Source organism: Paenibacillus montanisoli (assembly GCF_003268025.1).
GTDB classification, from domain to species: domain Bacteria; phylum Bacillota; class Bacilli; order Paenibacillales; family Paenibacillaceae; genus Paenibacillus_Z; species Paenibacillus_Z montanisoli.
On sequence record NZ_QLUW01000002.1, the window covers coordinates 807,400 to 863,580 of the forward strand.

The following is a 56,181-nucleotide window of genomic DNA, read 5'->3' on the forward strand; positions in this document are numbered from 1 at the left end:
ATACAACCAATCTATGCCAAACAGCCAACGAATCGCAGCCCCTACGACAGCAACCGTGATCAAAACTCCTGGAACGCTCATTAATCCGACGGTCCAACCGACCTTCTTTAGGCCTTGCAGCTTAATATTACGTCCGCCATCGAACAAGATGATCGCCGACCCCGTTACGAGAATCAGCTGATTGGTAATCGAATTGCTTGATTCGTTAATCCAATGCAGTCCTTGTCCCAGCAGCATGCCTGCTCCAATGAACAAAACAACATCCGGCAGTCCAAGACGGTTCGCGATAACCCCTGCGATCATGCCGGCAGCCGCGATCAAGAGAAATAAGATGAAGATGTGATGGATCATTTCCGTCGTATTCGATTCCATACGTCAGCGGATGACCTCTTTTTCGAATTCTTCAATTTGACCGTTCGTTCCAATGACAACAATGACGTCCTTCTCCGTCAGCACATCCGATGCGGATGGCGCGATTATGACGCCTTGAGGCTTATTGATAGCAACAACGCTGCAGCCAAATCTTACGCGCAGATCAATATCCTGCAGCGATTTGCCGTTTAAGCGTTTCGGAACAGCCATTTCGGCAATCGTATAGTCTTTTGACAGCTCTATGTAATCAAGAAGGTTCGGTGATACCAATTGATTCGCAACCCTAATCCCCATATCGCGCTCTGGGTAAACAACCTGGTCTACTCCGACTTTCTCCAGCACGCGCCCATGCAGTTCGCTCAAAGCCTTGGCAACGACTTTTTTCATCCCGCTGTCCTTTAGCAATATGGCGCTCATAATGCTGGCCTGAATATCATCGCCTATTGCTACGACTCCGCAATCAAAGTTGCGAATGCCAAGCGATCGCAGCGCTTCTTCGTCCGTGCAGTCTGCAACAACCACATGAGTCAGTACTTGGCTCATTTCTTGAACGACTTCATCATTCTTATCGATACCAAGCACTTCGTAACCTAGAGCTATTAGTTCTTTCGCCAGACTAGAGCCAAATCGTCCTAGCCCAACGACAACAAACTGCTGTTTTTTCATAACGTTTTCCTCCTAGCCAATCGTAATTTTACCTTCCGGATAACGATATAATTCTTTTTCACTACGCGGTCCAAGCGCGTAGGCAAGGGTTAACGGACCAAGTCTCCCGGCATACATCGTCAGACAAATCAAAATTTTTCCGATCGTAGTCAACTGAGGCGTAAGGCCGAGCGAAAGACCAACCGTTCCGAAAGCGGATGTCGTCTCGAACAATACCTTGATGAACGAGTGATCCTCTGTCGTGGCGAGGCACATCGTAACGAATGTGACAAGCGCCAATGAAAGCATCGTAATCGTCAATGCTTTGAAAATCCGTTCTCGGGCCAGCCGCATCTTAAACATGACAATATCGTCCTTTCCGCGGATCATGGCAGCGACTGCCCCTATCAATGTCGCGAAAGTCGTTGTTTTTATCCCGCCGCCCGTTGATCCTGGCGAAGCACCGATAAACATGAGCAGGATAATGAAGAACTGCGTCGCTTGGCGCAGCGCTGCCAAATCGACCGTATTTGGACCTGCCGTTCTCGGTGCCACAGACTGGAAGAGGGAGGCCCATATCTTTCCTGACCAGCTTAATTCACCCAGCGTGTTCATATTAGTAAATTCAAATATGAAAATAACGATCGTCCCAACCGCGAGCAAGATTCCCGTCATGGACAAAACGACTTTTGAGTGAAGTGAAAGCCTTTTGCGCGCGCGGTATTCAATGATGTCGGACATCACGATAAACCCTATTCCTCCGAATATAATCAGCAGCATGGCTACCGTATTGATGATCGGATCATTAACGTAGTCTGTAAAACTGACGAAAGGAACCCCGAACGATCCGAATAAATCGAAGCCTGCATTGTTGAACATGGAAACCGCATGCCATGCACCGAAGTAAATGGCCTTTCCAAGCGGCATATCGAATGACCAACGGATTGCAAACAGAATCGCTCCCGCAAGCTCGATTGTGATTGAGTACAACAGAACTTTGCGTATCAGTCTGACGATGCCTTCTATGTTCGTTTGGTTCATTGCTTCCTGGAGAATGAGTCGTTCTCTGAGCGATATTCGTTTACGAAGTACGATGGCAAATAAGGTCGACATCGTCATGAATCCAAGCCCGCCAACCTGAATTAGACAGATGATGATCACTTGTCCCGCTACGGACCAATGGCTGCCGCTGTCGACCGTAACAAGACCCGTTACGCAAGTCGCTGAAGTTGCCGTAAATACGGCATCGATAAAAGGCGTAGTCGTTCCATCGCTGGAGGCGAATGGCAGTGTAAGTAAAAAGCCGCCCAAAAGGATGATCAATGCAAAGCCTGTTGCCAGAACACGCGGAGGTGGCCAGTGGGATATACGAAAAAATTTAAGCATGCTTCGGGCACCTCTTCTCTTCTTAATAATGTCACAATTAATACTTTCTTTAGTTGTTAATCTGTTCCTGCATCCCATATGGTTCCCCCTGTATGAAACGGAATACATTGCAATACTTTTGGAGGTATCCAGCTCCTTAACAGCCTCACTGCCTAGTGGTTTGGTCACCACAAAATAAAAAAACCACTTACTCATTAGTAAGCGGTTCACATAACTAATTAATTTATTCGTCCTCCTAATAAAAAACCGGGGCTCGTCTTTCGACTAGCCCCTTTCTAAAAGTAAGATGATCCGTTTAGATATCCAGTTTACGCGTGCCGATCCATTTTACCATTTCAGGATCGCGATGCGAGAAGAACAAGCTCTGCTTCGTATCTAAAGCAGCAATCAATTCCATATCCCCTCGATCTAATTCAAAATCGAAAATATTGAAGTTTTCAATCATTCTATCTCTACGAACCGACTTTGGAATCACAACGACTTCTCTTTGAGTCAACCAGCGTAAAACCACTTGAGCAACGGACTTATTATGCTTTTCGGCTACAGCAACTAATGCCTCATTCTGGAACAAATTATTTTTACCTTCAGCAAAAGGTGCCCAGGATTCAATTTGGACGTTATGTTCTTTCATAAATTTTGCATTTTCGATTTGTTGGTTGAAAGGGTGTGTTTCAACTTGGTTTACGGCAGGAGCAACTTCATTATGAAGCATTAAATCGATCAGACGATCCTCATGAAAGTTGCTTACGCCAATTGCTCGTACCGTGCCTTCACGATACAATTCTTCCATCGCGCGCCAAGATCCGTAAACATCCCCGTACGGCTGATGAATTAAATACAAATCCAAATAATCTAATTGCAAGCGTTTCAGTGAATTTTCGAAAGCTTTCTTCGTACGGTCATAACCGGTATCCTGAACCCAAAGCTTCGTAGTGATGAATAACTCCTCCCTTGCCACACCACTGCGTTTGATCGCTCTGCCGACTGCTTCCTCGTTTAGATAAGAGGCAGCGGTATCAATCAGCCGATACCCCGCCATAATAGCGTCATAAACGCTTTGTTCACATTCATTTTCATCACGAATTTGAAAAACACCAAATCCGATTATTGGCATCTCAACACCATTGTTCAAAGTTACTTTTTGCATGTACAAACCTCCATTTCTATTCATCAGTATGTACCAAATGTCACAATGATGGATATCCCATTCGTCTCGAATCATTGCCTAATCCTCTCACTGCCGCTTAAATTTCGATTGATTATGACCTATATAATTGAAACTATTTAAGAATGCCGGAACGAGGAAGATCAAATGTCAGAAATTATTACTACAAAGCAGCAGGAGCTCGGCAAAATTATTGAACAATATTCAGAAGGGGAAGGCGTTTTTAAAACCGCCATTCCGTCCCTATACTTCATGCGTCTGTCTAATACGAGTGAATCAAGCCATGGAGTATACAAGCCCTCCTTTTGTATGGTCGTGCAAGGGGCGAAGGAAGTTTGGTTAGGACAGGATCGATTTCGGTATAGTCCTTCCGATTACCTTGTTTCATCCGTACATTTGCCGGTTATTACCCAAGTCACTGAAGCCACTCCCGATGTACCCTACTTGGGTCTCAGGCTTGAATTTTCATCGAGTCAAGTTTTAAAGGTTTTAAATGACTCAGAACTTCGAGAACTTCCGAAAGAAAACTCTAAGAGAGCTATGTTTGTTAGCCATATTGAATCGTCATTAATGGATGCGGTAATCAGGTTAGCTCATTTATTAGATAATCCAAACGATATTCCTGTACTTGCTCCACTATATACGGAGGAAATTATTTATAGGGTGCTGCAGGGTAAGAATGGGAATATTTTAAGAGGAATCGTAATGGGAGAAAGCGCAATCCACCAAATTAGAGATGTTATTGAGCATATCGTAAATAGATACGATCGTTCATTTCGGATCGAGGAGCTTGCAGAATTAGCAAATATGAGTGTTTCATCATTTCATCGCCACTTTAAAGAAGTAACGGCCTTGAGTCCTATCCAGTTTCAAAAACAAATGCGACTTCAGGAAGCCCGGCGCCTTTTATTAACCGAGTCATTAGATGCAACTGATGTTGCGTATCGAGTAGGCTATGAGAGTACTTCCCAATTCAGCCGTGAATATTCCCGAATGTTTGGCTTCCCGCCTATTCTAGATATTAAGCGCCTAAAAGCATAAACGATCTTCAATTAGTTAAAGGCAAGCCATTGGCTTGCCTTTAACAGGCAGACGATTACAAACTTCTACCCAGCAAAACCCCGACTTGTTTAGCCATCTCTTTGGCCGAATAGGGCATTCCATTCTTGATCCACCATTCAATTACGCCTACGTAAGCAGTCCCCGCGTACTGCAGCATGACATCGTCAATTAACCCCGTATTTCTCCCGCTCTCTCTGTCGATCTCTCCTTTGAAGCCTTCCATAAATGAAGCAAGGAGCCGGGTTCTGAAAGATGACGGAGCCTCTTTGCTCGCTAACATGGTTGAATAAAACAAGTAATTTTTCTCGAAGAATTCAAAGTAAGGCACAAGTGCATCCTTCCAATCCATCTCGCAAGCCCATTCATTCATCTCTCCCAGCTCGTTTAGGTGAGCTTCTATGAGTTTATCCAGTAAATCATATTTGTCCTGGTAATGAAGATATATGGTTCCACGATTTACGTTTGCGCGGTCAGCCAGATCCTGAATGGTTATATCATCGAAATTTTTTTCTGTCATAAGCTCAATAACCGCTTTTTTCAAGGCTTCCTGCGTTTTAAGAATTCTCCGATCCATTTTAGCCACCGTACACCCACCAAACTTTCTAAGATAATTAACATTTTTATCGATTGTGTTGATATATCAACACATCCCGTTTCTTTAACCATTGAGTTTTCGCACCTGAATATATAATAATAGACACGTGTTGATTAATCAAATCGATTTGGTTAAACGTAACGGATCTAATATGGAAAAGGAGACTATGTTCATGTGTAAAACCCGCGTATTAAGTGTTCCCGCCGCCAAAGCGCCATTTGAGAAGACTACGATTGAAAGACGGCCATTACGGCCTGATGACGTCTCGATCGATATTAAGTTTAGCGGCATTTGTCATTCCGATATTCATAGCGCGCATGGAGATTGGGCCGGCGGGATATTTCCGATGGTGCCCGGTCATGAAATCGCCGGGATCGTAGCCGCGGTAGGCGAGAGCGTTACTAAGTTTACTGTAGGCGATCGAGTTGGCGTAGGTTGTTATGTAGACTCTTGCGGAGAATGCGAATACTGCCTCCGGGGAGAAGAACAGCATTGTGTCAAAGGCTTTGTAGCCACATATAACTCTTTGGATTACGACGGCAATCCAACCTATGGCGGTTACAGCCAGAACATTGTTGTAACTGAACGATTCGTCGTGCATATCCCGGATGGGATGGAGTTGAATGTAGCCAGCCCGCTATTATGCGCAGGAATCACCACTTATTCCCCGTTGAAACGATGGAATGCCGGTCCAGGAAAAAAAGTGGCGATACTAGGCATGGGTGGTCTTGGTCATATTGCTATTCAGTTTGCGCATGCGATGGGTGCGGAAGTAACCGTCTTAAGCCGGGCAAAAGATAAAGAAAACGAAGCGTTGCGTTTCGGAGCAGATCATTACTATTCCACGATTGAACCTGATACGTTTAAAACGCTGGCAGGCTGCTTCGACCTGATTCTAAACACCGTGTCCGCCAATATCGACGTTGATTTATATTTATCGCTGCTGCGCGTAGACGGAACGCTTGTTAATGTCGGCGCGCCAGCTGATCCAAGCCAATATAACGTATTCTCCTTAATCATGAGCCGCCGCAGTATTGCGGGTTCCTTAGTAGGCGGACTTCCCGAAACACAAGAAATGCTTGATTTTGCGGCAGAGCATGGCATTGCTCCTCAAATCGAATTGATCCGTGCCGAGCAAGTAGACGAAGCGTACGAGCGAATTTTGCGCAGTGACGTGCGTTACCGGTTCGTGATCGACATATCTACTTTAGAGAGCGAATGAAAGATAAACTTATTGATCATTCGCTTCGTTTGGCTCTGATTCTAGCCGCGTTTTCCGCTTTGGGGCCGTTTACGGTTGATATGTATCTCGCATCGCTGCCGCAGATCATGGATGATTTCGGAACGAACGCCTCATGGATTCAAGCGAGTTTAACCGCAAGTCTGCTCGGATTAGGTTTGGGTCAACTGATTATGGGTCCTTTAAGCGATCGTTACGGGCGACGCAAGCCATTACTGATCGCCATGATCCTGTATATTGTAGCATCGGTCGGTTGTGCTATAGCTCAGGAAATAGGATTCTTCATCATTTTACGGTTCATTCAAGGTGTTGCCGCCTCAGCCGGACTCGTAATTTCCCGTGCGATTGCCCGCGATCGGTATAGCGGAGTTGAAATGACGAAGTTCATCTCTTTACTCACGACGATCAGTAATGCGGCGCCGTTAATTTCGCCGAATGCCGGGAGTGCCGTCACATCTTTTAGCTCGTGGGCTGGCGTGTTTGTTTTTTTGGGCTTGTTGGGAATGTTATTGACGGCAATTACAAAATGGGGATTAAACGAAAGTTTATCTCAAACTCATCGCGTCCAAGGCGGCTTTATGATCGTAACAAAGAACTATAAACGATTGTTTCGCGATCGAAATTTTATGGGATACGCCCTTGTCAATGGATTATTGTTTGCCGGCGTATTCGCGTTTGTTGCAGGCACCCCGTTTATTTATCAGAACATGTTCGGTGTGTCGCCGCAGCTATTTTCGCTCCTGTTCGCAATGAATGGTCTTGCTATCATGGCTGGATCGCAAATTGTCACAAAGGCAACAGGACGGTTCAGTGACCATCATATTTTACGAGTTGGATTAACTCTAACCTTTTTTTCCACTTTGGCGATCTTGACGGCAGTCCTCTCGAAAGGGTCTTTAACGGCGATAGTTCTTTCTACCTTCTTATTTGCTGCATCCATCGGCATCATTGGACCAGTTTCAGTAACATTAGCGATGGAATCGCATGGGCAAATTGCAGGCAGCGCATCAGCCGTGCTCGGCACCCTTCAATTCGCGCTAGGGGCCATTTCTTCTCCACTTGTGGGGATCGCAGGCGAAAATTCAGCGATCCCTTTCGGAATCGTAATCTTCGCAACCAGCTTAATTGCCATCGGTTCTTATATGGTGCTTATTCGGAATGGGGAGCTAGTAAGTGAAGGCCAAAAAAACGCGGAAACATAAATGTGTAAGTCTATTGGAGGGATACAAGCATGGAAATCAGAAGAGTTGGAACACAGCCCTCAGGCAAAGGGCCATCTGAGTATTTTACGGGAACGGTTCGCATCGATCCGTTAATTGAAGCGGCCGAACCAGCGCGCGTAGCTGCAGCCAGCGTTACTTTCGAGCCGGGGGCAAGGACAGCGTGGCATACTCACCCATTGGGACAAACGCTGATCGTAACCGCAGGTAAAGGGAGGGTCCAACGTTTGGGCGGTCAGATCGAGGAAATCAGTCCAGGGGACGTAGTTTGGTTCCCGCCAGGCGAGAAACATTGGCATGGAGCATCACCGACGACAGCCATGACCCATATCGCCATTCAAGAACGCTATGACGGAAAAGCGGTTGAATGGCTAGAGAAAGTCAGCGATGATCAATACATGCCAAAGGAATGAGTGGTGGTACTCTTATGAGCTGTAACGCTGCGGAAGGCGATGCGCTTTTGGTCTCCAATCAAGTCGTCAGAAGCTTCGTGGATGAGGTGCTAGTTAAGGGTGAGAAGGTGATTCGCATCCATACGGCATGGCAGTTAAAGAACGGTTCAATATTGCTGTATGAATACTCTTCCAGAAACAATCCATCAAGCAGTTTTACCATTCATGACAACCTAGATCATTACGAGGAATTATTTAAACAGATCCGTGGATGATGCGGTAACTGTATCGTAAAAAAATGCCGCATGAATGCTTACATTCATGACGGCATTTTTGTTTTTAGAAGCAATCAACGAAGCCTGACTCCTTCATGGTTTGAGCAGCACTTACTCATTCAAATAGGTTGTGACCCGATTCTGGATCAGCTTAGCGACGGCATCGGCGGACTTCTGCCCCGCGAAGAACGCTTTGACTTCCTCCGCGATTATTTTCTGGACTGTCGTTTCATAGCCTATATTTCTTAAGCTGGCTTCGGACAGCATATCTCGGAGAACCTCAAGATTCTCGTCTGTTGCTTCAGCCGAAGCGCCGCCGCCTTTAGCAGCTACATTCTTATCGATACCATTCTCCTTCACGTCTTCGATTGCCTTTTCATTCACCGCTTTATTCATCGAGAATCCCGAATATCCCGCCGATTGCATCTCTTCGGACAGCAGAAACTTCATAAACTCCCAAGCGTCCCTTTTCACCTCCGAATTGGCGTTCATGGCGATTTGATTCGTCACGAGAAACGATATGCCCGATTTTTGTTCTGCGGCATGCGGCTTTTGATAGACCTTTCCATCCTTAAAATACATGCCAAGTCGTAGCAGATAATCGCTTGGGGAAGTAATTAAAGAATAGTATAAGTAGCTTTTTGTGAATTCCACCGCGTCGCCGCTTAACTCCTTCTCATCGTACATCTCCTTCACATCCGTCAGTAATTCCGTGAAAAAGGGAGTGTCGAACGATGCCTTGCCATTAGCCCCATCGATCAATCGGTTATAGTTGTCAGATACGAGATTATTGATCATCGCCTCAGGCGGCAAAAAACCCATGGAGTAGGTATGTCCGTTCTTGCCTGCCAACTGCTTGCTGATCTCGGCGAACTGGCTCCATGTCCAGTTCTTATCATCAATCGTAATACCGGCTTTCTTGATCCCACCAGCATCTCCGTACAATGCCTCCAAGTAGAATTCGACAGGCATAATATAGAGGCCGCCGTTCATTTTTGAACCATCCATGATGTTCATGTGGTATTGCTGCTGATCGAAGCCGGCATCCCGATTGATCCAATCATCCAAGTTTTCGAACGCGCCTTTATTCACGTACTTATCAATGGGCAATTCGACAGTCGTAAACGCGAATAAATCCGCTCCCTTTCCGGACAAAACCTCTGTAGTCGTAGATTTGATATATTTCTCCACCTCTGAAGCGCTTATCACGCCGCCACCCGTTGTAGAAAATTCTTTGAGTTCAATCGTCGTATTCGGATGCAGCGCTTCGTATTTTTCTTTCGCCTGCTTGTAGATATCGGTTGCGGCAAGTATCGATACGACAATCTTTCTCGGTTTATCGTCTAGCGGTTCAAGCCCCTGAGGGGCAGCATCAGCTTCAGCATTCGCTGCAGCGCTTGGTTCATTGCTTGTATTTTTTTGCGATTGTTGTGCGTCCGATTGCGATGTATTCCCAGTAGCGCTATTGTTGCTATTGCTATTTCCATTACATGCAGATAGGCAAATTAACATAAAACAGCTCAACATTAAAATCAGTGCTTTTTTCATTTTCATTCCCTCTTTCTGATTGGATGATCATTATTTCGTCATTACGCGAACGCGCTCTCCGTCCGTAACGGGGTCGCTGCTTGCAAGGATGACCGGTGAATCCGGAAAAATCCCTTGAAGCACGACCGTTTCGAACTCGTTCGAATCGCCGGTTTTAATCAGCATCTTGCCGACATGGCTTGTATCGCCTAACGGGCCCTTACGCTCCTCGACGACGTAAACGTACGTTGCTTCGCCTTCCTTATGGATGGCGCTGCTCGGAACCAGGATTCCACCCGTATCGGCAGAAACAAAACGAAGGTCAAGACGCGCTTGTTCGCCTCCACGGAGGGATTCATTTCTAACGGCAACCACGATGTTCATTTGGGTCTCCTTGTTTTCGATCCCCGTAACGATCCCTTCGAGCTTTGTCTCGGTTTCCGCTTGACCAACCTGGACGTCCAACTTCTGCCCTATTTTCAAATGCCCGCTAATTAAAGCAGGAACCTGTAGACTCATTTGATAGCCTTGACTGGAGGAAGCGAGTTGAACATCGGGACCGGCGCTGGCGGAAGCCATCCCATCCACGGCTCCTACTTTCGTCACGATGCCATCGAATGGAGCTTTCAGCTCGCGATTGCTGACCAACTCTGCCTTCATGCTGTCCAGATTGCGCTGCTGCATGTCCAACGTGAGGCGCGCGCTCTTGAGATCCCGCTTCGCGCTTCGTAACTGGATGTCATCTCCGCTAGTTGCGGCTTCGACATACCGGTCCTGTAAGCCTTGTACGGATAATTGCTGCTGTTCCAATTGCGATTTAGCGTCTAAATAACGGTTCTCGGCCTCCCGGCTTTCGTAAACGACCAGCGTCTGACCCTTCTTGACGAATTCTCCCGTTTTGACCTTTACGGTTTTTACTGCCCACCCCGCTTTGTTCGATAACGAAGCTTCCATAACCGGCTCCAAAATGCCGCTTCCGGTATAACTCTGAACGAGCTCCCCTTGTCGTCCGCTCGTAGTCCACACTTTCGTTAAATTCATTGTTTGCAGCGTATTGCTGAACAGGGTAAGCACGATTAATCCGCCGACAAACAAGGCGGCAAGCAGGCGAAGCTTCTTCTTCCTTCCGGTATTCGCTTGCTCGGTTTCTTGCCATTCCACTTGTTGGTTCTCCTCCTACCCTTTAATACCGGACATTTGAACGCCCTCGATGAAATGTGCTTCCGCGTTTAGAAATAACAGCACCATCGGCAGCATGTAGAAGACCGACGCAGCGAAGCCCACGCCTCTCGCTTCTTCCTGAACAACGGAAAGATATACCGACAGCGGCTGTTTAAAGTCATCCTCGAGAAAAATGAGCGGCTGCTCGACCATGTTCCAATAGTCAACGAACAAGAGAACGACGAGCGCCGCGAAGCCCGGTTTGATGAGCGGAACGATGATGTGAAGAAAAATGCGAAGATGACCGGCTCCGTCCATATAGGCAGCCTCAACGTATGCACCCGGGATCGACAGCATGAACTGCCTTAGCATGAACACGCCAAAGGCGCCGAAGATCCCTGGAAGCACGATGGCGCTTGCGCTGTTCAGAAGATCTAGCCGGTCGGCGATGATATAATTCGGCACAAGCGTCACTTGAAACGGCATCAGCATCGCCATAAGGTAGACGAAGAACAGCCTGTCCCGCCCCCGAAAGCGGAGCTTCGCAAAGGCATAGGCCGCAAGAGCGCCTACGATCACCTGTCCTGCAATAATGAGCGCAACCATATAGACCGAGTTCCAGAAAAGGTTCAAATAGGTCGGCGTCGCGATCAGCACTTTCCCATACTGGTCAAATGAGACCCAATCGGGTAGGAGCTTTAGATTAACGAATGCGTCCTTACCGCCGGTTGCCGCACCCGTCATTTTCCCGATCAACTCATAGTTCGAGCCGATTTCCTCCTCCGTCATGAGCGAATTGGTGAAGGATACGATAATCGGCAGCAGCATCAAGGTCGCGATCAACGCTAGCGGAAGCGTGATTGCGCACCTGGAAATAAAAGCTTTCCGTTTCATTGTTTCTCCCCGTCAGTCTAAGAAATGAGTAAAGCGGCGTTCCAATGCGAACATCCCCGATACCAGCGCGAGCAGGCAAACCACCATCAAAGCGGCGGCGGAGGTCAGCTTCTGAATATCGAGCGACAAGAACATGTTGTTCATGTAATGCTGCAGCATATAAATGCCGTCATGCGGATAATCGCCCGCGATCAGATACGTTTCCCTGAAGATCCGAAACGAGCTGATGAGCCCCATCAGGACGACGAAAAACATCGTAGGCGTTAAATAGATAAGCGTGATTCGGCTAAACTTATGGATAGCGCCCGCGCCTTCAAGCTCCGCCGTCTCGTAATAATCCCGTGGGATACTCTGCAAGCCGGCCAAAAACAAGATGATGTTGTACCCGATGTTTTTCCACGCGTAGACGACGGAGATGACGCCTCTCGCCCACTCCGATTTCATCCAATCGATCCGCGACAGGCCCAATTCATGCAGCCAGCTATTCACCGCTCCGTTCCAATCGAACAGAACCTGCCAAATCAGAACAACGGATGCGACAGGCACGACAAGCGGCAGTACGTAAGCGGTTCTGAGCCAATTGCGTAAGTAGACGCTTTGATTCAAGAGCAGAGCCAGCAGCAGCGATAACGCGATGGTGGTCGGAACGCTGACCGTAGTAAACAGAAACGTGTTCTTGGCTGCTTTCAAGAAGGAATCGCTCGCCAGCAGCTCCTTATAATTGGCGAGGCCGACGAATGAACCGCCGGTCGATCGATCCATAAGAGAGTAGTGCAAGCCCATTGCGAAAGGGATCAAGTAAAAGACCATAAATCCGAGCGCGCTGGGAGCAAGAAACCAGATGGCTATGAAGCTGTGCCGCCGCATGACTTTGCTATACATGGCTGACAGCCGTACCCCGCCCATTAACGCAGACCTTCGATGACGCCATTGACGATGGCCGTCGCGATTTGCTCTTGAAAAGACTCGGTTTTCATTCTGGCTTCCTCGTCCTCGTTCGAAATGTAGCCGAGCTCCAGCAATACGGCCGGCGTCGCGTTCTCGCGGATCACATGGTAATCGCCGAACTGCACGCCTCGATCTTTCGTTTGAATGTCTTGTCTGAACAGCTTGTCATGAATGATCCGGGCAATCTCCCGATCCTGCGGTTTGTTGTAGTACGTCGTCATCCCGTACACATCGCTGGACTGAAAAGCGTCATAGTGGATACTGATGAACAAATCCGCATGCGCGGTTTGCGCGACTTCCGTTCTCCCTTTCAGCGAAATCGTCGTATCGGCTTGTCTGGTCATGACAACCGTTGCTCCTTGTTCCGTCAATTTTCGTCCAATATGCTGCGCGGTCTGCAGTGTTACCTCTTTCTCGTACGTTCCCGCTCCGCCGATCGAGCCGACATCCTTGCCGCCATGCCCGGGATCGAGAACGATCATTTTTCCTTTCAAAGGTAATTGGGGTTCTTTGCTCGCCGTTACGGCTGCGGCTTGGACTACATCTGATTTCTCCTTCGTTGCTCCTTCGGTTTGCATTTGAATGAAGCTGGTGGACAAGATGACACCGACAATGGCTAGGGCTATATATTTAGTGGATGTTTTCATGAGTACATCGTACAAGCTGGCGATAAAGACCGCGTGGAGCCGAAATAAAGATGGCATAAAGATGGATGACGAACTAAAAAACCGCTTGCCCGAGAGGTATAGATCACCCTCTAGACAAGCGGTTAAGCTTATTTCTTATTTAGGCTAAAGAAAAATACGACGCCATCCTCCGTATTGGCCGCGCCGTATTCGACTCCGTGCAGCTCCAGTATATTCTTGGAGATGGCAAGTCCAAGTCCCGTACCGCCATCGGCCCGCTGCCTTGAAGCATCTCCCCGATAGAAACGATCCCACACTTGAGCAAGCTGTTCTTCCGGAATATGGATGCCTTTGTTCTCCACGCGAACCAGGATGCGGTTCGTTGCCTCCGTCATGGAAACAATGACTTCCTGCTTCTCCGGCGTGTAACGTATCGCGTTCGTCATGAAATTCGTGATCACTTGCTCGATCCGATGCTGATTGGCAACAACGAGGGCGGGAATAACTTGCAGGCTCAAGCGCAGTTGCTTACTCGTGATTTCGTGCGCCAACTGCACGCAAATCGCTTCGATCGACTTATCGATATAAAATTCGTCCATCCGCATCTTATAGGTACCCGACTCGTATTTCGCCAGCTCCAGCATATCGACGATGAGATGATCCATCTTGTCGACTTCCTGCTCCATCGCTTCGAAGTAATGATCCTTCTTGTGCACCGCTACGCCGTCCTTGAGGATCGAAATGCAACTCTTCATGACGCTGAGCGGCGTCTTCAGCTCGTGGGATACGCCTGCGATAAAATCTTTCCTTGTGCGTTCCAGCTGCTTCTCCTTCTCGATATCTTCCCGCAGCTGGCCGATGTACGAATGCAGCGTAGCCGATAATTGATTGATGTTGCGCGACAGATCTCCGATTTCGTCCTTCGACCGAATAGGAATGGTTTCCGAGAAATCAAGACCGGCGATTTTTTTCGTCGTCTCATTGATGCGCAGCAGCGGTCGTGCGATTTTCAAGGAGAAGTACAGCGAAGCAATCAAGATGAGGACAATTACAAACACGACGATATAGACATAGTAGTCCTTCATCATTTGCACGGCTTCGTCCACCGGCTGCAACGATGCCATGGCGAAAATGTAGTTGGTCGTACCGTTGTCATAATGAACCGGCTGGATGAACACTTTGTACTTCACGTTATTTTGCTCGTAATCCTGGATCAAAAGCTGATCCGTCATCCGAATGTCCTCGAATAGCAGCTTTTCTTGAAAGGCAGTGATCCGTTCCAAAAAGAGCGGATTGGAATAGATCATGTCCGATGAGCCTCCGCTTTGCGGAAACCGGATGTCCGTGACGGTGCCAAATAGACTTGAATAATTCCCTTTACCCAAGAGGAGCGAATTCCTGCTTGGCTCAGGCTTTCTCTTCCCGTTCCCGAAAGCTCTGCGCTTGAACGCTTCATTGGCGTACAGCACTTCCCCGGACGGATGGAGCATGACAATGGGAATGAGCATGGAATAGCTCTTTATCCCTTGAATCAACAATTGGTCCCCAATCGCGATCAACGCTTGCCCCGAAGCCGCTTCCTCCGTGCTTAGGAGCGTATAGAGAGGTACTTTAATGCGCGCTTCCCGTTCCTCTTTCGTCATCGCCTTCAGCAATTTGATTTCCAGGTAAAAGTCGTTAACATGCTTAAGATTGCCAGCGTGATCCAGGCTTGTAATCGTCACATTGTTATTTCTGTAAAAATCCTGCTCAAGCGATTGGATGGCAAGCGAGTTGCCCTCTGCATCCCCGTAAGCCGTCTTGAAATCCGTCAGCTTGGCTTGCAGGTCGTTGACTTTGCGATTCGCATAATAGTCCTTGAAAAAGATCGTTTGTCCGACGTAAATGACGGCCAAGATAAGCATGCACAAGGCAGCCGTGAGCAGAAACAATTTCGCTACGATTCCGACTCTCATGCTTGAGCCTCGAATTTATAGCCGGTCCGAACGACCGTGGCGATCATGGCTGCCTTATCGCCGAGCTTCGTCCTTATGTTGCGGATGTGCGTGTTCACCGTGCGATCGTCGCCGGTATACTCGTAGCCCCATATCTTCGTAATTAACTGCTCGCGCGTGATCACGATCCCTTGATTTTGCATCAGGTACGTAAGGATCTCGAATTCGGTATGCGTAATTGGAACTTGAGCCCCGTCAACCGTAACGGACCGCGATGGAAAATGAACCCGAATGCCGTTGATGGTTAGACCATCCTCCGGTTGAGTCGCCTTGCCGGTCCGGCTGCGGCTTTCAAGCAGGCGTTTCGCTCTCGCGAGAAGGACAGGCGGACTATAGGGCTTGGTCACGTAATCGTCGGCGCCAAGCTCGAATCCAAGCAGCGTGTCGTCTTCATCGACTCTGGCCGTCAGCATAATGATGGGGACATCGGATTGCTTGCGAATTCGGCGGCAAACCGACCACCCGTCCAATTCCGGAAGCATGATATCCAGCACAATCAGATCCACTACATGCTCCTGAAACAACGCCAGAGCAGCCTTCCCGTCGGCCGCCTCAAGCACCGCATAGCCTTCATTTAAGAAATAATCTTTACTTATTTCGCGCAATATGTCTTCATCATCGACGATCAGAATGGTTTTCATGTTGGGCTCCCATTGTTGCGGTATTCCGAATCAATTTATCAAACGCGTATCAAGAACACATGCATCTGAGGTTAAGATGAGATAAAGATAGGTATAAAAAAAGCCACATGGCGTTAACAAACCGCTTGTGGCTTACTATTCCCACTTCATGGATTTTCTAGCTTCGTCCCTAACCGGACATTTCATAACCTGTTACAAAAAAATCCGGGGCTCGTCTTTCGACGAGCCCCTTTCATGGGAGAGGAGAAACCGGACGAAGAGCTTATGGGGAAACGTAAGTCTTCTCCGCGGTTGTCTACGGCATCTCGCGACGCCGATATCTTCAGAATGCCCAGTTCAGGAGCAATTATACATCGTCAAATCAAATTCTTCCGATGAAGCACCGCCAATAACCGGTAGAAATCGTAGCTGCCTCCCGACGGCGTATCGATGAGCTTCGCCCTTAACGCGGCATCCACCGCGCTCTGAGCCCAGGAAGGGGCCGCATCCATCCGATTGCGCGCATCGGTATCAAGCGCCCACAGCTGCAGCTCCTTCAGCGCATCCGTCTGGTCAAGCAGCGCCTCGCTCAACCGCTCGATCTCCTCTTTCAAGCTCGCCACCTGCTTCCGCAGCGCCTCGTGCGCTTCCATTTGTTCGGCTGTCTCGAATTCAACTCCTTCGCTTACCGCATCATGTTGGAATAAGCTGCTATCCTCCATGATCCCGATCAACTTCTCCGCATAGGCCGGATCCGCCGCATAACCGCATTGGAAGAGCATCTGTGCTTGCATCACCGGATTCGCCGCCGTCCAGACGGGGATATACCGGCTTCGTGCCAACAACAAATCCTGGTCCTTATAGTAATCATAGATGCTATCGTAAGCTCGAATGGTTACGGTTACCGGAACTCGTTGTCCGTCAACCGCTTCACAGATCCGTTTTGTCACGACACGGCCCTTCCAGTATTCGTTCGTCACCCCGGTTCCGACTTGATAACCGCAAAGATTGTTCCAATCCGGAATATTCCCGCCCGTCTCATGCCAGCTTTGGGCAAGACGTACCGACGGAAATATCGGAGAGCCCTCCGCTTGAAGCCGTTTTGCGATGGGAAGCAGCAGGGCAAAGAAAGATGGTTTGTCCAGCTGTACTGGTCACCTCCCTTCCAAACATCGAAATAGGTCCCTATTAGTATGTATATGATCGATTTGATAGATTTGAAACCGGCAAAAGTCCGGTCCCTGCAGGCAGGCGATGCCCGCATGGGTAACGAACGCCCAGTCGCGGTGCTGCATAGGATATAGGCAACAGCCGCATGAAAGGGTGATTGTAGGTGGAATTGCAACTCGTTCCGCTGCATTGGGTGTACCTGGCTTTTATTGTGTTTATATTAGGCGTGCTGATCAAACGACGCGATACGACGCTCGTTTGCGTCGTTGGTATTTTTGCGCTTGGGTTGATCGCTACCGAGAGTCTGAGCGGTTCGGTCAGCGGCGTCTTCAACAGCTTCATTTTCGCAACGAAGGAGCTGCTCGGGACGATCTTCATCATTTCGATTATCGTTGCCATGAGCCGGATATTGATCATTACGGGCATCAATGAAGTGATGGTCCAGCCCCTGACGCATTTCCTGCGAACCCCGGCGCTCGCTTTCTGGGGCATCGGACTGATCATGATGGTGACGTCGTGGTTTTTCTGGCCTTCTCCAGGGGTTGCTTTGATCGGCGCCGTTCTGCTGCCTGTAGCGGTGCGCGTCGGACTCCCGGCGCTCGGCGCGGCGATGGCGATGAACCTGTTCGGGCATGGAATCGCTTTATCCGGCGACTATATCATTCAAGGCGCGCCGAAACTGACTGCCGATGCAGCCGGGCTGCCGGTAACGGCCGTCATGGAAGCGAGCGTCCCGCTCGTCATCGTAATGGGAGTCGTGACAACGGTTACAGCCTTCTGGATGATGCGTCGCGATATGCGTACAGGCAAATGGAGAGACGGCTTGATCGCGTCCGGACAAAATCCTGTGAGCACCTTATCCGAGGAGCGTGTCGAGCTGCCGATGAAATGGAAGCGGACGCTCGCGGTGCTCATCCCGCTGCTGTTCATCGTTGACGTAATCGCGATGTTCGTGCTCGATCTCCAGGGCGGCGACGCGACGGCGCTCATCGGCGGCACGGCCGTATTCATTCTGCTGCTTGTCACGATGCTGGCACACCGGAACAAAGGCTTGGAGCAGACGACGGCCTATCTCATTGAAGGCTTCCAGTTCGGTTTCAAGGTGTTCGGACCCGTTATTCCGATTGCGGCATTTTTCTATCTGGGGGATTCGGCGTTTGCGGAGCTGTTCGGCAGCGTGCTGCCCGAAGGCTCGCACGGCATCGTCAACGATCTAGGCGTAGCGCTCGCCAATCACGTGCCGCTCAACCAGGCGATCGGCTCCGTGACGCTTACCGTTACCGGCGCCATTACCGGCCTTGACGGCTCTGGCTTCTCCGGCATTTCGCTTGCCGGCTCCATCGCCCAGCTCTTCGCGGCGGCGATCGGCTCCGGCGCGGCGACGCTCACAGCGCTCGGCCAAGTCGCAGCCATCTGGGTCGGCGGCGGAACGCTCATCCCATGGGCGCTCATTCCGGCCGCGGCCATCTGCGGCGTGGATCCGTTCGAGCTTGCCCGCCGCAACCTGAAACCGGTTATTTTCGGTCTAATCGTAACGACGATTGTCGCCATGTTTATTATCTAAAACAAACACACCCGCTGCAAGCCGGCTTTCGGCCTTGCAGCGGGTGCGTCGTTTAGCTTCGTTTGCGGCGGAAATAGAGAGCTCCGGCTAAACCGGCCAGCGTAAGCGCGCTAAGCAGCCTCCAGTCGAAGCTATACGGCATGCCTGCAGCATCGTTAATCGAAGCGGCCCGCAGCGTGCCGTCTTGCTGCTCTTCGAGGCGGACTTCAGCATCCTCATCGACTTGTCCTGCACGTTGAAGCCCTGTTTTGGCCCCGTACATATTCGAATTATAGGTGCCTGCATTCCCTCCCGCGTAGAGCTCGCCGCTCGGCAGAAACAGCACTAAAGTTGCAACGATGGTAACCAGCCATTTTTTCATTATCTAAACCTTCCTCCGGCAGTTCAATGCGCTTGTTACCATAGGTGTTTCCAGGTAAGAGAATTTTATGCGTCGAAGCCCCATCCACGAGCTGCTTGCAGAATAAAAAAAAAACGGGAATCAGATACCTAGGTACCTGATTCCCGCTGACATGCTTCGCATACGCCGTAAACCTCAAACCGGTGATTGATGATTTTGAACGAACCCGGCAAATCGAGCGACTGCTCCATCGGACAATATTCGAAAGTAAGCGTCTTCTCGCAGTTGATGCAAATGAGGTGATGATGATGGTGGGACAAGCAGCTTACGCGGAACTTCAAACCGCCCTCCATAAAATAAAACTGCTCCAGCGCCCCCATCTCGCTCAATAACCGCAAATTCCGGTACACGGTGTCGAAGCTGACGCTCGGATAAGCGACCGACATTTGATCATAGACATCCTTCGGCGATAAATAGCCGTCGGTTCTGGCGAAGATTTCGGCCAGCTCGCGGCGCTGCTCCGTAATGCGCCAGCCGTTTTGAGACATAATCTCGATCATTTGCTTAACCGTATCCTGCGGTTTCATCGGCTCTGTATGAGAATGAGAATGGGAGTGCGATTGGGTTTCTGACATGAGTATTCGTCCTTTTTTCCGGAAGTCATATCCCTAGTGTAGCATAAATCTCCCGAATTTCATCCCATTAGCGCAATTTCATCCAAACGGTAGATCCGAATCGCATTTGCGAGAAGCTGCGTCTCGGCTGCTTCGAGCGAAATACCTTTCAGCTTCGCGATAGCCGCAGCCACTTCCGCGACCATCCCGGGCTGCGTCACTTGACCGGCAAAATGGCCCTCGAACGGCCAAGGACCATCGGTTTCCGTCATCATCAGCTCAAGCGGATAGGCGCGGACAAGCTCCTGAATCTCCTCTTCATAACAAACATCCGGCGTAATGGAAATGGAATATCCGCGGGCGATCATACGCTGAACCGTTGCGGGCGAGCCTTTGAACCAGTGGAAATGCGCATGCTTCACCCCATGGCGCTCCAGCAGCCCGCACGCTTTATCCGCATCCTCGTAGACCGCATGGAGCACAATCGGACGGTCGAGCTCCGCGGCAAGTACGGCGAATCGCTCCAGCAGAGCCAGATAAGGCGCTTCATCGAACCGTTCGCCCGCTTCCTCGGCCGCCTTGCGCGAATAGTAAGGGAGCCCCACTTCCCCGATGGCAAAGGGTTCGCCGGCATGAAAACGCTCCTTGATCCAACCGAACAGCTGATCGAGCTCCTCGCCGGCCGGAAGCTCCTGTTCCGGATGAAAGCCGTACGCCGGCAGGATTCGGCCTGCGAATCGGCGAGCCAGCTCTCGATTGACGCGGCTCGATCCCAAATGCATGGATACCGCAACGACTGCCGCAATCCGGTCTTGATGAAAAGCTCGATTCAGAAGCGGCAGCCGCTCTTGTTCTTCATACAAATCCAGATGGATATGGGCATCGACCCATTTACGAGGCAATGCCTCTCCGCTAGTTGCCATCACCGTCTCGCCTCCGCCGGTTTTAATAGCCCGTATAGCTCTTGTTTCATGCCGACGAAAGCCGGATCGCTCCAGAGCGCTTCCGAGCGCGGTCTCGGAAACGCAACCTCAATCTCCCGAACGATGGTCGCCGGCGCGCTTGAGAGGACGAGAATCCGATCCGAAAGCAGCAGCGCTTCCTCGATACTGTGCGTCACGAACAGCACCGAGCGCTTCGCCTCTTCCCAAAGCGACAGCAGCCAGGTCTGCATATGCATTCTAGTCAGCGCATCCAGCGCGCCAAACGGCTCATCGAGGCACATGAGCGGCTTCGGCGACAGGAGCGCCCGCAAGAAGGACACCCGCTGCTGCATGCCGCCGGACAGCAGATGCGGAAATTGATTCGCCGTGCCGCCGAGACCGATCCGGTTCAGCCACTCGATGGCCAGCTGCCGAGCGTGCCGCTTCTCAAGACCGCTGATCGTCAGCGCCAGCTCGATATTGGCCGATACGGTCAGCCACGGCATGAGCGACGCTTGCTGGGGCATATAAGCGATATGTCCTTGCTCGCCGATCGTGCTTCTGCCGTCGATCCGGATGTCGCCCGAGGTCGGCAGCTCCAGGCCGCCGATCAAGTGAAAGAGCGTCGTTTTGCCGCTTCCGGACGGGCCGATGAGCGAAACGAACTCGCCTTCCGCGATATGGAAAGACACGTCTACGAGTACCTGCTGCGGGCCGCGGGAGCGGGTATCGGCGAAGCTTTTATGTAAACCGTTTACTTCCAACGCGTGCTTCATGACGTCTCTCCCTTCACTTTGCCGCGGTTATAGAGATGCTCGGCCAGAGCGATCGCCCCGAACATCACCAAGCTCAGCAGGACGATCAAAGCAATGGCCGCAAACACGTTGGCCGTTTCGAAGCCGCGCTGCGCCAGTAGAATATAGTAGCCGAGCCCTTTGCTCGAGCCGATCGATTCCGCGTAGATCGCGGTAATGACGCTGTACGATGCCGCAATCTTAAGGCCGGAAAACAAATGCGGCACCGAGCTTGGCAGCTCCAGCCGCCAAAACAGCTTCCGTTTCGAAGCGCCGATCATCCGCAAGTAATTGACGAGCTTCTCATCGCTTTGCATAAGCCCCGTGAGCATCGCCACGGCAACCGGGAAGAACGTCACCAGCGTAATCAGTATGACGCGGGGAAGCGTGCCGAAGCCGAACCACAGCACGAGCAGCGGTCCGAGCGCCATCAGCGGCACATTTTGCGTTAGCACGAGCAGCGGATAGAAGCCCGCCTTCGCGCCCGGAATGAGATGCAGCAGCCCTGCCAGGACGAAACCGAGCAATGCGCCGGCCCCGAAGCCGAGCAGCGTCATGCCGAGCGTCGCAAGCAGATGGCGTAGAAGCTGTTCATGTTCATCGTAGATTTGTTTCGCGATTGCAATAGGTGAAGGCAATAGATATGCGTCCACTTGGAAGAGCGCCACCGCCGCCTGCCAAATGAGCAAGAAAAGAGCCAGTACGAGTACTGGCGGTAAAATTCGCTTATTGCCCATCCGGGTATTTCTCCAGCAAGACGTCCATCGATGCGCCGTCTGCAGGGTTATAGTACACTTTGATTTGCGAAATGACCGACGGACAGCCCATTGCGGACATGGCCTCGTTCATCTCCTGAACGATGGACAGCAGGTGGGTAAGATCGCCTTCCATCGTCGTTTCCAGCGGAGCCACGCGGTACGGTACGCCGGACGCTTTAATGATCTCGATCGCCCGGTCTACATAAGGAATGACGCTCTCTCCGTTTGGCGTGCGCGGGATGATTTGTATGCTTAGAAGCGCGTTTGCCATGGCGGCTTCGTTCCCCTTTCTATCGGTTAATTTTCCGGCAAAAACTCGTTCGTGAACGCATGATCCGCATCGAGCTGCTTGTCGAGCAGCTTGTGGTCATACATCCACTCGGCATAGTTGGTCCAAACTTCCTTGCTTTGCTCGCCCCAACGCTTCGCATCGTCTTGGTAGCGAGGGCTCAGCCACTTCTGGCTGGCGCGGACCAGATCGGCGTTCAAATCCGGAACGGCCTTGATCAGCACCTCCGCCGCATCCTCCGGATGCTCGATTGCGAACTTATAACCCTCGGACGCTGCCGCGACGAACGCTTCTACCGTATCCTTCTGCTCGGCGATCATGCTCTCGTTCGTTGCGAGCACCGGCGTATAATAATCCAGCTTCTTACTATAATCGGTCAAATAAATCATATTTATTTTGTCGCCGCGCAGCTCCGCCTCGACACCGGTCCATGCATAATAGATCCAGGCAAAATCAATGTTTTTCTTCGTAGCCGTGAAGAAATCGGCGTCGCCGATGCTGACGATGTTCACTTTCTTCGCATCGCCGTTCGACTCTTGCATGAGCGAGTCAATGACGGCCGATTCCGCCGGCGAGCCCCAGCCGCCGTACGTTTTCCCTTCGAAATCTTTCGGCGACTTGATGTTCTTGTCCGCAGGAGATGCAAAGCCCGACGTATTATGCTGGATAACGGCAGCAATGGAAACGAGCGGCACCCCTTGAATGCGCGCTTGCGTGATTCCTTCTTGGTAGCTGACGCCAAAGTCAGCCGCGCCGGTTGCGATCATCGTATCCGCACCCGCTTCTCCAGGCTGAATGATATCGACCTTTAAGCCGTGCTTTTCGAAAAAGCCGTTGTCCCGCGCCACGTACAGTCCGGTGTGATTCGTGTTCGGCGTCCAGTCGAGCACCACCTTGATCTCCTTCAGCTTGTCCGTTTCAGCCCCGTCATTCGCGCCGGCCTCATTCTCTTTCTTGGCGCCGCAGCCCGTCAAAGCCAGCGACAGCATGAGCGTTGCCGCCAAAGCCAGCTGCAAGCCCGTCTTGCGTTTGTTTCTCTCCATCTCCTTGTGCTCCTCTCAATAGGTGAACCTGCAAGCGACAAGAATTGATATGACTGGCCCCCCATTCTGAACCATAAGAAAAAGCGCCCCCCGATATCGATGGACGCTTCAAAATTGCTCGCACGCAAGCGAAACTGCTGCTTCGCGATTCCTACGCTGGCATTATCCAGATCAGGTCAAAGGGTCGGGATCGAATCGGGATCCCCTCTCAGCCGGCCGTCGCCCAGCTCCCCGTGTCATATTCAGTTCAGTCACTCATTCGCTATTATAGCAGACCGCATAAGGATTTTCACTTATTTTTCAAACTGCGCGATCTGCGAGACGGTGACGTCGCGCATCGGCGCGCCTTTCATCCATGCCGCATACCAGTCCGCGGCATGCTGCGCGGACTGCTCCGCTTCCCATCGCTGGCGCCAGCCGAGACGCAGCGCCGCCTTCGTCGTGTCGAGCAGCGCCGGCGCCATCGGCTGCTCGGCTGCGTCACCGCCGTTTGGCCGCGATGCAATCGCCGCGGCCAGCTCGGCCGGCTGGCCGCCGAGGCGGGTGCGCACCGCCTCGGCCAGCCAGGCCGCGGTCCGCGCATCGCCTGCGCGCGGACCCAGGTTCCACGCCTCGGCGAAGTCGCCGCCGCCGGGCGGGAACAGCCGCTGCGCGAGCGCGAGGCAGCCCGCGAGCGCGTCAAGCACGTGCAGCCAGGGCCGGAAGCCCCCCGGCCAGGCTGCAGGCTGAGCTGCGCGCAGGTCGGCCGCGGCGCGCACGCAGTCCGGCACGAGGCGGCCGCGAGCGAAATCGCCGCCGCCGATGAGATGGCCCGCGCGGACCGTCGCGACCGCGGGCACATTCTCCCTTCCGGCGAAGTAAGCCCGCCGAAAGGCCGACACAACCAGCTCCGCGCCCGCTTTGCCCGCGGAGCCGGGCTCGCCCCCGCCGAGACTGTCGGACTCACGGTAACCGGGTCCCAATTCGCGCGGCGCATAGCAATCCGCCGCCGTCACCGCAATGACGGCGCGGATCGGATGCTCCTGGTTTACGACGCGCACCGCCTCGAGGAGCGAAGCGGTCCCGACGACATTCACCGCGATCGCCTCCACCGTAGGATGCAATCCGCCATGCTCCGATTGCCCTGCCAAATGAAACACGATATCAGGCCTCGCCTCGCGGAGCGCGGCCGTCAGTTTATCGACGTCGCGAATATCGCCGCGCACCCATGGCATCGTGTGCTCCATTCCGCACAGCCGGTACATCGACGGCGCGGTCGGCATATCGTCGCTGTATCCGATCACCGCGGCCGCACCCAACCGGTGCAGCCATAAGCTTAACCACGTTCCCACAAAACCGGTATGACCCGTTACGAACACTCGCTTGCCTTGCCAAAACGCATAATCCGACATCGCTGTTTCCCTCATCCTTTCCGCTTTCTTAGGGGTGAGTCTACTCCCACAGCTATACCTACAGCTTATGCATAGCGGAGCGAATGGGTTTTTGCCGATGCGAATCCTACAGGCCGACGCACGATTTCGTTAAGCTCGGGCACGCGTCGTACCCGCCGTTGCAGATAAAAAAATGATGGAGGCGGCTAGCGGAAACCAGCCCGGAACAAAATCTTACGGTTGTCGGAATAGCTATTTCGCGTAAATAAATACTTTTGAAACTCTAACGGTTATGACTGACGTTAATTGCAGCACAATGGTCGATTTATAGCTTTAAATTTCAAAGTAAGAGCTCTGACAACCTTTAGAAAATAATAATGGGTGTTTTTAGCGAAATAGACACTGTCACAACCATTACATCTTGAACCGGCTAGCTTCAGCGGCCTTCATCCAAATTAGAGGGACTCCGCTTCCTCTCATTGCGTGCTTTCGAGCAAGCACAAATAAAAAAAGCAACCGCAGGTCATCAAGACCCGCGGCCGCCGCGAAATTTATTTGTATGTGCTTTTGCCTCATCCGTATTGGTCACCCGGTTGCGGCTCCATTCGATGAGAATCCGGTCAATGTAGCGAAAATGCAGCTTCCCTGCAAAGACCGCTTCCTTCAGCGCGAACCGGATCAACTCGTCGGGATACCGGTCCTGATCGACCCAAGCGCTGATCGTCTCGCACTCCATCGGCGAAAGCGGGCGTCCGAATTCCTGCTCGAAAACGGAAAACAAATCCGACTGCGGCCACTCGCCCGCCATGCCCCCGCTCGAGCCCGCTCCACCGCCACCGCCGAATCCGTCTGCCGTGCTTGGCCGTTGCCGCAGCTCCCGGTCGACCTCAAACGACTGCCTCGCTTCGTCTGCCAGCCATTCCGCGCTGCGAATGAGAAAGCCGCTCCAATTATAGCGCTCGTACTGCATGCCGCTGACCGGATCGATTTCTTCGTCGATCGCAAGCAGCCCTTCCTTCATCAGGCGGCTAAGCAGCTGATGAGCCGCCTTCGGCAAGATGCCGAGCCGCTCGGCCAGCTGCTCCGGCGTCGGAAAATCGACGCCCTCGACCTGGCGGTACGTCATCAGCTGAAGAATGAGCAGCATTTCCGTGTCGGTGAGCCCGACGCCCCGATAAGCGCGCAGCAGCCCGGCCGGCACCACGACACCGCCGCCGTTCATGGCGGCGGCCATTCCGCGCGCATAGGCTTTCCACATCTCGGTTTTCACCGCTCGTTCCCCTCCCTTGCTGCTTACGGATACAAACGATACAGCATGCGAGGGAACGGAATCGTCTCGCGAACGTGATCCAAACCGCAAATCCAAGCCACCGTGCGCTCAAGCCCCAAGCCGAAGCCGGAGTGCGGCACCGTGCCGTATTTGCGCAGGTCGAGGTACCATTGGTACGCTTCCGTCGACAATTCATGCTCCTTAAAGCGCTCTGCGAGCAGCTCCGGATCGTCGATCCGCTGCGACCCGCCGATAATTTCGCCATAGCCCTCAGGCGCGATCATATCCGCGCAAAGCACGACCTCCGGACGGTTCGGATCCGGCTTCATATAGAACGCCTTGAACGACGCCGGATAATGCGTTATGAACACCGGGCGGTCGTATTTCTCGGCAATCGCCGTTTCATGCGGCGCGCCGAAATCCTCGCCCCATTGAATCTCGTGGTTATTCTCCTGCAGGAAGGCAATCGCCTCGTCGTACGTAATACGCGGGAACGGTGCCACGATGTTCTCCAGCTTGCTGATGTCGCGTCCGATCGCCTCAAGCTCCTTGCGGCAGTTTTTCACGACGTTTTGCACGACGAACGATACGAACTGCTCCTGCACGCGCAGGTTCTCTTCGTGATCGACGAACGCCATTTCCGGCTCGATCATCCAAAACTCGATCAAGTGGCGGCGCGTCTTCGATTTCTCCGCACGGAACGTCGGGCCGAAGGAATAAACCTTGCCAAGCGCCATCGCTGCCGCTTCCATGTACAGCTGGCCGCTCTGCGTCAAATAAGCGTCCTCGTCGAAATATTTGGTGTGGAACAGGTTCGTCGTCCCTTCGCACGAGGAAGGCGTCAAGACCGGCGGGTCCACGAGCGTAAAGTTCCGCTCGTCGAAAAACTGCTGAATCGAGCGGATAATTTCCGCGCGAATAACGAGAATCGCCCGCTGTTTCGGCGAACGCAGCCAGAGGTGACGGCGGTCCATCAAGTAGTCTATGCCGTGCTCCTTCGGCGTAATCGGGTAATCCTGCGTAATTTGGATAATCTCGATCTCCTCGACCGTCAGCTCATAGCCGGATTGGCTGCGCGGCTCCTCGCGGACGATCCCTTTGACGTACAGCGAGCTCTCTTGCGTCAGCTCCTTCGCTGCTGCCCATGCCTCTTCCGATACCTCGCTCTTCACGACAACGCCTTGCACGTATCCCGTGCCGTCGCGAAGCTGCAGGAATTGGATTTTGCCGCTGGAACGCTTGTTATTCAACCAGCAGCCGATCCATACCGATTGACCGGCAGACTCCTTCAATTGTCCGATAGTAGTTAAAGTTTTCATGCTACATTCCGTCCTCTCCGTCTCTATTATTAACGATTTCATACGTATCTCGTGCGATGAGCAGCTCTTCGTTGGTCGGCACGACCAGCACGCTGACGCGCGAGCCGTCCTTTGTAATATACCGCGCTTCCTTGGACCTCTCCGCATTGCGCTCATCATCCAGCTCGATGCCGAGGAAGGTCAGCTGCTCGCAGACGGCCTTGCGTACAGCGACCGAATTCTCGCCGACGCCTGCCGTAAACACGACCGCGTCTAACCCGTTCATACCGGCCGCATAGGCACCGATATACTTGCGCAGACGGTAGGTGTACATATCGAAGGCAAGCTTCGCGTGCTTGTCGCCCTCTTCCATCGCCGCGACGATTTCGCGCATGTCGCTGCTGATGCCGCTGATCGCCATCAGCCCGCTGTGCTTGTTCAGCATGGAGTTCACTTCGTTCAGCGTGAGCTCTTCCTTGTTCATCGTGAACGGCACGATCGCCGGGTCCAGATCCCCGCTGCGCGTCCCCATCATGAGCCCTTCCAGCGGCGTCAAGCCCATGCTGGTATCAAACGACTTCCCGTTCAGAATGGCCGCGCAGCTGGCTCCGTTTCCGATATGGCAGGTCACGATTTTCAGCTCGCTGAGCGGCTTGCCAAGCTTCTCGGCGGCAAGCCTGCTGACGTAATTGTGCGAGGTGCCGTGAAAGCCGTACCGCCTGATTTTGTGTCGGCGGTAAAGCACCATCGGAATCGGATACAAGAACGACTCCATCGGCATCGTTTGATGGAACGCCGTATCGAATACGACGACCTGCGGCACGTTCGGAAGGTTCAGCTCAACGGCCGTAATGCCCATCATCGCAGGCGGGTTGTGCAGCGGCGCCAGATCGAACAGCCGCCGGATTTCCTTCTTGACCTCATTCGTCACGAGCATGGATTGCTTGAAGCTCTCCCCGCCGTGCACGACCCGGTGGCCGACCGCTTTGATCTCGTCCATCGACTTCAGCACGCCGTGCTCGCGGTGCGTCAGCATGGCGGTTACTTTCCGGACCGCTTCATTATGGTCGAGGATTTCGCTGACGCGGTTTACTTCGACGCCGCCCGAAGGCTCATGCGTCAGAATCGAATCATCCATGCCGATCCGCTCGACGCGGCCTTGCGCCAACACCGATTCATCCGCCATGTTGTACAGCTGATATTTCAAAGAAGAGCTTCCCGCATTCATGACGAGAATAATCATATCCGTTCCCCGTCCTTATCGTAATTGAAGAAGCCGGCGCCGCTCTTAACGCCGAGCTGTCCGCCCCGGACCATCTTTTTCAGAATGAACGATGGCCGGTACTTTAGTTCCCCGTATTCCCGGAACATCCGCTCCAGCGCGGCAAGCACCGCATCAAGTCCGAACCGGTCCGCCATTTCGAACGGTCCGTGCTGAAACGCGTAGCCGATCCGCATCGCGCTGTCAATATCGTCTGCAGAAGCAACGCCTTCCTCAAGTACGTGCAGCGCCTCGTTAATGAAGAGGCAGATCAGCCGCGTCGTTACAAAACCCGGCGATTCGAAGACCATGACGCCCTTCTTATGTATCGTTTCCTCGATAAAATGCCGCGTTTTCCCGAACGTATCATCCGAGGTTTTCAAGCCGCGCACGATTTCCACTAAATCCGCCTTGCTGACCGGGTACACGAAATGCATGCCGATGACGCGCTCCGGATGGCTCGTCACGCTGGCAAGCTCCGTTAAGCTCAGTGTCGACGTATTGCTCGCAAGTATTACATGCGGCGCGCAAATTTGATCCAGCTGCTTGAAAATATCCAGCTTGCGGTCCAAATCCTCTGTTATCGTTTCGATGACAAGCTCGCAATCGGCTAATTCGCTCAGCTGCTTCATCGGATGAATCCGGTTCAACACCAGCTTTTTCTCCGCCGACGTAAGCGCCCAGCGCTCCATTTGCTTGTCCAAGCTTTGTTCAATCATGCTGATCGCATGCTGCAGCCGCTCGCTGTCCTGCTCGATCATATAGACGTCGAGACCGTTAGAAGCCAGCATTTCGCAAATGCCCTGACCCATTGTTCCGGCGCCGACGACGCCTGCTTTTCGTACCGCCGTCAAACTTCCACCCCTCCAGTAGTTCTAACGATCATTATACCTTTTTTACACGCAAATAAGAAGGCGGAGCGGCTCCGCCTTCCTACATGCCTTTATTGCGCTAGCAGCAGCTGATCTTCTGCAGCGGGCTTATTTCCGAGCAAGCTGCGGAACCTTTCGCCGCTCAGCGTCTCTTCGCGTATGAGCACGTCGAGCGATGAGGTAAAGACTTGGCGGTTGGCTTCCAGCAGCGCCTTCACCCGTTTCATCAGCTCATTCAAAATACGGCCGTTCACATCCGCCCATTTGTCCGGCGTCATCATGGAGCTATCGATAATGCCAAGGTCGGTCAGACCCGATTCCACCATCGAACGCACAATGCTCATCGCTTGGTCGAAGTCGCCTCTGGACCCCGTGCTGCGGCCGCCGTAAAACATTTCTTCCGCGGCGGCGCCGCCAAGGGCGATCATGATTTGGCCTTCCAAAAAGGCTTTCGTGTACAAATACTTGTCTTGCTGCGGGTTATGACGGACATATCCGAGCGCCTGTCCCCGCGGCAGCAGCGCGACTTGAGACACGCTGCCGGGACGGACAAGCTCAGCCGCGATCGCATGACCAAGCTCATGAAGCGCAACGCGCTCGCGCTCTTCGTTCGTCGCTTCACGGTCCGTGCGCTCGCCCATCATTACTTTATCGATCGCCATCGACAGGTGGCGCTGGCCGATCAGCTCGGAATCCTCGCGCATCGCATAGATGGCTGCTTCGTTCATGACGCTCTCGAGCTGCGCGCCGGAGAAGCCGAACGATTCCTCCGCAATTTTCTCGAGGTTCACATCCTCGGCGTTCAGAGGCTTATTTTTCGCGTGAATGCCGAGAATGTGCGCGCGGCCCTTCTTGTCCGGGAGATCTACCGCGATATGGCGGTCGAAGCGTCCCGGGCGCAGAAGCGCGCTGTCGAGCATCTCCTTGCGGTTCGTCGCGCCGATCAGAAGGATGCGCGGCGTATCGGACGTATGGATGCCGTCCAGCTCGGTCAAGAGCTGATTCAGCGTTTGGTCATACTCGCGCTGCTGGCCGCCGTCACGCTTTCCGCCAATGACATCGATCTCGTCAATGAAAATTACGGCGCTCTCTTTCTTCTGCTTCGCCGCCAATTGGCGGGCTTCCTTAAACAGCTCCCGGATGCGGCTGGCGCCGACGCCGACGTACATTTCGACGAACTCGGAGCCGGATGCCGCCACATACACAGAGTTCGTGTAGTGGGCAGCCGCTTTCGCAAGCAAAGTCTTACCCGTTCCAGGAGGACCTGTCAGCAAAATCCCTTTGAGCGGACGAATGCCGAATTTCTTGATTTGATCGACATGGATCAGAAAATCAAGCGCCTCGACGAGCTCCTGCTTCGCCCGCTCCTGACCGCCGATCTGTTCGAACGACAACGGCTTCGGCGGCCGCACTTTCGCTTTGCTTCCGCCGCCTACCGTTGCCAAATGGCCGCGGGACTTTGCCATATAAAGCAAGCCGCCGACCAGCACGGCGAGCAGAACGAGCGGAATTGTATTGATACCGACAAAAAACTGCAAAAACAAAATCAAGACCGGCAAGAAGCCGATCGCGATTTCTTTCCCATACTTAAACATTCGGCCACGCTCCCATCGTATTCGGCGTACGAGGCAGGACGATATGCTTTTCGGACTTGCTGTTTTTAAGCGTAATATAGACGTTTGCGTCATCCATCTCCGAGCTCGCCTCGATGCCGGCATGCTTTGCTTGCACGTCCTTCATCGTTGCCGGAATATCGGCATAGTCCCGGTGATCCATCGCCTGCGCGATATCGAACAGAATCGATGCCCACACCTTGTCCAGTTCTTTCGACTCGCCGTCCTTGAATTCCAGATTCAACTCGCGCTTGCCGATCATCTCCTCGCCTTTCGTGGCGATCGTATCGTAAACGTCCCGCACGTTCGCGTTGCGGTCCAGCTTTAATGCTATCGTAACGGAGCTGCGGTCAACAACCGGCTCTCCTTCTATAACCCCTGGCGTTTCGGCGACAATTCGTTCCAAAGGCCCTACAGTCGCCACGCTGCGGTGGATGTACCAGCCGCCAATCAGTAAGCCGGCCGAAATGACTGCCGTCATTACTGCGGGAATCAAACGGATTTTCATGGCAAATAGCCCCCTTCATCGAACAATTTGCGCTGCACTTTCGTCTATCAACTGCTGCTATACGAAAGTATATCACAACCTGCCGATGCTGAGGGCGTGTAATAAAAGGGAACATTGGTCGAACTTGCTGTAAGCCGTTTAGCGTGCAGGCAGCTTGTATGTAATCAGGAAAGTACCGTTACGGAAACGGTAAAACTCATAATAAAAATTCGTAACGCCGGCTTGTTTTCTCGAGTAGAACACTTCCCACACCGGTTCGCCGCCTAACAAACCGATTTTCATATGAAAAATGGAAGCATCGGGCTTGCCGGAAAGAAATTGCGCTTTCATGTCGGCTTTAGCGATACCTTCATCGGCGCGCAGCGTAATGGACTCGTTTTCCTTCAACCATACATAAGTCGTTTCGCCATTGTTGTCTTTGCCCTTCACGACCCAAACCGGATCATCCCAGACATAATGGTACGAGCTGTCTACGCTGCTGAGGCTGGCGCGATCCTTCGCTTCCGCTTCAACCTCTGCCTCTTCTTGCCAAACCGGCAACTGCACGGACCGATAATACCAATTGAGTAAAATAAGCATGACGATGATGACGGCCGAGGATAGCGCGATCCATCGGCCCGGCGTCATGAACGGCGGCCGTTTGCGTCGATTGGCGCGCATTAGCTGGAGAGCAGCCTTTCAAAGCAGCGCTGCGCCTCAGCGCGAATTTGCGCTTCGTCGAGGAATACGCATTCCCCTTGCTTCACGACTTGAACGCCGTCTACCCAGACATGCGTGACGTCTCGTCCGGAACCGGAGTAAACGAGATGCGACACGATCTCGGTTTGCGGATAGAAATGCGGCTGCTCGATATTCAAAGCGATGAAATCCGCCTTCATCCCAGGATTGAGCATCCCGATTCGGTCCTCTTGCCAGATTGCGCGAGCACCGAATACCGTGCCGAGCTTCAGCGCATCCCAAGCCGGAACGGCTGTCGGGTCTCCGGATACGCCTTTGTGAATCAGCGCCGCCAATCGGATTTCATCGAACAAATCGAGATTGTTATTGCTGGCCGCGCTGTCCGTGCCAAGGGATACCGTTACGCCGGCTTTGAGCATCTCAGGAACGCGGGCGACGCCGCTCGCAAGCTTCAGGTTGCTGGCTGGATTATGCGAAACGCTCACTCCTCGCTCGGCGAGAAGAGCGATCTCTTCGTCCGTCAGATGCACGGCATGTGCCACGAGCGCCGGACGGGAGAAAAAGCCCAGCTTGTCCAAATGCTCAACCGGGCGGCAGCCATAATCATTGACGTTAAACTGCACTTCAGCGGCCGTTTCGGACATGTGCGTATGGAGCGGAAGATCAAGCTCATTGGCCGCTTCCACGATGCGTGCAATATAGTCGGGCGGACATGTATACGGCGCATGCGGCGACAGCATCGTGCGGATCCGGCCGTTTGCCCGGCCGTTCCAATCGCGGGCGAATTGCTTGGCTTCTTCGAGCTTTGCCGTCTGTACGTCCGGCGGACAGAGACCGATTACGCCCCGCGTCAGAAGAGCGCGCATGCCGGATTGCTCCACAACTTCCGCTACGATGTGCATCCGATCATACATGTCGACGAACGTTGTCGTTCCGGATTTCAGCATCTCGGCGACTGCAAGCGCCGTTCCCCAGCGTGCATCTTCATCCGTATACTTGCCTTCCATCGGCCACATTTTCTGCTCCAGCCAGACTTGCAGCGCTTCATCGTCCGAATAGCCGCGAAGCAGCGACATGGCCGCATGACCGTGCGTATTGATCAATCCGGGCATAAAGACGAGCCCTTTACCGTCTATGCGTTCGGCTCCTGCCGGGGCCGGATCGGGCGCCTGCTCTTCCAGATAAAGGATCGTGTCTCCTTCCACAACCATATGCCCTTTCAGAACGGGACGCTCTTCGTCCATCGTGACGAAGGTTCCGTTCTCAATCCATAACCGTTTCATTTTCGACTTCCCCTTCTTCATCCAAATAATACGCCAAGCTAAGCAGCTCGGTCGTGAAGTTCGCGTAATGGATGCGCACATGCTCCGGTACCCGAAGAATGGTCGGAGCGAAATTCAGTATGCCGTCGACGCCCGCTTCCACGAACTTATCCGCAACATTTTGCGCCTCTATTGCCGGAACCGTTATAATGCCGATTCGGATCTTGCACTCTGCCACCGTCTCCTTCAGCTTATCCATAGGCAGCACGGACAGTCCGTTAATGGAGGCGCCGAGCATGGAAGGATGAACATCGAATACGGCCGTTATTTTCATATTGTCCTTCAAATAGGTGTTATAGTTGCACAGCGCCCGGCCCAGGTTCCCCGCTCCGACAAGGCCGACGTTCAGCGGCTGGTCCAGCTTGAGGATTTGCCGGATTTTCTCGATGAGATACGTCACGTCGTATCCGATGCCTTTACGCCCGAAATCCCCGAAATAGGCCAGGTCCTTCCGGATTTGAGCCGGATTCAGATCCAGCTTGTTGCCGAGCTCCTGCGATGAAACCGTTTGAACATCGCGCATGTTCAGGTCGTTCAGTACCTGCAAATATACCGGAAGTCTGCGAACGACCGCTTCGGATATTTTCATCGGCTTCATTGTTCCACTCCTTCTTTGCTCGGCGCAAACCATTCGCGAATGCGCGGCACGATCTGATCGATATGCATCGTTTCGATTTTCGGTCCGGGCAGCGAATAGAGAAAATATTTGCCGTAATACGTATCGATGACCCGCGTGTCGTAGATCAGGACGATGCCGCGGTCATTTGCCGTCCGTACCAATCGTCCGAAGCCCTGCTTGAAGCGGATGACCGCCTGCGGGATCGAAAGCTTCATGAACGGATTTTGATTCTGCTCTTGAAGCAGCTCCGATTTTGCCTCGACGAGGGGATGGTTCGGCGGCTGGAACGGAAGCCTTACGATTGCCAGACAAGTAAGAGCGTCCCCTGGAATATCAACACCTTCCCAGAAGCTGCTCGTGCCAAGCAGAACGGATGCCGACTGCTGTTGGAAACGTCTAGTCAGTTTGCTTCGGTTGCTGCTGTCAATGCCCTGCCCAAGCACTTGAATGCCGCTTGCCGACAGGGCCTCCTTCAGCGGCTCGTAAACCTGCTTCAGCATACGGTAAGAGGTGAAGAGCACGAGCATGCGTCCGTTCGTTTCGATGGCCGCTTCCGTCAGCGATTTCACCAGCATTTCATTGAAATATGGATCTCCGGCAGCGCCTTTTAACACTGGGAAATTCCGCGGAACGATCACTAGCGCTTGCTCTCTATAATTAAACGGCGAGGGCAGTTGAACCGTCTTTAATCGACCGTGCTGTTCATCCTGCGCCAGCCCCAGCTGCTCGCATGCATATTGAAACGACTTCTGTACGGACAGCGTCGCTGAAGTCAATATAACACTTTTCTTGATATCGAAAAAATAATTCCGCAGCTGGCCGCTGACGTCCGCAGGAACGGCATATAGCTGAACCGATTTTGCCCGCGAATTGCTGTTGGCCTCCAGCCAGTACACCGTATCGCTCTTATCCGCCTTCATGAATTGCCGCAGATCATCTCGCGCTCGGGCCAAATCCTTGATGGTGCCGCTTAGGTCGGTTACAAGCGCCGCGATGCCGGGATCGTCGATTTCTTCCTTAATCGCGGCAAATACTTTATCCAGTGGACGAATGATTTGGCTCAAATAGCCGTTTATCGCTTCCTCGATCAGTTGCGCGTCCGCCCAATGCTCGGGCAGTTTACCGCTGCGAAGCCTAAGCACATACTGCCCGGTTTCTCCGCCTGAAGCATCGCTGGCTGCAGCGGTATTTTTCGCTCCATGACCGCCGCCGCTTCCCATTAACGCATATAGCAGCTCGAACAAACGATCCCACTCGTCTCTCAAGTCTCCGAACACCGGAACCACTTCGTCGATTTCTTCGCGCCACTTCTGGGTCTTCTCGATATCCTCGCTCGCAAGTCTGCTCTTAAGGACAATTAATTGCCCATTACGGGCATCCTTGCACAGCCTGAAGACCGGATGCTGCACCGAGTAATAGGAAACCTGCGTCCCAAGATGCTTCCCCGCCACTTCTTCGAGGTGATGGGCTTCGTCCAGAATCAAGTGTTCGTAGCCCGGCAGCAGCCGATGATCCGCGCGTATATCGGTAAAGAGCATGGAATGATTCGTAATGACAACGTCCGCGATATTCGCTTCCTGCTTGGCCCGGTGATAGTAACACCGCTTAAACCAAGGACAGCTGCGATTCAAGCAGGAATCCGCATCGCTTGCGACCGTACTCCAAAAATCCGCGCCGCGGTTGCCGAAGTTGAGCTCTTCTTGATCGCCATGATTCGATTCGCTCAGCCACACGACCATTTGGGCGGCTGTGATCCGATCCTCGGCAGGCGCAGCGAAATCGCGCATGTTCACCTTGCCTTCAAACTTGCGCAAACATAAATAATTGCCGCGTCCTTTAAAGACGGCGGCCCGGAACGGGTATGGCATGATTGCTTGAAGCAGCGGCAAATCCCTTGCCCGCAGCTGCTCCTGCAAGTTGATCGTATGAGTGCTGACGACTATCTTCTTATTCTGCTGGACACCATAGAAGAGTGCGGGAATCAAGTAGCCTAGCGATTTTCCAGTGCCGGTGCCTGCTTCAATCAGCAAATGACGCTCTTCTTCAAGGGCGTCGATCACTTCTTGAAACATCATATTTTGAGGCTCGCGCTCCTCGTAGCCAGGCACAAGAGAGGCAATTTCCTGTTTGATATGAGCGAGAAATTGAGGGAATGTCCAGTCTGATACCGATTCTTGCCCTTCATCGGAATCTCTGGGGTGCTGCTCCTCCGCCCAATCGCCTGCTTTCATCGCGAACTGGCGGAAGTAATGGTAAGCATCGGGGTCGATCGCGGATTCCGTTTCTTTCTGCTGCGCCGCTTGCGCGACGAACCAGCCGAGATCGTGCAGCTCGTCGCCAAGCAGATTCGCAAGCCGCTGCAGCGTCAGAAGCGGTAATGCTTTCAGCTTGCTGCAGCATTCCATAAACAGCTCGGCCGTCGCCATCGCATCGCTGTCCGCGCGATGGTGCTGGTCATGTTCGATGCCGAACATTTCCGTAACCGCTCCGAGCTGATAGGTCGTTAAAGTCGGATAAAGGATACGCAATAAATCGATCGTATCCAGCCGTCTTCCGCTAAACGGCAAATATCCGCAGCGGTCCAGCGCCGAATTGAGGAAGCCGGCGTCGAAACCGACGTTGTGAGCGACCAATACGGCATCGCTCAGCAGCGGAATCAGCTCGAGCAGCACGTCGTCCAGTTCCGGCGCATGTTCAACCATGGATTCGTCAATTCCGGTTAATTGCGTAATGAAACGCGGAATCGGAATCGTCGGCTTTACGAACGAACTGTAGGAACGAATCACCGTAAAGCTCTCGTCTAACAGCACAAGACCTACTTGTATCATTTCATCGCCGGCGCTGTGGCCGGTCGTTTCCAAATCCAGTACGGCATAATTCATCCGGTTCGTTTCCTCTCACAAAAACTAAAGCTGGCCGCTCCCGAAAAATAAAGATAGCTGGCCTGCATGCTGCGCGCATGACTTCATGTTCGACAGCGGATCGGTAAAATTAGGATCGGCCTGATGAGCCTTCTCGAAATATTTGGCCGCCTGCTCCAAATTCATGCGGACAGCTTGAATGCAGCCCAGCGCATTCAACCCAAGCGCTTTCCATTTCGGATGCTCGGTCACTTCGACCAACAGCTGGAAATGGCGCTGCGCTTCGTTCCATTCCTGCAAGTGCATGCAGGTCATGCCTAGAAACAATCTGGCCCTGTTATCGTCCGGAGCTCGACTGACTGCGTCCTGGAAATGCTTGAACGCTTCTTTGAACATAAATAATTTAAAGTAGCCTTGGCCTTTCGACATGGACTGCTGCAGCTCGATCGCCGCTTCATCATAGGATTCCGGTACGTTTATGACCGCAACCGGACAAGGCTGAGGCGATTTGGCTGAGGCCTTCTGCTTAGACTGCTGGTACGGTGCCGGGACGGCAGAAATGATTTTCGGATAGCCGGGCGTACTCTTTTGAGGGGCTGTCCCGGCTGGCGTTCCTTTGGTACAAGCAAGCTGCATATCTCGGAAATCCGCCATTTTCTCCTCGAATTGAAGCCACTCTTCGATAAAGGTATCGCTGAATTGCTTCAGTGAACTCAACTGATCATCAAGCTGCTTGCGTTGTGCGTCGTTGGCATGCGGATAATGGATGATGATTTCTTGGAGCATTTCCTGCATGGTAGCAAATACATGTTTGAACATATCGTAACGCACCCACCTTCACGCCATGATGTTGTGATAGAAGTGAATTGTTATGCTCATTCTTTGCCCCGGCACTGCTTTTCATACTCGAATCCAGCCGTTTCACAGCACTGGCACGTCAGCCTTGGGTCACGCCTTACAAAATAGTGGAATGCAATTCCTTCTCAAGCATGTGAACGGGCTTGTTTCCCGAATCTAGAATGACGACCTTCGGCTGGTACTTGCGCGCTTCCTCGTCGGTCATTGTCGCATAACTGATAATAATGACATTGTCGCCTGGCTGGACAAGACGCGCCGCCGCGCCGTTTAAGCAGATGACGCCCGAGCCGCGAGGCCCCGTAATGACGTACGTCTCCAGTCGGGCTCCGTTATTATTATTAACGATTTGCACTTTCTCATTAGGCCAAAGATCGGCAAGCTCCATCAATTCTTCGTCAATGGTGATGCTGCCCACATAATTGAGGTTCGCCTCTGTCACGGTCGCCCGGTGAAGCTTGGATTTCATCATGGTTCTGAACATGGTTGTCACCTCCGCCGAGTTCGAATAGCCGATTGTCAATCAAGCGAGTGCTGCCGAATTTGACGGCAAGCGCAATAATAAGCGGTTGAGATATAACAGATAAGTCCGTATTGGAATCAAGCTGCGCAAGCTCCGGATAAGTGAGCAGCTCGGCATAGTCGATGCGGGCAAGCGATGCCGTTCGAATGCGCTCGGCGATGAGCTTGGATAGCTTGGCCGGAGTCATCCCCGGCTGCTTCAGCCAGCCGCTCGCCGCTTGCAGCGTCTTCGACAGCACGACCGCCTGCTCACGCTCTTCAGCGCTCAAATAGACATTCCGCGAGCTCATCGCAAGTCCGTCCGCTTCTCGCACCGTTTCGCAGCGCACGATCTGTACCGGAATGTTCAAATCGTGCACCATCTGTTCGATAACCGCGACCTGCTGCGCATCCTTCATGCCGAAATACGCGCGGTCCGGCTGAACCAAGTTGAACAACTTGCTCACGACCGTGCCCACGCCGTCAAAATGCCCCGGACGGGACGCCCCGCACAGCCGGTCCGTCACTTCGCTGATCAAGACTCGCGTAAGCGGCTTGGTCGGATATATTTCCTTCACGGCCGGAGCGAACAGAATATCGACGCCGTTTGCCTCCGCCAGCTTCCCATCCCGCTCCAGATCGCGCGGATACCGGTCGAAATCTTCGTTCGGGCCGAATTGAAGCGGATTGACGAAAATGGATAGTACCGTAACGGCGCATTCTTCACTAGCCCGCCGCATCAAGCTGGCATGCCCTTCATGCAGATAGCCCATGGTCGGCACGAAACCGATGAGGCTTTCCGGGGCATTCCGGCGAAGTCTGGCGAGCTGCTCCCGCAGCTCTTGAATGGTCGAGCACCGAATCATGATACGCCGCCCCCCTTCGGGCTTTCCACGGCTGGCCTAGCATCATGCTGCGGCGATTGGCCAGCGGCCGCTTCGCTCTTGCCGGAACCATACAGCTGTCTCAACAGCTCCTGCTCCATCGGGAAGGCATGAGCCTGCTGCGGAAACTCCCGGGATTTCACATCCGAGACATACGAGCTGATCGCATCGCGGATCGTCGTACCGATATCGGCGTACGTCTTCACGAACCGCTTCTCTCTATATGGGGACGCATATTGCAAAATATCGTGGTAGACCAACACTTGGCCGTCGCAGCCGCGTCCAGCCCCAATGCCGATGGTCGGAATCGAGAGCGCGGAAGAAATGGCTTCGGCCAACGGCTCTGTGACAAGCTCAAGCACGATGCTGAATGCGCCGGCTGCTTCCAGCGCCTTGGCGTCTTCAATCAGCTGCTGCGCCTCGCGTTCGAGCTTGCCCTGCACTTTGTAGCCGCCAAGCTGATGAACGGACTGCGGCGTGAGGCCGATGTGCCCCATAACGGGAATTCCGGCCCTTACGCAAGCGGCAACCTCATCGGCAATATCTATTCCGCCTTCCATTTTGACCGCGTGGGCTCCGCCTTCCTGCAGCAGCCTCGCAGCATTTCGGAGTGTCGTTTCCTTGCCGAGATGATACGTCATGAACGGCAGGTCGGCGACAATAAATGTATTTGCAGCACCGCGGGCCGTCGCCCGGGTGTGATAAACCATATCGTCTAACGTGACGGGAATTGTGGTATCATACCCCAGTACAACGTTCCCGAGCGAGTCCCCTACAAGAATGACATCGATCCCGGCTTCCTCGGCAAGCTTTGCCGATGGGTAATCATAGGCGGTCAGCACGGAAATCGGCTCGCCGCTTTGCTTCATTTTTTTCAGCTTCGTAATAGTCAACGGTTGTTTCATTGCTCCGTCCCCCTTCAGATTGGATGGACACCCCCGGACCTGCTTAGCTTAAGCTTTCGCGATCGCGGGCAGTCCTATGTGATCAACACAAAAAAACCTTCTAGCCGCCGCTAAAAAGGTCCAATCCAAAAAGGAACGTCCTGCTTCAAGAAGAGAAGAGCTTCCTTCTGTCTCGGTCCTAAACGGCTCAGAGCAGAATGCGCACTGCCTCACATCAAAAATTATTCTTTTCCGCAACTGAAGCTCCATCTGCCGGTGCGGTTCGTCCGGGACGATACCACCCATAAATGGAGCATGCTAGTAAGGCGAGTATACCATTAAAACGCTGCGGCGTCTATGAAGTTAGCCTGCCGGGACCTGCTCGCTTGAGAAAATAGGCACAACGGTGCCGTCGCTCTTCTTCGCCAGCAGCGCGCCTTGTTCGTTCAAGCCGATCGGGGTTGCAACGGTTTCCCCGCTCGCCAAAATCAATCGGGTCGGCTTATGCAGCGTCACGGAGAGCGCTTCCCACAGCATCCGAATCGGCGCAAAGCCTTCCTTCTGGTACACGGCGTAGAGCTGCTCGAATTGCTCGAAGAAGCCCGCGATAATGTCTGACCTGTCCAGCGGCTTGCCAAGCTCGATCTGCAGCGACGTCGCGATATCCAGCAGCTCCGGCGGGAAATCGTCCTGGGTTAGGTTTACGCTGATGCCGATTCCGGCGATCACGTAGCGCAGCCGTTCCTCCTCAGCCGTTGACTCCAGCAGGATGCCGCTTATTTTCTTTCCGCCGATCAACAGGTCGTTCGGCCATTTGATGCCGATATCGAGGGGCTCGGCGGCAGTCCGCAGCGCGCGGCAGAGAGCAACAGCCGTCAACAGCGTTAGCTGAGGCGCGAAATGAAGCGGCATGCTTGGGCGCAAAATAAAGCTCATATAGATGCCTTTGCCGGATGGCGACACCCATTTCCGCCCCAAACGACCGCGGCCGCTTGTTTGCTGCTCGGCAATAACGAGCGTGCCTTCCGGCGCGCCGTCTTCCGCCAGTCGCTGCGCGATATTTTGCGTCGAATCGACGGAGTCGAAGCTGCGGATGGACTGAACAAGCGACGTCCCTCTGTTCTGAAGCTTGAGCGTAAGTTCCTGCGGCGAAAGCTTGTCCGGCTTGCCGATCAGCCGGTAGCCGAGTCTGCGCGAGGCTTCAATTTGATAGCCGGCAGACTCCAGCTTTTTGATGTGCTTCCATATCGCCGTACGGCTGATTTGGAGCTCTTTGCTAAGCAGCTCTCCCGATACATAGGCTCCGGATTGCTGCTCTAGCAATTCGAGTATGCGATGATTCATGTAGACTCTCCTTCGTCAGCCGGTCGTTGGAAATGTGACGGAGCGGCATCCGCAGCTGCCTGAAGCAAGGCTTGCTTCTCGTTCGGCAGCTCGCCGAGCGCAACGGCTTGCAGCAGCTCGCCCAGCAGCTTGCCGAGCCAAGGCCCGGAAGGCTCCTTACGGATCGCCAGGAGATCCGTTCCCTTGATCGCAAGCTCTTTATTAGTAGAAGCCTGCATGCCTTGCTTCCACTCCTTGAGCTGCGCAAGATAACCGCTTTGGTCTAAATCAGCTGGCGAAAGCACCGGAATGGCTTCAACCAAACGGAGCCATTGGATCGCGGCAGACTTGCCGCGCCCCAGGATAGTGCCTGTCCACTTCCGCCTTGTATCTTCGTTTAGGGAAGGACACTCGAGCATGTCTTGGTGGATGGCGGTGACGGCTGTCAACTGGCTACTACGGGCCGTAGAATACCGGAGCACCGCAAACAATTGGGCAGCTTGTCCTTCTTTAAAGCCAAGCGCGCAGCAAATCGCGGCCCAGCGGTCTTCAATACCGTCTAACGCTTGCACGGCTTGAATGGCAGCCAACATGCGGCTTTCTGCAGCCGAAGCAGCATCTCCTCGAAGCTTCCGCCTTGCCCGGTATCGTTCCGCCGCATCCAGCAACGTCTGAGGCAGCCCCTCTTTCGTGTCGTGCAACATTCCGCTTACCGCTAGATATGCAGCCGCGCGGGCCGGATCTCTTCCGCCGACCATTTTATCCAATTCCAGGCCGATCCGCTCCATCGCAATATGCGCGAGCAAATGCCGATGCCGTAGAACAGCCCGCCACGTCCTCAAGGCGATGCGCAGGTGAAAGCCTGACGCAAACCGCACCGCTCTTACGATACGCAGCGCATCCTCCTGCAGTCTCGCGTCTGGATCTCCGACGCAGCGAAGCAAACCGCTGCGTAAATCCCGCTGGCCGCCGAAAGGATCATAAACCGTTCCATCCGCACGCATGGCCATGCTGTTGATCGTAAAATCACGGCGCAGCAAATCCTCGTCCAAGCTCTTCACGAACTGTACCTGCGATGGACGCCTAAACTTCTCGTAGGCGGATTCCGTGCGGAACGTCGTGACCTCGTAGGTTTCCTTCTCGTGAACGACCGTCACCGTACCATGCTGCAATCCTGTCGGAATCGTATTCGGAAAGGCCGCAATGACCTCCTCCGGCTCCGCAGACGTGGCGATATCCACATCCTTGAGCGCTCTTCCTGACAGCGTATCGCGGACACAGCCGCCTACGAATACCGCTTCATGCCCTGAGCGCTCCAATGCATGCAGCAAAGGGAGCGCCTTCGTCAGCGCATCACTCCACGACATCGGCACTCCCTCCTAACAGTTCTTTATTCGCAAACCGGTACCGGTATATCGGCTTCGATGCCCAGCACCTTGTAATAAATCCGTTCATACTCCGCCGTAATGAGATCGTTGCAGAACTGGCGGCGCGCCCGTTGCAAGCAGGCTTCGCGGACTTTGCGGTACAAACCTTCGTTGCGAAGCAGCTTGATTGCGTTATACGCCATGCTGTCCGTATCGCCGATCGGCGATAGAAAACCGGTTTCGCCATGCGTGACGAGCTCGGGAATGCCGCCCGCAAGGGAGCCGATGGTCGGAACGCCGCAAGCCATCGCTTCCAGCGCTACGAGCCCGAAGCTTTCCTTCTCCGATGGGAGCAGCATGACGTCCGCGATCGAAATCACCTGCGCCACATCATCCTGCTTGCCGAGAAAATGAACCCGGTCCTGCAGGCCGAGCTCGCGAATCCGCATCTGAACCTTCGGCAAATCCGGACCTTCTCCTACAAGAAGCAGGCGGCTCGGCACTTCCTTCGAAACTTTATGAAAGATGTCCACCACGTCGTGCAGCCGCTTAACCGGTCTGAAGTTTGAGATATGCATCAATATTTTCTCGTCGTTCGCAGCGAAATCACTGCGGAGCGAGCTGCATTCGCGCGGGTAGTAAACGCGTTTATCGACAAAATTATAAGTTAGCTCGATCGGCTTATCGATGTCGAGCAGCTCGCGGGTTTCGCGGATTAGATCATTCGATACGGCCGTCACGGCATCGCTCTTATTAATGCCCATTCGGATTAAGTCCTTGAGCGATACATCCTGCGCAAGCACCGTAATATCCGTGCCATGCAGCGTCGTTACCGTCTTAAGCTTATCGGCTCCGACCATTTCCTTCGCCAAATAGGCGCAAACCGCATGGGGCACCGCGTAATGAACATGGAGAACGTCAAGTTTTTGCATTTTGACGACTTGCGCCATTTTGCTTGCCAAAGACAAATCATACGGCGGATAACGGAATACATAATAATCGTTCACTTCGACTTCGTGATAAAAAATATTTTTCTGAAACTGTCCAAGCCTGAACGGCACGCTATGAGTTATAAAATGAATTTCATGCCCCTTTTCGGCAAGGAGCTTGCCAAGCTCCGTTGCCACAACGCCGGAGCCGCCGAGTGTCGGGTAACAAGTGATTCCGATTTTCAAGCGTTTTGCCATGTCTTCCACCTCCTGTTGTTCCCACGCCGCTGCCTGCCAAGGATGAATGATTTTCGCCATCTTTCGGCAGGTAATCTCGTTTTTCCAATTATATGCTCGATTCGAGGAATTCCTACTTTAAAATAAAGTTAACGCATGGGGACGTTTCATTGCAAATCCTTCCGCATACGCCCATCCCCGTGTCTGGCCAAGGAGCATATCCCGCGCTTCAACGCGCTGGACATACCGGTCGGTGAGCGGCGTGCGCACACGATCTTCCCCTTCCTGCGGCGGGGCGAACTGCGAGCGGTAAGCTTGCAGCGCTTTCAGCTTCGTCTCCATTTGATCGCTGATATCGGTGATCAGGCTAACCTCGTTGCTGTCGTTTATGTAATAGAAATATAGCTGCTCCACCTGCACGGGCGGCAGGCCCGGCATATAGTTGCGAAGCTTGGCGTTGAAAACCGCCTCTTCGATCAACCGGCTGCAGCTGACATGATCCGGATGCCTGTCCGACCAATAAGGCGCAAATACCAGTCTCGGCCGCAAACGGCGGATTTCCGCAACGATCGCCTCAATCTGGTCGGCAGAACCGGTCAAGCCCCGGTCCGGCAGCCTTAGCGTTGAACGATAGGATAAACCAAGCACCGCGGAAGCTTCGGCAGCTTCAAGCCGTCTCGTTTCCACGGTGCCGTTTGAGGACATTTCGGCTTCGGTCAAATCGCAAATCGCGACCTTCACGCCTTGCGCCGTATGTTTGGCAATCGTGCCGCCCATGCCGATTTCCACATCGTCGGGGTGGGCGCCGAACGCGAGAATATCCGCTGCTTCCGTCATTGCTGTTCACCCGGCTTATATTTATGGACAAGCTCCCGCCACGCGAAATCGCCGCGCTGCAATGCCCTTACGAGCAATTCGCCCGTTGCCACATTCGTTGCCACCGGAATACCTTGCACGTCGCAGAGCCGAAGAAGCGCGATAATGTCCGGCTCGTGCGGCTGTGCCATGAGCGGGTCGCGCAAAAAAATAATTAAGTCCATTTCGTTTTGCGCGACGAGCGCCCCGATCTGCTGATCGCCGCCGAGCGGTCCCGACATGAAGCGGTGAATGGACAAGTTCGTTTTCTCCATGATCCGCATACCGGTCGTGCCGGTCGAAAACAGTTTATGTCCCTGAAAAACGTGCTCGTACGCGGTTACAAAGTTTACCATTTCATCTTTCTTACGATCGTGGGCAATAAATGCGATGCTCAACATGCTAGCCCCGCTCCTCTCCGAATAACCGCATGTGCTGTCATGCGCGGTCTCTCTATAAATTAGTCCAAGATTAGTCCATCAAATGCTCGAAGCCATAAATGAGTCCAGTGTAGGCCATTACTTTTTTGCAAGCTACGCTGACACCAGGCATATACCCGGCACGCTCGTAGGAATCATGACGGATTTTGAGCGTTTGGCCATGACCGCCGAAAACAACCTCCTGCTGGGCAAATACGCCCGGCAACCGAACGCTATGTATACGGAATCCATTATAGTAGCCGCCGCGAGCGCCTTCGATAATCTCTTCTTCGTTCGGGTTCCCTTGGCGAAGCTCCTGGCGCGCAGCCGAGATCAGCTCCGCCGTCTTGATCGACGTTCCGGAAGGCGCATCCAGCTTCTGATCGCCATGATATTCAATGATTTCGACATGAGGCATATATTTGGCCGCTTGCGCCGCAAAACGCATCATGAGAATGGCGCCGATTGAGAAGTTCGGGGCGATCAGACCGCCGATGCCTTTCTCCTTGCACAGCTCGTCCAATTCGGAAATCTGCTCCGGGGTTAATCCCGTCGTGCCGATAACCGGGCGGACGCCGTGGGCGATCGCCGTTCTCGTATTGCCATATGCGGCGCTAGGTACCGTAAAGTCAACCAGCACATCCGCGACGGCCCCGGCAAGCGCTTCGTCCAGATTGCTGCTTACCGTAACGCCGCATGGCTGCAGCCCGACCAATGTTCCGGCATCGATCGGACCTGTATGAGGTGCTACCGCAGCCGCCAGAATGAGCATTTCGTCTTGAAGCACCATTTTAACAACTTCCCGGCCCATTCGGCCGCTTGCGCCAATTACTGCAACTCGAATCAATTCCATCGACATCTTAAGGTTCACCTGTTCCTTTTTCGTTTAGTCCGATGGCTGTTCAACCGAAACATCCGCCGTTTGCGGCTCATATCGGCGAACAGCCGGCGTGCTGCGGCATGCTCAGGCTCCAGCCGCACCGCCTCGCGTGCGTATAGTGATGCTTCCTCATACCGGCTTATCGTCGCATAGGCTGCGCTCAGCATGAGCAGCGCCTCGATATTCAGCGGATCAAGCCGCGAAGCCTCGTGAAGCAGCTCCAGCGCAGCCTCGGTGTTCGAGGGGGAGTGCGTCAGCAGCCCTTCGGCTTCATGCACGAGTGATTTTGCTTTGACTGTTTCCAGGTGAAACTGGTAAATAACCTGTTCCGGGTCCAGCTGCACCGCTTGCTCGGCATACTGGAACGCTTTCTGCCATTTTCCGCTGCGGGCACAAGTGATCGAGCATTTATAGTAGGCTGCTCCATTACTTGGTTCCAGCGCAATCGCTTCTTCAAAGTACAGGATTGCCTGTTCGAAATCGCCGCTTAGGATGGCTTCGTAAGCTTTCTTGATGCTGCTCTCTCCGTCCATCCGCCCATCCTCCTTGTACACAGGTGATGGTACAGCATATGTTAAGACGCGAGCTACGGTTCGACGTTTTTTCGCGTCCAGCGGTCGGCATCTCTAGTATTAAACTTATGCATAACGCGGTCGTGCGCTTCGGCAAGATCAATGCCTAACGAATTGGCAAAGCATACGACGATGAACAGAATGTCGCCGAGTTCCATCTCGATGGAGTTGTCCGCTTCGTCCTTCTTCTTCGGCTTCTCGCCGAAATGGTGGTTCACCTCGCGTGCTAGCTCTCCGATTTCCTCGGTCATTCTGGCCAGCATCGACAGCGGACTGAAGTAGCCCTCCTTGAATTGGGAGATGTAAGCGTCGACCTCCCGCTGTATATCGGCCATCGATTTGTCTGACAAGTGTAACATCCTCCTTGGCATGAGGTTCTTTTCATATGTTATATCAAAGCGACTTTGAAAACAATGCTTTTGACAATCCCCGCAAAGAGACATACTATGTTATAGCCTTCATTATTTTACGACCTCTTGAAAGGTGCGGATTCCATTTGAAAACTTATGCTTCGCAGCTGCTTCGCACGCTGCCGCTAGTGAGCTTGGGAACAGCCATTTACGCATTCGGGCTCCACTATTTCCTGATCCCGAATCAACTCATGGAGGGGGGCGTCACCGGGATCGCCATCCTTCTCAATTATGCGCTGGACTGGCCGCTATCCATCTCAACGCTCGTGCTGAATATCCCGCTGTACTTTCTCGGCTGGCGCATACTCGGGCGCTCGCAGATCGGCTACACCATTTTCGGCAGCGTCTCGCTATCCTTCTTTCTATATGTAATGGAGAAATTGATCGCGCTTGGCTGGGTCGTCCCCTTCCGAACGTCCAACGATTACATACTTGCCGTCCTGTACGCCGGTGTGACGCTCGGCGCCGGGCTTGGCATCGTCTTCCGTTTCGGCGGAACGACCGGCGGCGTCGACATTATCGCGCGCATTGCTTCCAAGCTGAAAGGCTGGAGCATGGGACAAGTGATTCTGGCGCTTGATATTGTCATTATCGGCATATCGCTGCTATACATAACGAAAGAGCAGGTGCTCTATACGCTCGTTGCCGTTTTTATCGCTTCCAAGCTGATCGACTTCATTCAAGAAGGCGTATATGCGGCCAAAGCGTTTCAAATCATTACTGAAAACGGCGAGGAGCTCGGCCTTCGAATTACGAACGAAATGGAACGCGGGGTAACCGTATTCCCGGCCAAAGGCGCTTATTCGGGCAAAGAAAAGCAGGTCCTCTACTGCGTCGTTGCCCGCCATGAAATCAGACGGCTGAAAACGATCGTACGCAGTGTGGACCCGCTTGCGTTTATGGTGATTGCCGAAGTACAGGAAGTGCTCGGCGAAGGGTTTAAGGAAGAATAACTAATCCGTCCGATTATTGCTTTGGGTTATCTCGCGGAAACGGGAGGCCTTGGGGCTGCTGCTGGTTGTACTTCCGCCAACCCGCCAGCGAAAGAATGACCATAACGAAAGCCGCCATGAACATTTCCGCCAGCTGGGCGCGGCCGCTGCGAAGACTGCCGATCGTCGCTCCCGGCGGAATCGCCTCGGCGAGCGCCGCCTCGCCGTCACCTTGCTTGAACACCGCATTAGCCGCTTGCTCCAGTCCATCCAGTGCGATCATGACCGCATCCGGATGCGCCAACCCCTCGTTCGCGCCGGACAACACCTGCTTTGCATACGTCATTTGGTTCTGCAAGTGACGTACGCTGGCTTCTTCCCGCTGCATCAGCGCAGCAACCTCAAACCGCTCGACATGCTCGCGGTAGATATCAAGCGATGCCGCGGCCGCTTCGGCATTCCCCTCGGATTGCATCAGCCAGGAGGTGCGCAGCCGCTGCTCATCTTCCCTCAGCACGCCTTCATACTGCAGCCACAAAGGCACGCGCGGCCGGTTAAGCGCATCGCTAGCCAGCTTTAATCGCGCCGCTTGCGTATACCACTGACGGCTCTCGTTCTTCTGAAGGAGCGCCTTCTTCGCCTTAGCCATGCTGCTGTCAAAAGCTTTCCAGCCCGCTTGCGTTCCGCTGCTCCGCACGTCCTGCGAGCTCGAAACCGTTTCGAGCCGCTGCAGCAGCGTAAATACGAGCTGGCGGTTCGATCCGTAGGCGGCCGTATAAATTTCATCCGATAACGAGCTGAGCTGCTCCAGTGCATTGGATGGCTGATCTGCTTCAAAGGCAGGCTTGGCCGATTTTACGGCAGCATGAGTTGCCAGCTGACAGCCTGATAATAACCCTATAATCACTGCGCTGCATAACAGCGCGAATAACGATGATGCACGCATGCTCATCCCTCCCACTACCAAGGTATGGGGGGATGTCCGATCTTAGACCTTTCGAAACGAGATAAAAAGCCACGTGACAAGCAAACTGACGACCGAAAGCCCCATTGTGAACGTTTGGATGGCAGGCAAATCATCTTCCAGCACGTCCGGCAGCCAAGGAAATATATAGTAGGTGTAATCCAACGTATCGTTCAGAAGCAGCCACAGCAGCGCCAGAAAAGCGGCGAACCGTCCGAACACGAAGAATCTTATGTACAGCAGTGCTTCGACCGCCATCGCCAAATGGGATACGATCAGCATATAGTGCTGCCATTCGAGCGGATCGCCTTGAGCGCCGCCCGCAACGATCATCGTCACGGCCCAAACGCCGTATTTGATCGATGTGACAACGCCTAGCGCCTCAATGATGGTACGGATGCCAATGCTTGCCGGGTTCGTCTTCGAAAGCCCAGGGTATAGAAGAAATAGGAGCGATAACGTAAAAAACAAGCTCGCCGTCGGACTGTCCGGAACAAACACGATTCGCCAAATCGGATGAAATTCCAATGTATATTCAAGCTGCCGCCCGTACCAGATGTATCCGTAAACGGTACCGGCCGCATTCGAGATCAGCATTAGCCATAAAAATAGCCGGCTTGTCAACAATTCGCGACTCCAAAAATAAGCTGCAGCCTTTATCAATCGATCACCGCCATCTTTCTTCTCGGGTTTCAAAAAAAACCTGATCGCGAGATACGATCAGGTTTCAGTTTGTGCTATGTTATTCTGGTTTCTTTTGCTTCGCGAGCCATGTCGCCAGCTGATCGATTTCCTCTGCAGTCAGCTTGTCTTTGAAAGGCGGCATGTTGTTTTTACCGTTCGTCACGATATCAACAAGATCTTCCTTGCTATATTCATCGCCAATGCCGTGGAACGATGGGATGCCCGAGCTTTCGTTACCTTTCAAGTCCGCACCGTGACAAGCAACGCACTGTGCTTTCTTGGTCAGTTCAACCGCCGGATCGTCCTTGTCCACAAGCGGAACTTCAACTTCAGCAGCTTCTCCGCCGCCGCCGGATTCGGCAGCTTTCTTGGCTGCTTCCTCTGCCTTCTCTTCTCGCAAGATATGTTCAGGAATCGTATTCGTGATCTCCAGCTCGTGCTGGTAGTGATCCCACGATTGTTTCGTTAGCCAGAAGCAAGAAACAAGCGCCATGATCATAAGAAGAGATGTAATTGGACGTCTGTAGAAGCGGCGCTCTTTGCCTGTATCCAGGAAAGGAGCCAGCAGCAATGCGCCGAAAGCGATGCCCGGAACGCCTACCGTACCGAGAACGACATAGTCCTTCGATACATATTGCAATTTAAGGAATTGATACAGGAACAGGAAGTACCAGTCCGGCATCGGAATAAACGCAGCGTTCGTAGGATCTGCCGGGTAACCGAGCGGAGCCGCTTCGGAAATCGTCAATACGAGAAATCCGACGAGTACCACGACACCAACCATCCACTCTTTAAGCAGGAAGTTCGGAATGAACGCTTCCGATTTGCCTGGATAAGAGGAATAGTCCGGTGGCACGGATGGGCCCGTTTTCGTTTTCTTGCGAACCCGCGAGTCGCCAACGAATACAACTTTTTCGTTCGATTTGTGGCCGTGTGCCATGCGCAAATGCCTCCTTTCGGCTTATAGTGGTCCCGAAATGCCTTGCTTCCGGATCATAAAGAAGTGTGCCGCAAGAAGCGCAAGCAGAGCGCCTGGCAGGAAGAAGACGTGAATAGCGAAGAATCGCGTCAGCGTCTCGGCGCCTACGATCTCGCCGCCTTGCATCAATTCTTTGATATATGTACCGATATACGGTACGGATTCAGCAATTTGAATACCAACCTTCGTCGCGAAGTAGGCTTTGTTATCCCATGGAAGCAGGTAGCCTGTGAAGCCGAGGCCCAACATGATGAAGAAAATCAGCATGCCGACAACCCAGTTCATTTCGCGAGGCGCCTTATAAGAGCCCGTGAAGAATACGCGAAGCGTATGGAGGAACATCATGACGATAACGAGCGATGCGCCCCAGTGGTGCATACCGCGAACGATACCGCCGAACGCGACTTTGTGCTGAAGATAGTCAACGCTCTTATAAGCATTGATAATATCCGGCACGAAATACATCGTCAGAAACATACCCGACAAAATTTGAATGACTGTGATGAAAAACGTCAATCCGCCAAAGCAATACACGAATGCGGAGAAGTGATGAGCAGGGTTAACGTGCTCCGGAACCTCGTGGTCCGCCACGTCCCTCCACATCGGCGTAATGTCAAGACGTTCGTCAATCCAGTTGTATACCCCTTTTAACATCTGATCTTACGCCTCCTTTATACCACCCGTGTGTTTGCTTTAACTGGTCCAAGATATACCCAATCGTTCTCGATCTTGAGATCATACTCGTCGAGAGGCTTAGGCGCTACGACCAAGTTCTTGCCGTCCTTGGTGTAGTGTGCGTTATGGCACGGACAAACATATTCATTGTTCTTCTCCGTGTTCCACGCGATTGTGCATCCCAAGTGCTTACAGATCGGGGAAAGAGCGAACGCGTTGCCTTGATCGTCTTTTGAAATCCACGCCGTCAGCTCCGGATCGCTTACGTACCACCCGTCGACCTGGTGAATTTTAAATTTAAATTCCTGCGGTTCATTTGTGATTTTGCTTGCCTCGACAACTTTAATCCAGGTACCGCCGGCCTTCTTTTTCAAGATCGGGTCAACCGCAAAACGTATCATCGGAAGTGACATGCCTGCAGCCATGAATGCGCCTGCGCCTCCGAGCGTATACGACAAAAATTGACGCCGGGACATGCCGCTCTTCATTGCCGAGCGATGCGAGTTATCTTTGTGTTCATGGTTACTCATCTTCTGTTCTACCCCCTTTGCTGAGCCATATCTTGTGTTTCGCCAAAGAGGCAAAACATATGATGAACTAGGACATTACCTATAATAGCCTAGGGAATTTGGAGCGTCAAGAATATGGCGGGCAATTTGCTGTTCAGTTAAAAACGCTTCATTGATTTGTTATCATTTTGTCACAATTGACCTTGTCTGGCATTTGTTTTTCCCCAACCGCACTCACCTTATGCAATTGAATGCCGTACCGCCCGAAGAAATGCTACGCCCTTCCGAGCCACAATTTCCTTACCGATTCGCTAACACTCGACGCAGCCGGCAGCTGTCCGTTCTCGCCGGGGCTAATGATCAAATCCGCACCGCTCTCTTCGGCCATTGCGGCGTCTGGAATGTGTACGGCGGTAACCACTACGACGTGCTTAAATCCGGCTTGTCTAAAGTTGCCGCAAATCCGGTCCAGCTGCTCCCGGAATGCCGGCGTCCACTCGCCGTATTGGCAAGCGGGGTATGTAACGATTCTGCCTTTGAACGGAATTTCGATTAAATCTAGCACATCTCTCAGCCGCTCCAGCTTCGCGGTCGCTTCATAGGGCATTTCCTCCCCCGTCAATCCGGTTACGGGAAGCACCGCCGTATCCAGATAAGGCTGCAGCTCCGCCCATCCCTCAGCGCTCAGTTCGCTGAATTTCATCTTTTCTCACCAATCCTTCATTATAAGCATGCATCAAACCCTGGGCGTATATGCTAACGCCCTTCCACATCATACCTCCACAAAAAAAAGCCCGCAAGCCGCTTCCGGATGAAATCCGTGCGCGCTGCAGACTTGGTTTCGGGCGCTGGCCGTATATGAGGGCCGCACTCAATTATGTGTGTAAAGTTTTCAGCTCGTCAGTCAGGCGACGGAACGTATCCTTGTCGCCGGAGGCAAGCGCCTGATCAATGGCTTGATAAAGCTTATCCCTACGGAATTTGAGAACAACCTCATCAAGAAACATTTCTGCGGCAAGCCCGAGCATCACTTCGTACGATACTTTCATTTTGTCCATAGGATACACCTCCAACACAGCGTTTAAGAGATCCTATTCCTTTCCTTACGCACGCCGCTTTCCATCGTCTTTGCTGATCAAGTATCCCGCAGGCGAATAAGTGAAAGCGTATAGGTGGGGTCATCTGTGTGTTAACCCGTAAATTGAGCGAACCGGCTCTGCTATATCATATTCATCGCAACGAACTCCGCTAAGGACAATGGCCTTCCTGCGTCCATGAATGTGCTCCTGCCTAATGTCTGCTCTACCCGCAAGTTATCGGTTCAAAATGATCGCTTCGTCCTCAATGCTTTGTCCTGCTACGATCGTTCGGCCAAGCGGCGTCATCCGGATGACTTGGCCGTATTCCGCATGCTCGCCGATTCGGAGCAAGCCCAAGTGCATCATCATGCTGATCAATCGCTGCTCCAAAATCGTCGCAGGTTGATCGTAATAGAACGGCTTGATATACGGCGTCAGCGTGTTCAAGACGGTTTCGGCCTTTACCCAGCGGCTGCCGAGCTTATCGATCCAGTGCACGATCGCCCGTATGTTAGGGACCGGGCCTTTGTACAGCCTAAGCCAAAATTGATACAGCTTGTCCGCCGGCTCCGGCATCTTCTGCGCTTGCCGTTCTTTCCCTGCCGGAGTTAATATCAGCGATGTTTCCGTCTCCGCCAGCCAGCCCTTGTAGTAACAGTAGTCGTACAGCAGCGACAACCGGTTAGGGTAATCCTTGATGCGTCTTCCGTACCCGAAGCGCCACTCACCTTTGCCCGGCAGCTGTTCCTTGACGCCGAACAGCTCCAGCAGTTGCAAAATGTTGCGCTTGTACATCGCGCCGTCGGATGTAAGCGCGATTTCGTTCAAATGAATGTAAGTAAGCAGCTGCGATACGTCTTCACCGATCAGCATTTGCTCGTCCCGATAGGCGTGAGGCTCTTCGTCGGCATAGATGACTTGAGAGGCCAGCCTGCGCCCCATCGTTTCTTTGAACCGTTCCTTCAGATCGGCCGGAACTTGAAACAAGTAACGATCCGGACCGGCATAACCGTTAAAGAGCCAGCCGTATTGCTTGAAACGTGAAATCGTATCTCTCGGTCCCGCTTCAGGCTGCGGTTTCTCTTTGGATGCTTTCGTTTTGCCGGCAGGTTTGGACTTTGCTTTGGTTGACCGGCTTTTCTTCGGTTCAGAGGCCGCTGATTCGGATCCTACGCTCGCATTCATGACATTCGGCTGGACTTCCGCTTCCGGATGGCTGAATCGGCTCTGCTGAACGCGTGCAATCAGCTCCTCAAGACTGAAGGCATCCCTGGCATCAAATAAGAGAGAATTGATAAACCGGAGATCCTCCAGCTTCATCGCTCCGATCTGCGCTTCAAATACGTCCCGGCGGTTAACCGTCGACAAGATCGATTGAATCAAATCATTCTTCGAGTTTCCATTGCACTCACATTGATAGGTTGTCGCTATTCGGCTTAGCTGGCCAATATCCGCGTAGCTAAGCATATCCGCCAAATTCATCTATCAAACCTCCGTTCCCGGCCCCGCTAACAGGTTTACTACCATTATTGGAACATTGGCGGATTTTATAACCTCATGCGAGAAAAAAAGCCGCCGACCGTCATCGCGACGGTCGGCGGCTAGCATTCTAGTTCCGGTGGTATTAGCTTTGAAGCTGTTCCAAGTGGAGCGTGCAGTTGTGCAGCAGCGGCGTCCAACCGCGGCCTTCACGCTCCAGGATGGAGAATGATAGATTGTGAATCGGTTTATCGGCAAGGTTCGCGCACATCGCCTGAAGCAGCTGCGCGAGCAAGCTCCCATGCGTGACAACGAGAAGATTTCGGGCCGGAATTGCGGCGGCTGCCTCTTCGACGAACGAGAGGGACCGTTCCCGCACGGAGGCATCGCTTTCTTGGCCGCAATCGCACTTCTTCCAATGCGGTCCCCATCGAGCGAGCCGCTCCGCTTCCGTTGTACCCTCGATCTCGCCGTAAAACCGTTCGCGAAGTCTTTCATCGCCAGGCAGCAACGGTATGCCGAGCGTATCGGCGATGATGCGCGCTGTTTCGACGGCTCGGGACAGGTTGCTGGAAACGACGGCATCCCATTTCATCGGCTCATGGAGCAGGCGGTGCGCCAGCGCATGCGCTTGCCTAATCCCTTCGCTGTTTAGCGGAATGTCCGTTTGCCCTTGAATTTTGCCAAGCCCGTTCCATTCTGTCTTGCCATGCCGTATTAGCCCAATCCGCAACCTCTATTCCTTCTTTCCGGCAAAATTGTATCGAATCTATGTCTATGTATACGTATACGTTAAGTTAATGTCGAGTTCGCGCGAACCAATTCAGGATAAGCAGCGTGATGATAATGCCGAGCAGCGATAACGCCACATAGTATTGCGGTACGGTCGGCACAATATTCAGCACGATCGGATCACTGATGCTAGCAACAGGGACGTCCGCGTAGAAATCCGCGCTGATAACCGAGGCATCGCTGGTCGCGTTGGCGGTTTCCAGCAGCCCTGTCAATTTGGCCACCTCGACCGACGAGGAACTTCCCATGTCTTTCAGCAGATAGAAGAGACCGCATACGAACATCGCCATGCAGCAGGCAATGATTGCCGTCACGTTTCTGCGGAACGACCTCGAGAATTGATAGCTTCGGTTAGGGACCGGCATATACCAGGACTGTTCCGAATAAATTCGGTCCATAACGCCGGTATTCATATGATCGATAGGACCCATTTCATCGGAATGATCGGAGAAGAATTTGATCAGCTGTTCGCTCTCTTCCCATATACGAAATTCCTCCCTGCACGCCTCGCAGATCAGAAGATGTTCGTTGACTGACTTTCGTTCGCTATCATCCTCGGACAAGTCCCAATAGACCCCAAACGACGATTGTACATCGAGGCACTTCATCGCATTTTCATCCCCTCGTATTCCTCCAGCATTGGCGATTCGCCGAAATACGGTTCGAGCTGTACCTTGACGCTG

Annotated in this window: 61 protein-coding genes and 1 riboswitch (2 of these 62 cut by a window edge); of the genes, 7 read left to right on the forward strand and 54 right to left on the reverse strand. The window is 52.9% G+C overall.

Annotated features, from left to right (window positions below; translation table 11 throughout):
- The 4 genes from DL346_RS13045 to DL346_RS13060 form a co-directional block, all read right to left on the reverse strand.
- On the reverse strand, positions 1 to 372 hold the 5' end (the start) of the coding sequence (locus DL346_RS13045) for a cation:proton antiporter (RefSeq protein WP_112882541.1). 864 nt of this gene lie to the left of the window's left edge; only the first 372 of its 1,236 coding nucleotides appear in the window; its start codon is at positions 370 to 372; its stop codon lies off the left edge, out of view.
- Positions 373 to 375: 3 nt separating this feature from the next.
- The gene (locus DL346_RS13050) at positions 376 to 1,038 is read right to left on the reverse strand and encodes a potassium channel family protein (RefSeq protein WP_112882542.1); all 663 of its coding nucleotides are present in this window, start codon (positions 1,036 to 1,038) and stop codon (positions 376 to 378) included.
- A 12-nt stretch (positions 1,039 to 1,050) separates the two neighbouring features.
- Positions 1,051 to 2,403: a TrkH family potassium uptake protein gene (locus DL346_RS13055; RefSeq protein WP_112882543.1), complete on the reverse strand. Its 1,353-nt coding sequence runs from the start codon at positions 2,401 to 2,403 to the stop codon at positions 1,051 to 1,053.
- Between the two features lie 295 nt (positions 2,404 to 2,698).
- Positions 2,699 to 3,550, reverse strand: coding sequence for an aldo/keto reductase (locus DL346_RS13060; RefSeq protein WP_112883102.1), 852 nt, complete (start codon positions 3,548 to 3,550; stop codon positions 2,699 to 2,701).
- Between the two features lie 165 nt (positions 3,551 to 3,715).
- On the opposite strand from DL346_RS13060, the gene DL346_RS13065 reads away from it, so the two are divergent.
- Complete coding sequence (locus tag DL346_RS13065; protein WP_112882544.1) at positions 3,716 to 4,609, forward strand: AraC family transcriptional regulator; 894 nt, start codon at positions 3,716 to 3,718, stop codon at positions 4,607 to 4,609.
- Between the two features lie 55 nt (positions 4,610 to 4,664).
- On the opposite strand, the gene DL346_RS13070 is transcribed toward DL346_RS13065, so the two are convergent.
- Positions 4,665 to 5,213, reverse strand: coding sequence for a TetR/AcrR family transcriptional regulator (locus DL346_RS13070; RefSeq protein ID WP_112882545.1), 549 nt, complete (start codon positions 5,211 to 5,213; stop codon positions 4,665 to 4,667).
- A 184-nt stretch (positions 5,214 to 5,397) separates the two neighbouring features.
- Between DL346_RS13070 and DL346_RS13075 the strand changes: the two genes are divergently transcribed.
- From DL346_RS13075 to DL346_RS13090, 4 genes are read left to right on the forward strand one after another with little or no spacing between them, the layout of a single operon-like run.
- A complete protein-coding gene (locus tag DL346_RS13075) occupies positions 5,398 to 6,447 on the forward strand; it encodes an NAD(P)-dependent alcohol dehydrogenase (protein ID WP_112882546.1) in 1,050 nt (349 codons plus the stop codon).
- Positions 6,444 to 7,667, forward strand: a complete 1,224-nt coding sequence (locus tag DL346_RS13080) for a multidrug effflux MFS transporter (RefSeq protein ID WP_112882547.1) — start codon at positions 6,444 to 6,446, stop codon at positions 7,665 to 7,667. The genes DL346_RS13075 and DL346_RS13080 overlap by 4 nt, the downstream gene beginning before the upstream one ends.
- A gap of 29 nt (positions 7,668 to 7,696) precedes the next feature.
- Complete coding sequence (locus DL346_RS13085) at positions 7,697 to 8,098, forward strand: (R)-mandelonitrile lyase (protein WP_112882548.1); 402 nt, start codon at positions 7,697 to 7,699, stop codon at positions 8,096 to 8,098.
- Positions 8,099 to 8,112: 14 nt separating this feature from the next.
- Complete coding sequence (locus DL346_RS13090; RefSeq protein WP_112882549.1) at positions 8,113 to 8,352, forward strand: hypothetical protein; 240 nt, start codon at positions 8,113 to 8,115, stop codon at positions 8,350 to 8,352.
- Between the two features lie 111 nt (positions 8,353 to 8,463).
- Here DL346_RS13090 and DL346_RS13095 read toward each other — a convergent pair whose 3' ends face one another.
- From DL346_RS13095 to DL346_RS13130, 8 genes are all read right to left on the reverse strand, one after another.
- Positions 8,464 to 9,900, reverse strand: a complete 1,437-nt coding sequence (locus DL346_RS13095) for an ABC transporter substrate-binding protein (RefSeq protein ID WP_165822497.1) — start codon at positions 9,898 to 9,900, stop codon at positions 8,464 to 8,466.
- Positions 9,901 to 9,930: 30 nt separating this feature from the next.
- Positions 9,931 to 11,040 carry an efflux RND transporter periplasmic adaptor subunit gene (locus DL346_RS13100; protein WP_112882551.1) on the reverse strand — a complete coding sequence of 370 codons (1,110 nt, stop codon included), beginning with the start codon at positions 11,038 to 11,040 and terminating at the stop codon, positions 9,931 to 9,933.
- 15 nt (positions 11,041 to 11,055) lie between these two features.
- Positions 11,056 to 11,934, reverse strand: a complete 879-nt coding sequence (locus DL346_RS13105; RefSeq protein ID WP_112882552.1) for a carbohydrate ABC transporter permease — start codon at positions 11,932 to 11,934, stop codon at positions 11,056 to 11,058.
- A gap of 12 nt (positions 11,935 to 11,946) precedes the next feature.
- Complete coding sequence (locus DL346_RS13110) at positions 11,947 to 12,840, reverse strand: carbohydrate ABC transporter permease (protein WP_420849558.1); 894 nt, start codon at positions 12,838 to 12,840, stop codon at positions 11,947 to 11,949.
- A complete protein-coding gene (locus DL346_RS13115) occupies positions 12,840 to 13,529 on the reverse strand; it encodes an N-acetylmuramoyl-L-alanine amidase family protein (protein ID WP_240633154.1) in 690 nt (229 codons plus the stop codon). Before DL346_RS13115 ends, DL346_RS13110 begins: the two co-directional genes overlap by 1 nt.
- Before the next feature lie 128 nt (positions 13,530 to 13,657).
- Positions 13,658 to 15,463, reverse strand: coding sequence for a sensor histidine kinase (locus DL346_RS13120; protein WP_112882553.1), 1,806 nt, complete (start codon positions 15,461 to 15,463; stop codon positions 13,658 to 13,660).
- Positions 15,460 to 16,143 carry a response regulator transcription factor gene (locus tag DL346_RS13125; protein ID WP_112882554.1) on the reverse strand — a complete coding sequence of 228 codons (684 nt, stop codon included), beginning with the start codon at positions 16,141 to 16,143 and terminating at the stop codon, positions 15,460 to 15,462. The genes DL346_RS13120 and DL346_RS13125 overlap by 4 nt, the downstream gene beginning before the upstream one ends.
- 356 nt (positions 16,144 to 16,499) lie before the next feature.
- Entirely contained in the window at positions 16,500 to 17,267 is a 768-nt protein-coding gene (locus DL346_RS13130; RefSeq protein WP_112882555.1) for a glucosaminidase domain-containing protein, read from the reverse strand.
- Positions 17,268 to 17,455: 188 nt separating this feature from the next.
- Here DL346_RS13130 and DL346_RS13135 point away from each other — a divergent pair, with 188 nt between their 5' ends.
- Entirely contained in the window at positions 17,456 to 18,856 is a 1,401-nt protein-coding gene (locus tag DL346_RS13135; RefSeq protein WP_112882556.1) for a hypothetical protein, read from the forward strand.
- 52 nt (positions 18,857 to 18,908) lie between these two features.
- Here the strand turns inward: DL346_RS13135 and DL346_RS13140 are convergent, their stop codons facing one another.
- The 30 genes from DL346_RS13140 to DL346_RS13285 form a co-directional block, all read right to left on the reverse strand.
- Positions 18,909 to 19,217: a hypothetical protein gene (locus DL346_RS13140; RefSeq protein WP_112882557.1), complete on the reverse strand. Its 309-nt coding sequence runs from the start codon at positions 19,215 to 19,217 to the stop codon at positions 18,909 to 18,911.
- Between the two features lie 128 nt (positions 19,218 to 19,345).
- A complete protein-coding gene (locus DL346_RS13145) occupies positions 19,346 to 19,831 on the reverse strand; it encodes a Fur family transcriptional regulator (protein WP_112882558.1) in 486 nt (161 codons plus the stop codon).
- Positions 19,832 to 19,890: 59 nt separating this feature from the next.
- The gene (locus tag DL346_RS13150; RefSeq protein WP_112882559.1) at positions 19,891 to 20,733 is read right to left on the reverse strand and encodes a TatD family hydrolase; all 843 of its coding nucleotides are present in this window, start codon (positions 20,731 to 20,733) and stop codon (positions 19,891 to 19,893) included.
- Positions 20,733 to 21,509, reverse strand: coding sequence for an ABC transporter ATP-binding protein (locus DL346_RS13155; protein ID WP_112882560.1), 777 nt, complete (start codon positions 21,507 to 21,509; stop codon positions 20,733 to 20,735). Before DL346_RS13155 ends, DL346_RS13150 begins: the two co-directional genes overlap by 1 nt.
- Positions 21,506 to 22,264 carry an ABC transporter permease gene (locus tag DL346_RS13160; protein ID WP_112882561.1) on the reverse strand — a complete coding sequence of 253 codons (759 nt, stop codon included), beginning with the start codon at positions 22,262 to 22,264 and terminating at the stop codon, positions 21,506 to 21,508. Before DL346_RS13160 ends, DL346_RS13155 begins: the two co-directional genes overlap by 4 nt.
- Entirely contained in the window at positions 22,254 to 22,556 is a 303-nt protein-coding gene (locus tag DL346_RS13165) for a thiamine-binding protein (RefSeq protein WP_112882562.1), read from the reverse strand. Before DL346_RS13165 ends, DL346_RS13160 begins: the two co-directional genes overlap by 11 nt.
- A gap of 26 nt (positions 22,557 to 22,582) precedes the next feature.
- Positions 22,583 to 23,617 carry an ABC transporter substrate-binding protein gene (locus DL346_RS13170; RefSeq protein WP_206098515.1) on the reverse strand — a complete coding sequence of 345 codons (1,035 nt, stop codon included), beginning with the start codon at positions 23,615 to 23,617 and terminating at the stop codon, positions 22,583 to 22,585.
- Positions 23,618 to 23,748: 131 nt separating this feature from the next.
- Positions 23,749 to 23,861, reverse strand: a riboswitch (TPP riboswitch).
- A 49-nt stretch (positions 23,862 to 23,910) separates the two neighbouring features.
- Positions 23,911 to 25,008 carry a CDP-glucose 4,6-dehydratase gene (gene rfbG, locus DL346_RS13175; RefSeq protein ID WP_165822498.1) on the reverse strand — a complete coding sequence of 366 codons (1,098 nt, stop codon included), beginning with the start codon at positions 25,006 to 25,008 and terminating at the stop codon, positions 23,911 to 23,913.
- Positions 25,009 to 25,513: 505 nt separating this feature from the next.
- The gene (locus DL346_RS13180; RefSeq protein ID WP_240633155.1) at positions 25,514 to 26,257 is read right to left on the reverse strand and encodes a DnaD domain-containing protein; all 744 of its coding nucleotides are present in this window, start codon (positions 26,255 to 26,257) and stop codon (positions 25,514 to 25,516) included.
- A 23-nt stretch (positions 26,258 to 26,280) separates the two neighbouring features.
- On the reverse strand, positions 26,281 to 27,576 hold the full coding sequence (gene asnS / locus DL346_RS13185; RefSeq protein WP_112882564.1) for an asparagine--tRNA ligase: 1,296 nt from the start codon (positions 27,574 to 27,576) through the stop codon (positions 26,281 to 26,283).
- Position 27,577: 1 nt separating this feature from the next.
- Positions 27,578 to 28,798, reverse strand: coding sequence for an acetate/propionate family kinase (locus tag DL346_RS13190; RefSeq protein WP_112882565.1), 1,221 nt, complete (start codon positions 28,796 to 28,798; stop codon positions 27,578 to 27,580).
- Positions 28,795 to 29,670, reverse strand: a complete 876-nt coding sequence (locus DL346_RS13195) for a 3-hydroxyacyl-CoA dehydrogenase family protein (protein ID WP_276311548.1) — start codon at positions 29,668 to 29,670, stop codon at positions 28,795 to 28,797. The genes DL346_RS13190 and DL346_RS13195 overlap by 4 nt, the downstream gene beginning before the upstream one ends.
- Positions 29,671 to 29,759: 89 nt before the next feature.
- A complete protein-coding gene (locus tag DL346_RS13200) occupies positions 29,760 to 31,283 on the reverse strand; it encodes an AAA family ATPase (protein ID WP_112882566.1) in 1,524 nt (507 codons plus the stop codon).
- Positions 31,276 to 31,809, reverse strand: coding sequence for a hypothetical protein (locus DL346_RS13205; RefSeq protein WP_112882567.1), 534 nt, complete (start codon positions 31,807 to 31,809; stop codon positions 31,276 to 31,278). Before DL346_RS13205 ends, DL346_RS13200 begins: the two co-directional genes overlap by 8 nt.
- A 138-nt stretch (positions 31,810 to 31,947) precedes the next feature.
- Positions 31,948 to 32,469, reverse strand: coding sequence for a cell wall elongation regulator TseB-like domain-containing protein (locus tag DL346_RS13210; protein ID WP_112882568.1), 522 nt, complete (start codon positions 32,467 to 32,469; stop codon positions 31,948 to 31,950).
- Positions 32,469 to 33,770: an amidohydrolase gene (locus DL346_RS13215; RefSeq protein WP_112882569.1), complete on the reverse strand. Its 1,302-nt coding sequence runs from the start codon at positions 33,768 to 33,770 to the stop codon at positions 32,469 to 32,471. The genes DL346_RS13210 and DL346_RS13215 overlap by 1 nt, the downstream gene beginning before the upstream one ends.
- Positions 33,751 to 34,407 (reverse strand): redox-sensing transcriptional repressor Rex, encoded by a 657-nt coding sequence (locus DL346_RS13220; protein WP_112882570.1) that lies wholly within the window; start codon positions 34,405 to 34,407, stop codon positions 33,751 to 33,753. The genes DL346_RS13215 and DL346_RS13220 overlap by 20 nt, the downstream gene beginning before the upstream one ends.
- The gene (gene dinG / locus DL346_RS13225) at positions 34,404 to 37,310 is read right to left on the reverse strand and encodes an ATP-dependent DNA helicase DinG (protein ID WP_112882571.1); all 2,907 of its coding nucleotides are present in this window, start codon (positions 37,308 to 37,310) and stop codon (positions 34,404 to 34,406) included. Before dinG ends, DL346_RS13220 begins: the two co-directional genes overlap by 4 nt.
- Before the next feature lie 24 nt (positions 37,311 to 37,334).
- Positions 37,335 to 38,108: a tetratricopeptide repeat protein gene (locus tag DL346_RS13230; RefSeq protein WP_112882572.1), complete on the reverse strand. Its 774-nt coding sequence runs from the start codon at positions 38,106 to 38,108 to the stop codon at positions 37,335 to 37,337.
- 136 nt (positions 38,109 to 38,244) lie between these two features.
- Positions 38,245 to 38,628: an aspartate 1-decarboxylase gene (gene panD, locus DL346_RS13235; protein ID WP_112882573.1), complete on the reverse strand. Its 384-nt coding sequence runs from the start codon at positions 38,626 to 38,628 to the stop codon at positions 38,245 to 38,247.
- Entirely contained in the window at positions 38,543 to 39,511 is a 969-nt protein-coding gene (gene panC, locus DL346_RS13240) for a pantoate--beta-alanine ligase (protein WP_112882574.1), read from the reverse strand. Before panC ends, panD begins: the two co-directional genes overlap by 86 nt.
- On the reverse strand, positions 39,508 to 40,434 hold the full coding sequence (panB, locus tag DL346_RS13245; RefSeq protein WP_112882575.1) for a 3-methyl-2-oxobutanoate hydroxymethyltransferase: 927 nt from the start codon (positions 40,432 to 40,434) through the stop codon (positions 39,508 to 39,510). The genes panC and panB overlap by 4 nt, the downstream gene beginning before the upstream one ends.
- A gap of 342 nt (positions 40,435 to 40,776) precedes the next feature.
- Positions 40,777 to 41,757 carry a biotin--[acetyl-CoA-carboxylase] ligase gene (locus tag DL346_RS13250; protein WP_112882576.1) on the reverse strand — a complete coding sequence of 327 codons (981 nt, stop codon included), beginning with the start codon at positions 41,755 to 41,757 and terminating at the stop codon, positions 40,777 to 40,779.
- The gene (locus DL346_RS13255; protein ID WP_112882577.1) at positions 41,754 to 43,103 is read right to left on the reverse strand and encodes a CCA tRNA nucleotidyltransferase; all 1,350 of its coding nucleotides are present in this window, start codon (positions 43,101 to 43,103) and stop codon (positions 41,754 to 41,756) included. Before DL346_RS13255 ends, DL346_RS13250 begins: the two co-directional genes overlap by 4 nt.
- A gap of 23 nt (positions 43,104 to 43,126) precedes the next feature.
- Positions 43,127 to 44,290: an N-acetyl-alpha-D-glucosaminyl L-malate synthase BshA gene (gene bshA, locus DL346_RS13260; RefSeq protein WP_112882578.1), complete on the reverse strand. Its 1,164-nt coding sequence runs from the start codon at positions 44,288 to 44,290 to the stop codon at positions 43,127 to 43,129.
- 117 nt (positions 44,291 to 44,407) lie between these two features.
- The gene (gene bshB1 / locus DL346_RS13265) at positions 44,408 to 45,106 is read right to left on the reverse strand and encodes a bacillithiol biosynthesis deacetylase BshB1 (protein WP_112882579.1); all 699 of its coding nucleotides are present in this window, start codon (positions 45,104 to 45,106) and stop codon (positions 44,408 to 44,410) included.
- Positions 45,103 to 45,525 (reverse strand): methylglyoxal synthase, encoded by a 423-nt coding sequence (gene mgsA / locus DL346_RS13270; protein WP_112882580.1) that lies wholly within the window; start codon positions 45,523 to 45,525, stop codon positions 45,103 to 45,105. The genes bshB1 and mgsA overlap by 4 nt, the downstream gene beginning before the upstream one ends.
- 70 nt (positions 45,526 to 45,595) lie before the next feature.
- Complete coding sequence (dapB, locus tag DL346_RS13275) at positions 45,596 to 46,402, reverse strand: 4-hydroxy-tetrahydrodipicolinate reductase (protein WP_112882581.1); 807 nt, start codon at positions 46,400 to 46,402, stop codon at positions 45,596 to 45,598.
- A gap of 8 nt (positions 46,403 to 46,410) precedes the next feature.
- Entirely contained in the window at positions 46,411 to 46,956 is a 546-nt protein-coding gene (locus DL346_RS13280; RefSeq protein WP_112882582.1) for a tetratricopeptide repeat protein, read from the reverse strand.
- A 53-nt stretch (positions 46,957 to 47,009) separates the two neighbouring features.
- Positions 47,010 to 47,330 carry a nucleotide pyrophosphohydrolase gene (locus tag DL346_RS13285; RefSeq protein WP_420849570.1) on the reverse strand — a complete coding sequence of 107 codons (321 nt, stop codon included), beginning with the start codon at positions 47,328 to 47,330 and terminating at the stop codon, positions 47,010 to 47,012.
- Positions 47,331 to 47,491: 161 nt separating this feature from the next.
- Between DL346_RS13285 and DL346_RS13290 the strand changes: the two genes are divergently transcribed.
- Positions 47,492 to 48,358 (forward strand): YitT family protein, encoded by an 867-nt coding sequence (locus DL346_RS13290; protein ID WP_240633156.1) that lies wholly within the window; start codon positions 47,492 to 47,494, stop codon positions 48,356 to 48,358.
- A gap of 13 nt (positions 48,359 to 48,371) precedes the next feature.
- Here DL346_RS13290 and DL346_RS13295 read toward each other — a convergent pair whose 3' ends face one another.
- The 11 genes from DL346_RS13295 to DL346_RS13345 form a co-directional block, all read right to left on the reverse strand.
- Positions 48,372 to 49,283: a sporulation protein YpjB gene (locus tag DL346_RS13295; protein ID WP_165822499.1), complete on the reverse strand. Its 912-nt coding sequence runs from the start codon at positions 49,281 to 49,283 to the stop codon at positions 48,372 to 48,374.
- A 42-nt stretch (positions 49,284 to 49,325) separates the two neighbouring features.
- Positions 49,326 to 49,898: a DUF1405 domain-containing protein gene (locus DL346_RS13300; protein ID WP_112883108.1), complete on the reverse strand. Its 573-nt coding sequence runs from the start codon at positions 49,896 to 49,898 to the stop codon at positions 49,326 to 49,328.
- A 145-nt stretch (positions 49,899 to 50,043) separates the two neighbouring features.
- Entirely contained in the window at positions 50,044 to 50,925 is an 882-nt protein-coding gene (locus tag DL346_RS13305) for a menaquinol-cytochrome c reductase cytochrome b/c subunit (protein ID WP_112882586.1), read from the reverse strand.
- A 21-nt stretch (positions 50,926 to 50,946) separates the two neighbouring features.
- The gene (gene qcrB / locus DL346_RS13310; RefSeq protein WP_090976689.1) at positions 50,947 to 51,618 is read right to left on the reverse strand and encodes a menaquinol-cytochrome c reductase cytochrome b subunit; all 672 of its coding nucleotides are present in this window, start codon (positions 51,616 to 51,618) and stop codon (positions 50,947 to 50,949) included.
- Positions 51,619 to 51,635: 17 nt separating this feature from the next.
- On the reverse strand, positions 51,636 to 52,169 hold the full coding sequence (locus DL346_RS13315) for a QcrA and Rieske domain-containing protein (RefSeq protein WP_112882587.1): 534 nt from the start codon (positions 52,167 to 52,169) through the stop codon (positions 51,636 to 51,638).
- A gap of 253 nt (positions 52,170 to 52,422) precedes the next feature.
- Positions 52,423 to 52,851: a DUF2487 family protein gene (locus DL346_RS13320; RefSeq protein ID WP_112882588.1), complete on the reverse strand. Its 429-nt coding sequence runs from the start codon at positions 52,849 to 52,851 to the stop codon at positions 52,423 to 52,425.
- Between the two features lie 172 nt (positions 52,852 to 53,023).
- A complete protein-coding gene (locus tag DL346_RS13325; protein ID WP_112882589.1) occupies positions 53,024 to 53,206 on the reverse strand; it encodes an IDEAL domain-containing protein in 183 nt (60 codons plus the stop codon).
- A gap of 255 nt (positions 53,207 to 53,461) precedes the next feature.
- On the reverse strand, positions 53,462 to 54,709 hold the full coding sequence (locus DL346_RS13330; protein WP_112882590.1) for a hypothetical protein: 1,248 nt from the start codon (positions 54,707 to 54,709) through the stop codon (positions 53,462 to 53,464).
- Positions 54,710 to 54,851: 142 nt separating this feature from the next.
- Positions 54,852 to 55,439, reverse strand: a complete 588-nt coding sequence (locus DL346_RS13335) for a histidine phosphatase family protein (RefSeq protein WP_112882591.1) — start codon at positions 55,437 to 55,439, stop codon at positions 54,852 to 54,854.
- A gap of 64 nt (positions 55,440 to 55,503) precedes the next feature.
- Positions 55,504 to 56,106, reverse strand: a complete 603-nt coding sequence (locus DL346_RS13340) for an anti-sigma factor family protein (RefSeq protein ID WP_112882592.1) — start codon at positions 56,104 to 56,106, stop codon at positions 55,504 to 55,506.
- Positions 56,103 to 56,181 carry the 3' portion of an RNA polymerase sigma factor gene (locus DL346_RS13345; RefSeq protein ID WP_112882593.1) on the reverse strand. It continues 518 nt past the right edge of the window, so only the last 79 of its 597 coding nucleotides appear in the window; its start codon lies off the right edge, out of view — the gene reads right to left on this strand; it ends in the stop codon at positions 56,103 to 56,105. The genes DL346_RS13340 and DL346_RS13345 overlap by 4 nt, the downstream gene beginning before the upstream one ends.

Excerpts from the sequence above, each read along its gene's own strand:
- DL346_RS13230 (WP_112882572.1), bottom strand. The coding sequence starts at position 38,108 with ATGTTCAAACATGTATTTGCTACCATGCAGGAAATGCTCCAAGAAATC.
- DL346_RS13150 (WP_112882559.1), bottom strand. The coding sequence starts at position 20,733 with ATGGCAACTAGCGGAGAGGCATTGCCTCGTAAATGGGTCGATGCCCAT.
- DL346_RS13315 (WP_112882587.1), bottom strand. The coding sequence starts at position 52,169 with ATGAGTAACCATGAACACAAAGATAACTCGCATCGCTCGGCAATGAAG.
- DL346_RS13250 (WP_112882576.1), bottom strand. The coding sequence starts at position 41,757 with ATGAATCATCGCATACTCGAATTGCTAGAGCAGCAATCCGGAGCCTAT.
- DL346_RS13155 (WP_112882560.1), bottom strand. The coding sequence starts at position 21,509 with ATGAAGCACGCGTTGGAAGTAAACGGTTTACATAAAAGCTTCGCCGAT.
- DL346_RS13210 (WP_112882568.1), bottom strand. The coding sequence starts at position 32,469 with ATGCGCGCCAATCGACGCAAACGGCCGCCGTTCATGACGCCGGGCCGA.
- DL346_RS13090 (WP_112882549.1), top strand. The coding sequence starts at position 8,113 with ATGAGCTGTAACGCTGCGGAAGGCGATGCGCTTTTGGTCTCCAATCAA.
- DL346_RS13200 (WP_112882566.1), bottom strand. The coding sequence starts at position 31,283 with ATGTTTAAGTATGGGAAAGAAATCGCGATCGGCTTCTTGCCGGTCTTG.
- DL346_RS13255 (WP_112882577.1), bottom strand. The coding sequence starts at position 43,103 with ATGTCGTGGAGTGATGCGCTGACGAAGGCGCTCCCTTTGCTGCATGCA.
- DL346_RS13095 (WP_165822497.1), bottom strand. The coding sequence starts at position 9,900 with ATGAAAAAAGCACTGATTTTAATGTTGAGCTGTTTTATGTTAATTTGC.
- DL346_RS13340 (WP_112882592.1), bottom strand. The coding sequence starts at position 56,106 with ATGAAGTGCCTCGATGTACAATCGTCGTTTGGGGTCTATTGGGACTTG.
- DL346_RS13050 (WP_112882542.1), bottom strand. The coding sequence starts at position 1,038 with ATGAAAAAACAGCAGTTTGTTGTCGTTGGGCTAGGACGATTTGGCTCT.
- DL346_RS13065 (WP_112882544.1), top strand. The coding sequence starts at position 3,716 with ATGTCAGAAATTATTACTACAAAGCAGCAGGAGCTCGGCAAAATTATT.
- DL346_RS13160 (WP_112882561.1), bottom strand. The coding sequence starts at position 22,264 with ATGGGCAATAAGCGAATTTTACCGCCAGTACTCGTACTGGCTCTTTTC.
- DL346_RS13325 (WP_112882589.1), bottom strand. The coding sequence starts at position 53,206 with ATGGACAAAATGAAAGTATCGTACGAAGTGATGCTCGGGCTTGCCGCA.
- panD (WP_112882573.1), bottom strand. The coding sequence starts at position 38,628 with ATGTTCAGAACCATGATGAAATCCAAGCTTCACCGGGCGACCGTGACA.
- rfbG (WP_165822498.1), bottom strand. The coding sequence starts at position 25,008 with ATGTCGGATTATGCGTTTTGGCAAGGCAAGCGAGTGTTCGTAACGGGT.
- dinG (WP_112882571.1), bottom strand. The coding sequence starts at position 37,310 with ATGAATTATGCCGTACTGGATTTGGAAACGACCGGCCACAGCGCCGGC.
- DL346_RS13060 (WP_112883102.1), bottom strand. The coding sequence starts at position 3,550 with ATGCAAAAAGTAACTTTGAACAATGGTGTTGAGATGCCAATAATCGGA.
- qcrB (WP_090976689.1), bottom strand. The coding sequence starts at position 51,618 with ATGTTAAAAGGGGTATACAACTGGATTGACGAACGTCTTGACATTACG.
- DL346_RS13305 (WP_112882586.1), bottom strand. The coding sequence starts at position 50,925 with ATGGCACACGGCCACAAATCGAACGAAAAAGTTGTATTCGTTGGCGAC.
- DL346_RS13080 (WP_112882547.1), top strand. The coding sequence starts at position 6,444 with ATGAAAGATAAACTTATTGATCATTCGCTTCGTTTGGCTCTGATTCTA.
- DL346_RS13105 (WP_112882552.1), bottom strand. The coding sequence starts at position 11,934 with ATGAAACGGAAAGCTTTTATTTCCAGGTGCGCAATCACGCTTCCGCTA.
- panB (WP_112882575.1), bottom strand. The coding sequence starts at position 40,434 with ATGAAACAACCGTTGACTATTACGAAGCTGAAAAAAATGAAGCAAAGC.
- DL346_RS13215 (WP_112882569.1), bottom strand. The coding sequence starts at position 33,770 with ATGAAACGGTTATGGATTGAGAACGGAACCTTCGTCACGATGGACGAA.
- DL346_RS13145 (WP_112882558.1), bottom strand. The coding sequence starts at position 19,831 with ATGTCAGAAACCCAATCGCACTCCCATTCTCATTCTCATACAGAGCCG.
- DL346_RS13165 (WP_112882562.1), bottom strand. The coding sequence starts at position 22,556 with ATGGCAAACGCGCTTCTAAGCATACAAATCATCCCGCGCACGCCAAAC.
- DL346_RS13075 (WP_112882546.1), top strand. The coding sequence starts at position 5,398 with ATGTGTAAAACCCGCGTATTAAGTGTTCCCGCCGCCAAAGCGCCATTT.
- DL346_RS13120 (WP_112882553.1), bottom strand. The coding sequence starts at position 15,463 with ATGAGAGTCGGAATCGTAGCGAAATTGTTTCTGCTCACGGCTGCCTTG.
- DL346_RS13055 (WP_112882543.1), bottom strand. The coding sequence starts at position 2,403 with ATGCTTAAATTTTTTCGTATATCCCACTGGCCACCTCCGCGTGTTCTG.
- panC (WP_112882574.1), bottom strand. The coding sequence starts at position 39,511 with ATGATTCGGTGCTCGACCATTCAAGAGCTGCGGGAGCAGCTCGCCAGA.
- DL346_RS13085 (WP_112882548.1), top strand. The coding sequence starts at position 7,697 with ATGGAAATCAGAAGAGTTGGAACACAGCCCTCAGGCAAAGGGCCATCT.
- DL346_RS13115 (WP_240633154.1), bottom strand. The coding sequence starts at position 13,529 with ATGAAAACATCCACTAAATATATAGCCCTAGCCATTGTCGGTGTCATC.
- DL346_RS13140 (WP_112882557.1), bottom strand. The coding sequence starts at position 19,217 with ATGAAAAAATGGCTGGTTACCATCGTTGCAACTTTAGTGCTGTTTCTG.
- asnS (WP_112882564.1), bottom strand. The coding sequence starts at position 27,576 with ATGAAAACTTTAACTACTATCGGACAATTGAAGGAGTCTGCCGGTCAA.
- DL346_RS13285 (WP_420849570.1), bottom strand. The coding sequence starts at position 47,330 with ATGGCCGATATACAGCGGGAGGTCGACGCTTACATCTCCCAATTCAAG.
- DL346_RS13330 (WP_112882590.1), bottom strand. The coding sequence starts at position 54,709 with ATGAATTTGGCGGATATGCTTAGCTACGCGGATATTGGCCAGCTAAGC.
- DL346_RS13300 (WP_112883108.1), bottom strand. The coding sequence starts at position 49,898 with ATGCTGATCTCGAATGCGGCCGGTACCGTTTACGGATACATCTGGTAC.
- DL346_RS13110 (WP_420849558.1), bottom strand. The coding sequence starts at position 12,840 with ATGGGCGGGGTACGGCTGTCAGCCATGTATAGCAAAGTCATGCGGCGG.
- DL346_RS13170 (WP_206098515.1), bottom strand. The coding sequence starts at position 23,617 with ATGGAGAGAAACAAACGCAAGACGGGCTTGCAGCTGGCTTTGGCGGCA.
- DL346_RS13205 (WP_112882567.1), bottom strand. The coding sequence starts at position 31,809 with ATGAAAATCCGTTTGATTCCCGCAGTAATGACGGCAGTCATTTCGGCC.
- DL346_RS13190 (WP_112882565.1), bottom strand. The coding sequence starts at position 28,798 with ATGATTATTCTCGTCATGAATGCGGGAAGCTCTTCTTTGAAATATCAG.
- DL346_RS13220 (WP_112882570.1), bottom strand. The coding sequence starts at position 34,407 with ATGAAGCCGATGAAAATATCCGAAGCGGTCGTTCGCAGACTTCCGGTA.
- mgsA (WP_112882580.1), bottom strand. The coding sequence starts at position 45,525 with ATGTTGAGCATCGCATTTATTGCCCACGATCGTAAGAAAGATGAAATG.
- DL346_RS13280 (WP_112882582.1), bottom strand. The coding sequence starts at position 46,956 with ATGGACGGAGAGAGCAGCATCAAGAAAGCTTACGAAGCCATCCTAAGC.
- DL346_RS13295 (WP_165822499.1), bottom strand. The coding sequence starts at position 49,283 with ATGCGTGCATCATCGTTATTCGCGCTGTTATGCAGCGCAGTGATTATA.
- DL346_RS13125 (WP_112882554.1), bottom strand. The coding sequence starts at position 16,143 with ATGAAAACCATTCTGATCGTCGATGATGAAGACATATTGCGCGAAATA.
- DL346_RS13320 (WP_112882588.1), bottom strand. The coding sequence starts at position 52,851 with ATGAAATTCAGCGAACTGAGCGCTGAGGGATGGGCGGAGCTGCAGCCT.
- bshA (WP_112882578.1), bottom strand. The coding sequence starts at position 44,290 with ATGGCAAAACGCTTGAAAATCGGAATCACTTGTTACCCGACACTCGGC.
- dapB (WP_112882581.1), bottom strand. The coding sequence starts at position 46,402 with ATGTCGATGGAATTGATTCGAGTTGCAGTAATTGGCGCAAGCGGCCGA.
- bshB1 (WP_112882579.1), bottom strand. The coding sequence starts at position 45,106 with ATGACGGAAGCAGCGGATATTCTCGCGTTCGGCGCCCACCCCGACGAT.